This is a genomic window from Cupriavidus sp. 96C5-1, assembly GCF_057798855.1.
Genome location: NZ_JBYOJU010000009.1, coordinates 115,044 through 170,309, shown reverse-complemented (window position 1 = coordinate 170,309; position 55,266 = coordinate 115,044). Strand labels below are relative to the sequence as shown.

The following is a 55,266-nucleotide window of genomic DNA, read 5'->3' as shown; positions in this document are numbered from 1 at the left end:
GCCGTGCTGCCGCATTTCCTGGCGCGCGACGATCCCGCGCTGTTCGCCATGGGGGAAGCGGATGCCGCCCTGCAACGCGGCATCTGGCTGGCGGTGCACCCCGACGTGCGGCGCTCGCCGCGCGTGCGCGCCGTAGCCGACGCGTTGGCCATGGCGGTGCGGGAGGCCGCCGGCAGCCTGCTCTGAGCGCGTCCCCGGCCGATCGGCAAAATCACCGGTGTGCCTGGATGTGAACTAACCTGAAGATGCCGGACGCCGGCAAATTAAGGAATCGCTTACCATTGTGCCTTCCAGCCCACCTCCCCCTCCCCGGGCGAAGGTGGCTTCCGCCGATTCTTCATCGCTTCAGACGCATCATGCAAGCCAACGCTGCAACAACTCAACTTCCGGATATCTCCCAAGCCAAGCGACGAAAGGCAATCCTGGCGGCCACCATCGGCAACGGCCTCGAATGGTTCGACTTCACCGTCTACAGCTTCTTCGCCCTGATCATCGCCAAGCTGTTCTTCCCCACCGGCAATGACCTGACCTCCTTCCTGCTGACCGTCGCCACCTTCGGCGTAGGCTTCTTCATGCGTCCGGTCGGCGCCATCGTGCTTGGCGTCTATGCCGACCGCGTCGGCCGCAAGGCAGCGCTGACCCTGACCATCCTGATGATGGCGCTCGGCACCGCCATCATCGGCCTGGCGCCCACCTATTCGTCGATCGGCCTGTGGGCGCCCGCGCTGATCGTGCTGGCCCGCCTGATCCAGGGCTTTTCGGCCGGCGGCGAGGTTGGCGGCGCCACCGCCTTCCTGATCGAGAACGCGCCCGACAGCGAGCGCGGCGTCTACGCGAGCTGGCAGCAGGCCAGCCAGGGCATTTCCTTCATGCTGGGCGCCGGCATGGGCGCCCTGGTGATCAACGGGCTGGAACCGGCCCAGGTCGACGCCTGGGGCTGGCGCATCCCCTTCCTGTTCGGCCTGCTGATCGGTCCGGTCGGCATGTATATCCGCTCGCACCTGGAAGAGCCGCCCGCCTTCGAGGCGCTGCGTGCCGAACGCAAGGCCAGCAAGGTCAAGTTCTCGCCGCTGGCGCAGGTGCTGCGCGATCATCCGCGCGAAGTGCTGGCCGGGCTGGGCGTAACCATCCTGTGGACGGTCTGCACCTACGTGCTGGTGTTCTACATGCCGTCCTATGCCAAGCAGCAGCTCGGCCTGCCGCTGGGCGCCACCTTCCAGTCGACCGCCCTGTGCGGCGCCATCATCCTGGTGCTGTGCCCGCTGATGGGCATGCTGTCGGACCGCGTCGGCCGCAAGCGCATGCTCGGCACCGTGGCGCTGATCATCGGCGTGCTGGCGTACCCGCTGTTCCACTGGCTCAATGTGTCGCCCACCACCCAGACCCTGCTGATGGTGCAGGTGGTCCTCGGCATCCTGCTGGCGGCCTTCACCGGCCCGGCACCGGCGGTGCTGGCCGAGCAGTTTCCCACCGAGGTGCGCTCCACCGGCCTCTCACTGGCCTACAATTTTGCCGTCACCATCTTCGGCGGCTTCGCCCCGCTGATCGTGACCTGGCTGATCCAGTCGACCGGCAGCAAGCTGGCGCCGGCCTACTACGTGATCGCCGCCGCCGTGGTGAGCTTTATCGCCCTGCTGTTCATGCACGACCGTACCGGCAAGCCTTTGCAGTAATCCGCCCCTGCCGGCAGGGATGGCAAGATGAAAATAGGCCAACCGTGCGGTTGGCCTATTTTCATTGCGCTGGTCCGCGCCCCGGCGGGTCAGGGGGCGGGTCGCGCGCCGGCGGCGGCGCGCCGGCCATGCGCAGCAAGCGCCAGGCCATCAGGCCCAGCACGCCCACCGCCAGCAGCAAGGCGCCCCACAACACCAGGCGCCGCGTGCGCTGGGTATCCGCGGGCACCGCCAGCGCCTGTGGCGACGCCGTCATGCCCGCGATGCGCGCATTGCCGATCGCCGGCGCCGCGCCTGCCAGCAGTTCGGCACGGGCGACCGGGCCAGGCTCCTGAGCCTGCGGCTCGGGCTCGCCCACCGCCAGCGAGAACGGCGCCGCGCCGCGCGCAACGAAGGTCACCACTGCGGGACGCCAGCCGAGCGCCAGCGTCGGCATGCCGGCGCCGAGCCCGCCGGCGCGCGCGTCCAGGCTCAGCCGCCACAGCCGGTCGGTGTTGCGCCCGATCGCCAGCGGCGCGCTTTCCTGCTCGGTCCCTTCCGCCCCGGCCAGACGGTAGAGCCGCCCGCTGCTGACCACGCGCCAGGCCGATTTGTCATCGGGGCGCGACCACAGCGTGGCCTGCACCACCGTATTGGTCTGCGGCAGGCGAATGCGCAGGCGCTCGGCCGGAAAGCGGCCGCCACTGTCGAACAGATAGTCGCCCCCGGCCTGCGCCTGCGTGGCCACGATGCCGTCGCGCCATTGCAGCGCCAGCGGCGGCGGCATGCCCGCGGCCACGGTTTCCACCTGCACGGTTGCCGGCGCCGGCGGCGTGCCCTGCCACTGCAGCCGCAGGTAATGCGCGCGCAAACGCGCCAGTGCGATGCGGTCCTGGCTGAGCTGGGTGCCCTCGCGGCTCAGCCGCAGCAATTGCGCGCTGCCCGCGTCCTGCCAGTGCTGCAGGTCATCGCTGCTGGCCACGTCCACCCTGCCCTGGTAATCGCCCGCAGGCAGCCCGATCACCACGGCGCTGGCAGCGTCGCGCAACTGGCTCAGGTCGAGCAGCCATGCTCCGGCGCTGCGCGCCGCCTGCACGCCGCTGGCGGCCCGCAGCGCGCCGTCAGCACCGATCACCACCCCCACGGGCGCGCCCTGGCCCTGCGCTTGCGCGGCAGGCAGGGCGAACCATGGCACCTCCCGCAGCGTGCGGACCTCGGCGGGCGGCTCGGGCGGCAACGCCAGCGCATACGGCAGCAATTCGCCGGCGCCATTGCGCACGCGCAGGTCGCCGAGGTCGCCGCGCCGGCTATGGGCGTACACATCGGAGTTCAGCGTCACGGCGTAGTACGCCGCGTCACCTTCGGCCGCCAACGGGAAACGTTCGGCCCGCGCCGGGGCGAACAGCAGCAGCAGCGATGCCGCCGCCAGCAGCACCCGGGCACGCCGCGCAACGGTCGTTGCGCCGCAGGCGGATATCGCCTTGCTCACGTTGCCTCCTTCGCCTTCGGCGGCAATGGCGAGAAATAACCGATCAGCAACAGCAGCACCCCTACGCCGATAAACGAGATGATGCGCTCGATCCCCTTGAGGAAGGACAAATCGAACAAGAACAGCTTGACCACGGTGACGCCGAGCAGCGCGCCACCGATAAACCACAGCGCTCGCGTACCGCGCCGCGTGGCCACCACCATGGCGATCAGCGCCAGCACGGTCCAGAACACGGACAGCGACGCCTGTACCAGCGTGGAGCTGCCGAGAGCCTCCAGCGTGTAAGGCACGCCGCTCCAGTGATGGAGCGTGCGCAGCAGCATCGCATTGAGCCACAGGAAGACGGTGGCGGCGGCAATCCCCTTCAAGCCGTCGGCATAGGGCTCGACGGGTACGCCGATGCTCCGGGCGCGCACCAGCCAGAGCGCCGCCACGCCGTAGACCAGCACCTGCACCAGGTCCAGCGGGTTGAGCAGCGGCAGCCAGCCCAGGATGGCGCCGGCCTGCGTGAGATTGGCGTACAGCGTCCACAGCCACATCAGCACCACCAGCGGCGCCGAGGCGACGGCGAACAGTCGCAGCAGGCTGTCGCGGCGCGACCATAGCAGACCGGCCAGTGCAAAGCCGCCCCAGCCTGCCAGGAAGACCAGTTGCAGGTTGACCGAGCGCAGCACGTCGATCACGTCATAGCCGATACCGAAGCGATGATGCAGGGTACGCAGCAACACGGCGTTGAACCACAGGAACACCGTGGCCAGCGCGGCATACTCCAGCACCCGCGGGCGCGGTGCCAGGCCCTGTGCCGCAAGCCGCCGCTGCCACAGCGCCACGGCCAGCATGGCCAGCAATTGGGCGACATCGAGCGGGTTGAGCAACGGCAGGTAGAACAGCGGCGCGGCGTCGCCGTCGCTAGCCACGCTGGCGATGCTCCACAGCCACAGCAGCGCCGCCAGCGGCAGCGCGCCCCACAGCAGGTAGGCCCGCGCGAAGCGCGCCACCGGCCAGGGCAGGCGCCAGCCCCAGGCCGAGAGCAGTGCCAGCAGGGCGCCGTAGCCATAGGCCCAGGCGCTCCAGCTCCACGCGCCTTCCGGCACATAGGCGCGCAGCCTCCAGTAAGCCTCGGTGGAAAGCAGCACGCACAGCGTCCAGAACAGCAGGGTATGCATCGGCGCCAGCAGGCTCTCGCGCTCGCCGCCCTGCTGCCGCCACAGCAGCAGCCAGGCCGCGCCGAATACTGCCAGCCAGGCCGGCGCGCCGGCGCCAAGCAAGGGCGACGCCGACCAGATCGCGCAACTGAATACGGCCAGGCCAGCCAGCAAGGGCGCCATGGCCAGCGCCGGCACGCCGGCCAGCGGCCACGCCAGCACGCGCCGCGCCAGGTGCGCCAGCCAGGCGCTCAGCACCACGAACAGCGCCAGCGTTTCAAGCATCGCCCGCGGCTGCCAGTCCAGCACATCGGCCCAGTGATGGATCTCGGCCACGCCGCCGCCCAGCCACCACAGCAAGCCCCACGCCGCGGCCGCGAGGCCCAGCGGCACCGAAGGCGCGAACCAGGCGCGCGCCTCGGGCCGTCCGTGCAGGCGCCAGCCGCTGAACACGCCCGACACCGCCAGCAGCAGCGTGCCCACATAGCGGCTGTTCAGCACCGGCCACGCCAGCCGGGTGGCATCGAACAGGCTGCCCGCGGCGAACGCGGCGCCGGCCGCCAGCTGCAGCAGCAAGCCGGAAGCCAGCGCCAGGCGGCGCCGCTGGCGCACGCCCACCCACACCACCGCGGCCCCCTCGAGCGCCCACACGGCGCTGGTGGCGCGTCCGTCGAAGGCCAGCGGCACGGCCAGCGTGGCGAAGATGACGCCGAGCGCCAGCATGGCCTCGAACAGCATGCCCAAGCGGTCGCGGCGCGCCGACAGCCATGCCGCCAGGCCAAGATAGAAGGCCGCGAGCGCCACCGCGCTCCACGCCATGGCAAACGGGATATGGCGCACCAGCGCGGCTTGCAGGCCCATCGCCAGCAATGGCGTGCCGAACACCAGCGTGCCGTCTACGTAATCCTTCAGGCTGACCTGCCGGCGCAGCGCGTAGAGCAGCGCGATGCCCGTGTACATCAGCAGGAACAGGATCAGGAAAGGCTCGGTGGTAGCCAGCAGCTCCGGCCGGTAATTGAGCGCGCCCCACGCCGTGCCGATGCCGAAGGTAAACGCGAAGCCGAGCAGGTTGAGCTGGCGCCAGGCCTTGAACCAGGCGATGGCGAAGATACCGGCGTTGAGCAGCGCGTAATAGCTGAACAGCATCACATGGCTGCCGCCGCCGGTGGAAATCAGCACCGGGGCGAGAAAGCCGCCAGCGCTCCCGGTGAAGGCCAGCACCGCCGCGTTCTGCAGCACCGCAAGCCCGCCCGCGAGCGCGCAGATCGCCACCAGCAGCGGGAAAGCGGCGGCGGCCGGGAGCAGGCCGTAAAGCTTGGTGGCGGCGAACACGGTGAGATACAGCACCCCCACCCCGCCCCCCTGCAGCACCAGCGCGTAGCCGGCGCGCCGCTCGCGCAGCCGCCACCCGACCAGCAGCAATGCCACCGCGCCCGCGGCCACCCCGGCCAGCCGGAACTCGACCGGCAGCATGGAATTGTCGGCGGCGTACTTGAGCAGGAACGCCACGCCGAAAAAGAGGATCAGGATGCCGGCCCGGACCACGCTGTTGCCGCCCAGCAGCCAGTCGCGCGCGGCGGACACCGCGCGTTGGATGAAGTCGGGCTCCGTTGGCAGGAGCGGGGACGAGAGCGGAGGCTGCTCGCGCGGCGCGGATTGCTGCGCGGCGGCCGGCACCACAACCGCTACGGGCACCGGGACCGGCACGGTAAGGGATGGCGCCCGGACTTCGGCCGCCGTGGCGGATTCCGGCTCGGGGATCGACACCAGGGCCGGCGCTGGCACCGGGGTGGCTATCGCATCCGGCGAGACTTCCGGGAATCCTTCCGCTGGCGCGGCCGGTACCGCGGCCCCGCCGCGCACGTACGCCAGTTCGCGCTTCAATGTGGCCAGTTCCTGCTCGAGACGCGCCACGCGGGCCTCGAGCGGCAACGCCGGCGGCGGGTCCGCCGCCTCGCCATCGAAGCGGGGCCGCACCGGCCTGTCGCTGACCATCCAGCCAAAGCCGAATCCCAGTACGGCACCGGTAAGGGCGCCGCCAAAGCCTGCCGCCACTGCGCCTAGCAGCAGGCCGATCACCGCGAATATCCAGCGCATCAGATGAGATTTCGCCAAAGAGGGTTGGGTAGGCGGTGACCCGTGGCGCGTATTGTATTGATGGCCACGAAAATCCGCCCGCGGGATGCTCGCCCAGTGTAGCGCGAGGTCGATTTTTTCAGGCGATGCGGGCCGGCCGGGCGGTCACTCCTCGTTGCCATCGCTATGGATGTTGATCACGTGCCGGGCCTCGAACCAGAGCGGCATGCCGGGCGCCATTTCCTCCGTGCAATAGGGCTGGTTGTCGAGTTCGCCGCTGTAGAGATCGCCCTCGCGCCCGGTGACGGCGACCCACATGCGTTCCACGTGCTGCTCTTCGCGATCCTGCTCGTCGGTGGTGACGATGCGGAAGATCAGCTTCACCAGCTGGCCCGCCTGCAGCGCCTGCCGGGCTTCGAGCGGCGGCACCCAGAACGTCTCCGGGTGCGCCTCGCCGATCGCCTCGCCGTCATCGAGCTGCCAGCCGTCTTCTTCGATGGTCGCCAGTCGTTGGTCCATGTCAATCCTTGCAAATTCGTTCTTCACGGCCCGCATCGTAGCAAATGCACCAGGCGGTCGCGCACACGCGACATGCCGCGCGCGCCGCTTTAAGATGGCAGTTCGAAGGAGAACTCAGAAATGGCAGCAGACAAAAAAGCGGCACAGGCGGCACGCCAGCGTTGTGGCTGGTGCGGCACGCTGGAAGACTATTGCCACTACCACGATCACGAATGGGGCTTCCCCGTCGACGACGACCGGCGGCTGTTCGAGAAGCTATGCCTCGAAGGTTTCCAGGCCGGCCTGAGCTGGCTCACGATCTTGCGCAAGCGGGAGGCTTTCCGGCGCGCCTTCGCCAACTTCGAGATCGACAAGGTGGCCCGCTTCGGCGAGCGCGATATCCAGCGCCTGCTCGGCGACGCCGGCATCGTGCGGCACCGGGGCAAGATCGAGGCCGCCATCAACAATGCGCAGCGCGCCCGCGAACTGCTCGAGACCGAACCGTCGCTGGCCGCCTACTTCTGGCGCTTCGAGCCCGATCCCGCCAGCCGGCCCCGGCTGCTGACGCCGGAAGTCCTGCGCACCATGGCCATCTCGCCCGAATCCACCGCGCTGTCCAAGGACCTGAAGAAACGGGGCTGGCGCTTTGTCGGCCCCACCACGATGTACGCCCTGATGCAGGCCATGGGCCTGGTCAACGATCATCAGGAAGGCTGCACGACCCGCGAGGAAGCCCTGCGGGCCCGCAGGGCATTCAAGGTGCCGCATTGAGATGACGTATACCGGCGGCGGAAGCATTGCCGCGGTATACGCGCAGGCAACGGCCAAGCCCGCCGAGGGCGGCAGCGTATACGCGAGCCGCCGACGCCATGGTGCACGGTATACGCCACCGCGAACCGAAAAGGCCGCTGCGTGTATACGTCCCGCAATGGTTTCCTTATGTCTTTCTGTATTGTTTACGTATACAAATATAGTAGTAGTAGGTAAACGCGGGCCAATTTCGTGGATAAGTCGTTTTTTTCCTTTCCGCTCAAGGGCTTGCGAACAAGATAAGCCCTGGGGATTGCCCTGGGGTCATGGGATATCCTGGGCGGGTATACGCGACGCGCCAAAACGGCCGTGGACTTGTACGTATACGCCCCACACCTGGCCCCCAGCCGAGGCACAGCTTTCCTGCCTGCTTATCCCCAGGGTTTTGCACAGCCAGTTATCCACAGCGTGAGGTGCTGCTCGCCGCCCGGCGGCGGTTAACCTGCCTGTTGGATTTCCCTTGCGGGAGCGGCCCTCCCATCCCGTGGCTACCCGGCTTCAATCTCTCCGAAACGCCCGTCGCTGGTCTTGCAGTCCTCGCGATCACGGAGGACGCTGGCCGACTGACTGAAATGCGCGCCTTGCCGAGGCGCGCAACAGTGCGGGCAGGCCATGCCGGCCACGCGCCCTTTCCATCCGCACGCTCCCGTTTCATCCCCGTGACAAGGGACCGGCCTCGTGGATTAATCCTGCTCCCACTTTTGGCCGGCGGCCCTAGTGCTTCTGGCGACTGTCGCCCTCGTGCATATTCGCCAAATAATGCTCGCACAAAGATGAAAACGCAGCAGTGATACACGGCATGGAAGGAATGCGGAACAAGCGTGGAGCATGCAGCCGGAGGGGCCTGTCGGCCCTGGCGGCAACTGCGGAGTAGAACCAATAAGTATTTGGAGATCCGGCCCGCCGCGATACAAGGCACTGCGCGGCGCGGCGGAATTGGGCGGGAAGAACAGGACATGCATGGCCGGCGACGATCCGGTGCGGTCTTGATATCTGGTCGATTTCAGCAAGGTCATATTCAGGCAGGCCGGTTTGCCTCGTTGCGTAGCGACGTAGCCATCCGGCCTGCCCTTTGGTGGTCGCTTCCCTGGATTCATGGCATTGGTGCCGGCAAGGATATGCCGCCTGCCAAGGGAGACGCTCTGTTTGCAGCAGCGCAACGGGGGAAACAAAACGTGAAGGCATCCCAGCAGAGCCGGAAGCGATTGCGGACCACGCTCAAGGCCACAGCCCTGCTGCTGGCGTTGTTCGCCCGCGAGCATTGCGCCGCCGAGACGGCAGCACAGGCTGCACCGCGTGCGCAGCCAGCCGCCCGCATGGCACAGCCTGCACCGGCTAGCGGCAGGGAGCAGCTCCGGGAGCGCATCTTCGCCCTGGCCGAAGCGGGCTCGCCGAAGCTGGCGCTGGAACAGGCGGCCACGCATCCGGACGTATTCGCGCCCCGCGACCTGCTGCTGCTGGAGCACCTCGTCGTTGCCCAGCAGATCCGCTGGGCTCGGCAGCAAGCCAGCGCGTCCAATGATCCGGATCGCCTGGTTCCCGCCGACGGCGCCCTCGCCGCGGCCGATGCGCTGCTGGCCAGGATTCCCGCCGGCGACGAATACGACGGGGTCAGGCGCGCAGCCCAGGCCGACCGGCTGACCGCGCTGTCCGTGCGCGGCCGCATGAAGGAAGCCACCGCGCTGTACGAGCAGCTCTCGCTGGCGCCGGAGCCACTGCCGGCCGCGGCCTATGTCGCCGCTGGCGATGCCTACGCCTATCTTGAAAAGCCCGATCTCGCCGAACACGCCTACAAACAAGGCTTGCAGAGCGTGGTCGAGCCGCTGAAGCAAACCACCGAGCCCTATGCGCTATCGCTGCCGGCGGTGCAGGAAAGCCTGTTCTTCGCCTACCTGGACCAGGGGCACTACGAAGAGGCGCGCGAACTGGTCGCGACGATGGCGCGCAACACGCCGTCGCATACCGATCTGTCCGAAGACGCCGACAAGATCAATCCGGAGTACGGGCGCGTCAAGAAACTGCAGGCGCAATACCTGCTCTATACCAATCACGTGCAGGAGGGCCTGGAAGCACTGGATGCGCTGCGCAAGGATGCCCCCTTCGATCCCTCCTTCCTGACCGCGCGCGCCGACGGCTCGCTGGTGCTGGAGCGCCCCTACGCCTCGCAGAGCATCTACCGGCAAGCGCAGGCCGATCACCCCGGCGACATCGAAAGCCTGGTGGGGATCGGCAAGAGCACCCTGCAGTTGTATCAGTACGACCAGGCCAAGGCGGTTGCCGCGGCCTTCGACGGCAACTTCCCCGACAACAACAGCGTCATGAATTTCCAGCGCGACTACCACGTCTACGAGCGTCCGCAGCTGATCATCGACGCCATCGGCGAACGTGGCAACGCCGTGCTGGCAGACCAGGCCTGGGGCGTCGACACGCGCCTCTACTCGTCGCCGCTGGCCGAGTACTGGCGCGTCTTCGCGCACCAGTACTCGGGGCGCGCCGACACCGCCGACGGCCAGAGCGTGAGCCGCGTGCGCAACGGCATCGGCGGCGACTACCGGCGCGACGGCTGGGAAGCCTCCGCCGAAGTGCACCAGTCCGCGGGCGGCAACGGCAAGACCGGCGGCACCGGCACGCTTGCCTTCCGGCCCAACGATCACTGGCGTTTCGGCGCCAGTGCCGACTCCGACGACAACGCACTGCCGTGGAAGGCCTACCAGGTTGGCGTCACCGGCCGCACCGCCCGCGCCAGCGCGCGCTATTCGCAGGACGATGCCCGCTACTTCAACGTGATGTATGGCGTATCGCGCTACAGCGACACCAACCTGCATCAGGAATGGGAGGGCACCTGGTACCAGCGGCTGATGAACCAGCCGCGCCACCAGGTCTCGATCTGGCTCGATGTGGGCTCCACCAGCAACAACCTGAACAACACTGCCTACTTCAACCCAAGGCGCGACTACACCGCGCAACTGCGCACCATGTACCAGTGGACGCCATGGCGCTACGCCGAAAAGTCATTCAGCCAGCGCGTGTACGCCACGGTGGGCGGATACAAGGAGGACGGCTTTGGCGACAGCATGCTGTGGGAAGTTCGCCTGGAGCAGTACTGGCAGTTCGGCCGCAAGGCCTCGCTGACCTACGGCGTCGGCGTCGGCAGCAAGCGCTACGACGCCACCCGCGAAACGTCGAAGCTGATCTACGTCAACCTCAACATTCCCCTATAGGCCATCATGAGCAAGCTGAATCGCCGAACATTCATCGGACTCGCCGGCGCTTTGTCGGTGTCCCATAGCGTTCATGCAGGCTACGTCCTGTCCTTGCTGCCGCCGCGGGATCGCGACGACGGACTGACCTTCCGCGTGCTGGCGTTCCACGATATCCGCGACGACCTGCGCGCGGATGTGGGAACCGTGGGAGATACCTGCGCGATCAGCACCGCCACCCTGAACAATATCTTCGCCTGGCTCACGGGCAACGACTTCCATCCGGTCAGCATCGACCAGATCGTCGCCGCGCGCAACGGCGGCCCGCTCCTGCCGCCGCGCGCCGTGCTGCTGAGCTTCGACGATGCCTACAAGAGCCAGTACATCAAGGCCTTTCCGCTGCTGCGGCAGTACAACTATCCCGCCGTGATCGCGGTGGTGTCGCGCTGGACCAATACACCGCAGGACGAGCCGGTCCGTATCAGCCATAGGTCGGTGATGGCGCCGGGCTACTTCATGAGCTGGGACAACCTGCGCGAGATGGCAGCGTCCGGTCTGGTGGAAATCGCTTCGCACACGCACGATATGCACCACGGCGCGGTAGCCAATCCCCAGCGCAATGAGTTGCCGGCAGCCAGCACGCACCTGTACTTTGCCGACCTGAAGCGCTATGAAACCGACCAGGAGTACGAAACCCGGGTCGGAGGCGACCTGAAGCAGTGCTCCGACCTCATCGAGGCCAACACCGGCGTCCGGGTGCGCTCGATGGTCTGGCCCTACGGCATGTATAACGCGGCGCTGATCGGCGTCTCGCACAAGCTCGGCATGCGCGTCCACTTCACCCTGGACGACGGCCCCAACACGCCCGATGTGCCGTTGACCAAGATCAGGCGCCTGCTGGTCTCCTATGACTGGGATGCCGGCGTCATGATGGGCCAGTTCCGCCAGCAATCGGCTTATCGCGGGGATAACCAGCCGGTCGAACGGGTCGTCAATGTCTCGCTCGACGATGTGTACGATCCCAATCCCGATCGCCAGGAGGCCCGGCTGTCCCGGCTGCTCGACCGGATCAAGGATCTCGAACCGAAATCGGTCTACCTGCAAGCCTATTACGACCCCGACGGCAGCGGCACCGCCCAGGCGCTTTATTTCCCGAACCGCCACCTGCCGGTGCGCTCCGACCTGTTCTCGCGCGCGGCATGGCAACTGATCACCCGCGCCGGAGTCCAGGTCTATGCGGCGCTGCCCGTGCTTGCCTACCGGCTTCCCGCAAGCCATCCGGCGTCGGACCGGCGGGTCGCGATGGTGGCGGGCGCGCCCGCGACCCCCTTCGATCCGCGCCAGCGGCAACGGCTCAGCCCCTTCGACCCGCTCGCCCGCAGCGTGATCCGCGATATCTACTACGACCTGGGCAGGTACACCAGCCTGAACGGCATCGTGTTTGGCGAGGACGCGAGCCTGAGCGATGTCGAGGATGCCAGCGACGCGGCGCTGGCCGCCTATGCCGACTGGGGGCTGCCGCGCGAGCTGGCGACGATTCGCGCCAACCCGGACCTGCTGCAGCGATGGTCGGACGCCAAGCTCCGGCACCTGATCGACTTCACGCGGCAGCTGGCGGAAGTGGTCAAGGACTACCAGGGCGGCGGCAATGTGCTGACCGTGCGCAGCCTGGCTGCGAACGCGGTGCTGCGTCCCGATGCGGGCATGCGCCTGGCCCAGGACATCGACGCGTTCGCGGCGCACTACGACTTCGTCAACCTGATGGCCTACGCCGATGCCGGAGGCGCGCCGCCTTCGGCGGCCTGGCTCGAGGGCCTGGTGCGCGCGGTGGCCGGGCATCAGGGCGCGCTGCCGAAGACCGTCTTCGCACTGCAGACGCTCGACGCCCGCACCCAGGCGCCGATCGCCACCGCCGCGTTGCGCGAGCAGATGCAGCGCCTGCGCGCGGCTGGCGCGAAACACCTCGGCTACTGCCCGGACCAGTTCATGGTGAACCAGCCGGACCTGGCGGTGCTGCGGGATGTCATGTCCATGCAGAACCTGGTGCGGCCTTTCAGCCGAAGGAAGGTCTAAGCCTGGGTTCAGGCCCATGTCCAGAGCCAGCAAAAGAGATAGGCGGGAAAAATCATGAAGAGCACGGCAAGCCTGATTTCGAATTTCGTCTTTTACTATCCGCTGTTCATGTCGTACCTGTGGATGACCGGTGGCCTGCTCCACTACTTCCTGATCGAGCGGAAAGAACGCAAGAAGACGCGGGCCGACGCGCTGCTCGATTGCCCGAAGGTCTCGGTGATCGTGCCCTGCTTCAACGAGGAAGACAACGTGCGCGAGGTGATCGCGAGCCTGGCCGAACTGCGCTATCCGAACTACAACATCATCGCCGTCAACGACGGCAGCCGCGATGCCACCGGGGAGATCCTCAACGAGCTGATCGACCAATACCCCCAACTGCTGGTGATCCACCAGAGCAATAACGAAGGCAAGGCCATCGGCCTGACCACCGCGGCCATGCTGACCGATGCCGAGTACCTGCTGTGCATCGACGGCGACTCGCTGCTCGACCGCGAGGTGATCGGCTGGATGCTGCGCCACTTCCTGCGCGACCCGGGGGTGGGCGCGGTTACCGGCAACCCGCGCATCCGCACCCGGACCTCGCTGCTGGGCCGCATGCAGGTTGGCGAGTTCTCGTCCATCGTGGGCCTGATCAAGCGGACCCAGGAAATCTACGGCCGCCTGCTCACGGTGTCCGGCGTGATCTGCATGTTCCGCAAGAGCGCGCTGCGCGGCGTGGGCTACTGGAGCCCCGACATGCTGACCGAGGATATCGATATCAGCTGGAAGCTGCAGGTCAATGGCTGGCGGCTGCATTTCGAGCCGCGCGCGCTCAGCTGGATCCTGATGCCGGAAACGCTCAAGGGCCTGTTCAGGCAGCGCCTGCGCTGGGCGCGGGGCGGCATCCAGGTATTGCAGAAATACGCGGTGCCCATCGTCGCCAGGCACGAACCGATGATGTGGCCGATCTTCCTCGAGTATTCGATCAGCGTGATCTGGGCCTACTGCATGCTGTTCACCCTGGTCATGACGGCGGCGACGGCGCTGTTCGACCTGCCCGAGGCCTGGCGCTTCGCCAGCCTGCCGCGAGGAGCGGGTGTCATTCTCTTTCTGACCTGCTGCGCGCAGATCCTGGTCGGCTGCCTTATCGATCGCCGCTACGACACCAGGCTGCTGCGCTACGCCATGGACACGATCTGGTACCCGGTCGCGTTCTGGACCATCAGCATGGTCGCCTCGGTGATCGCCCTGCCCAGCGTGCTGCTGCACCAGCGCCGCACGCGTGCAAGATGGATCAGCCCCGACCGCGGCATCCGCGAGGACGCGACCGCGTCAACGCCGCCAAGGTCGCCTGCGCCTGCATCGCCCCATGCCGGGCAGTTTGAAGAGCATTCTGGAGGAGGAGTGAGACATGAAAGAGCCCATCATTGACGCATCCAACGCCACCCTGCAGCAGTATCTGCAGCACCATGCGCGCGGCAAGGCGATTCGACGATATCTCTGGTATCGGCTGGCGCGGCCCCTGCTGCTGGCAGGCATCTGGGTGGCCGCCGCGTACTACATCCACTGGTGCGTGGCGTCTGCGGGAAGCACCGAGCTCTCGCTCCGGGAGGTCATTCCCGATGCCCTGGCCGTCCTCGGCATTGGCCTGACGCTAACGCTGTGGGCTCTGGCGCGCCGCATAGGGACCAGCGTGTCCCAAGCGAGGCAGCCAGCCCGGGCTGCGCCGGCCTCGACGCTCGACCTGGCCAAGGATGTGGTGCTCTCGGTGGGCACGGGCCGTCGCCTGATGGCGTATCACGACGACGACGGCCTGGTTTCGCACGTCGCGCTACTACAGCAAGAGCTGGCCTGACCGGCACCGGCGCCCCGGTCCCTCGGGCACCGATGTGGACAAGCCGCGCCATCCTGCCTGCTCGGTCACGGTGGAGGAGTAGCTATGCGCCCCCTCGCCATCCTGCGTGGCGTTGCCGTGATGCTTGCCGGCGCGTTGCTGTGCGCGCCGGCGGGCGCGCGCAACCACAGCCGCGCCGACGCCCGGACGCCCGCCAAGGTCCGCTCCGATGTCGACCCGCGCGCCTATATGCATGGCATCGGTGCGGCGGCCGGCCCCGGCGCGACCACCTACGTCTTCTTCAGCAGCGCCGGCCTGCCGCCGCGCGGTCCGGATCGCAACCGCAACTGGACGCACGACATCTACGTCGCCGAATGGAAAGCGGCCCAGCCCAATCTGGGCAAGCCCCGGCTGCTGGTCGCGGAGAAGGAAGCCCAGGAGCCGGTGTCGGTAGCGCAGAATGACGCCGGCCGCATCATGCTGACCTTCGAGGATGGCTGGAATACCGCCAACAATGTCAGCCAGCGCTACGGCGTGTACGACACGGCGTTGCGGCCGCGGCAGGCCAATCCGGTCGATGTCTGGTCCGGCGGGCACTCCGGCCACGTCGCGCCGGTAGGGAATAGCTTCGTGGTGTTCTACTCGGACGACTGGGTCGACGGCGGCGGCGTGGACAACCTGGGCACCGGCAACGGCGTCTACCTCAAGACCTATGACGGCAACGGCCAACTGCGGCGCAGCACCGATGTGGCGCGCGACAAGCGCGAGTGGTGGCCGTTGATCGCCGGGGCGAAGGAGGTTGCCTTGCTGGCCTGGCAGGAATTCATTCCCGGCGAGACGCACGCCAGGCTGAAGACGGCAGTCTACCGGCCTGCCGATGGTGCACTGACCGGCATGCAGGTGCTGAACCAGAGCCTGAAGTACTACACCTACAGCGTGGCCTATGTCCCGGCCCTGGACCGCTTCCTGGTGGTCGGCACCACCGATGCGGGCAAGGGTTTCGCGTATCTGCTGGATACGGCCGGCAAGGTGGGCGCCTCGCTGGCCTGCATGCCGGCCAGCGTGCGCGAGGCCGGCATCACGGTGGTCGGCAACATGGCGTTCACCCCCGCCCAGGACGGCCGCCTGCTGCATCTGACGCTGTCCGCCGATGCCATCGCATTGCGCGGCAGCCAGCCGTCGCCGGTCCCCTGGACCATCCAGGGCAACCTCGGCCTGGTGCGCTCGCCAACGGTACTGCACTGGGTGTCGTTGACGCCGACGGGCCTGCGGGAGGGGGACTTCGATCTCGGCAAGGCTGCGCCGCCTTCGGCTGCCGATCTGTGCCGGTAGGGGGCATGCGCGCGGTACCTTAAGCCCGTCGCCGCTCGGAGTTTGCCAGTGTCCTGCCGCGACCGGTTGACGGGTGGTGGCCACAGGGTACGTCGGAAAATCCTGGATTTGGTTTCACCCCCCTAGCCGGGGGATCGGCTGAATAATCGTTCCCGCGTAGTAGAAAAGATCGCCTCGATTCCTGATAGTTAGGGCTGATATAAGAACGGCGAATTTGCAATGAGGCATGCACTGGCATAGTCTCCACATCGTAGCAAGAAAATCCACGCTCCAGACGCCCAAGAATACCGCGCGCTTTACATTACAAGCCGTTGCACGGGAGAAGGATATCTTTACGTTCTGGAAATTCGATTTTTCGATTGCCCGCCAGGAAAGAATGTGGCCGGATTTTATTTTGGCGAAGCGGCTCTATTTTGCCGGAATTAATGGTAGTTACATTTAATTAATTTAACCGAAAATTTATCTTGAAGTTTGCCGGGGTTGCCGAAAACCGGAAAAAGAGTAGGCGCGCAATAGAGGGGAAAATCATGGCAGAGGCCAATGCACCAGCCAAAGGCAAGCAAGCTTCAGATGCATCCCAGCACCTTACCATCAACGTGATGACGACGATGAACGTCGATGCCATCATTGCTGCCTATGGCAGTCTGAGTACGGACCCGACAAAACCCACGGCAATAGGGCATGCGAACATCTACATGGTTTCCGACGACCCCCGCGGCTGGACCACCGGGAATGATCCCGGCAACATAACCCTGAATGCCCACGTTAACGATACCCTGTCATTTTACTGCAACAGTACCTCCGGCAATTCGGATAGCGCGGCTTTTATCTACAGCCTGTCGGGAGGGGGTTCCGTTCTCAATAATCCGATTGTCAACGTCATCACGCTTCAAGGCGCCGCGCAACCGACGTCACCTAACGGCTATCCTTTCAAATTTGTTCCAGAGAGCTTTTCCAGGTGTGACACCCTGGTAGCCAGCAAGGGCACGGCACAGAATTTCTGGGCTTCTGCCGCACTATTTACCGTGGATGACGATAACGAAAATCAGGTATTGGCTGGATACGTTACCTGGGATCCGACCGTGGTTGTTGCTTAATAATCTGACGGATTTTTCAAAGGGTGATGGAGGGGACTGGCGATAGCATCTATTTGCCAGTCCCATCAAACCGCTCCAGGCTGGCGCTCCTGATCGCCATTGGCGTGAGGATGGCAACGAGGGGAATTTCGCGGCAGCGGCGAAAAACACCGGACCGCCGATGCGGCACAGATTGCCCAGTCTGCGCAGATCGCCGATCCGCCGCCTTCGGCCGGTCGGCACTATGTCGAGTTTCGCAACCGAGGCCGCCAACGCCACGCTCCCGGCTTGCTGCGCGTGCTAACGAACGGTCATGGGCGTGGTCTCTCCGGAACTGCGCCGACACTGGCCGTCCGGGCAGAAAAAAACCCAACCGGGCATGGTTGGGTTTCCGAAACATGGTGGACCGAAGGAGGATCGAACTCCCGACCTCTGCATTGCGAACGCAGCGCTCTCCCAGCTGAGCTATCGGCCCGTGACGAATGATTGTAGCGCAGTTTTTGCGGCGCCATCAATCACGTCGCGATGCCTGCGTTGCCATCCATGCCACGCACCTTCGGCAGGTTCAGCGGCCTGGCGGTGACTTCGCCGGAGGCGCGCAGCCACTGGGCCATCAGGTCCCAGACCGGCGGGCTGCCGCTATGCCGGGCTTCCTCCGCCACGGGTGCCCAGCCGGCCACCTTGTAACTCTTGCCGGCGTCGATGGGCCGGCCCTTGAGGCGCATGTCGGTGATGCGCCGCCCCATGCCGGCGGTGGGGTCGATGGTGTATTGCAAGCCGCCCACACGCACCATGTCACCACCTTGCTGGTAGTAGGGATCGGGGTTGAACAGGTTGTCCGCCACGTCTTCCAGTATCGTCTTGATGGTCTCGCCGGTCATGGCGGTGACGGTGGTGTGGGGGTACGTGATGGCGGTCTGGTCCATCAGGTGTTCCATGGTGATGGCCTGTCCGGGCAGCAGCGTGGTGCCCCAGCGGAAGCCGGGCGAGAAGGCGATCTCGGCGCCCTGCACGTCCATCAGCCCGTCCAGGATCAACTGGTCGAAGGTGCCGTTGAAATTGCCGCGGCGGTACAGCAGGCCGCGGTTGCGCGCGAGCACTTCGCCCAGTTGTTTTTCGTACGGCGCGCGCACCCTGGCGATCAGCGCGTCCATGGCCGGATCGGCGGCGAGGTAGTTGGCGAAGACCGGCAGCAGGCGGTAGCGGAAGTCGCGGATCCTGCCGTCTTTGACATCGAAGTCCAGCACGCCGAGGAACTTGCCGTTGGAGCCGGCATTGGTCACCAGCGTGGTGCCGCCGGCGTTGGCCACCGCCACGGGGGCGGGCATGCCGTCGTGGGTGTGGCCGCCGAGGATGGCATCGAGCCCGCGCACGCGCGAGGCCAGCTTCAGGTCCACGTCCATGCCGTTGTGCGACAGCAGCACGACCACCTGCGCCCCTTTGCCGCGGGCCTGGTCGATGACCAGTTGCAGGTTTTCCTCCTGGATGCCGAAGGTCCAGTCGGGCGTGAAGTAGCGCGGGTTGGCGATCGGCGTGTAGGGAAAGGCCTGGCCGATGATGGCCACCGGCACGCCGTTCATCTCGCGGATCACGTAGGGCTCGAAGACCGGATCGCCGAAGTCGCTGGTCTTGATGTTCTGGGCGAGGAAGGCCACCTTGCCCTTGAAGTCGCGCTCAACGATCTCGGTGACGCGTTCGGCGCCGAGGGTCATCTCCCAGTGCGGCGTCATCACGTCCACGCCGAGCGCGAGTGCCGCGTCGACCATATCCTGCCCGCGCGTCCACAGCGCCGTGGCCGAGCCCTGCCAGGTGTCGCCGCCGTCGAGCAGCAGCGCGCCGGGGCGGCCCGCCTTGATCTGCCTGACCAGCGTGGCGAGATGGGAGAAGCCGCCGACCTTGCCGTAGCGGCGCGCGGCTTCGGTGAAGTCGAGATAGGTGAAGGCATGTGCCTGCGCGCTGCCGGGGGCGATGCCATAGTGGCGCAAGAATGCCTGCCCGACCAGGTGGGGCGGCTTGCCGGCGTAGCCGCCCACGCCGAGATTGACATTGGGCTCGCGGAAGTACAGCGGGCGCAGTTGCGCGTGGCAGTCAGTGAAATGCAGCAGGTGCACATTGCCGAAGCGCGGTACGTCATAGAGCTTGCCGGCCGCCTGCGCGGCTTGTGCATCGGTGGCGGGAAAGGTCATGCCGCCGGCGCCGGCAACGGCCAGCACCTGCAGGAACTCGCGTCGGTTCATCGTCTCTTCCTGTGGATATCATGCGCCGGTGCCGCTTGCCCGCGACCCGGCGTCTCTTGGCCAGCGTCTCTTGGCCGGATACGGCTACTTCGGCGCCGGCCCGGCGTACTTCGCCAGTGCCGCGACTTCTTCTTCCAGCATCTCGCCGACTTCCTTCTGCACGACCTTGCCGTTGGCGTCGATCACGTACAGCTCGGGCAACCCTTTGCGCTTGCCGAGCACGGCGCGCAGCGCGGGCGTGTCCATGGCGGCGGGGAAGGTGTAGCCGCGTTTCGCCATGTAGGCGGCGGCGTCCTTCGGGTCGCGGTCGATGCTGACGGCCAGCACTTGCAGTCCGCCGCGCGCGCCGCCAGTGCTGTCATAGAGTTTCTGCAGCCGCGGGTTCTGCAGCGCGCAGAAGGGACACCACGAGGCCCAGACCTCCACCACCAGCGGCTTGCCGGCCCACTGTGCCGGCGTCGCGGTGCTGCCATCCAGCAGCCGCACCGGCGGCAGGCGCACGGTGTCGCCGACCTCCAGCGCCGCGGCGGCGCCGCTCCAGGCCAGCGCCGCAAGCAGCAGCGCGCGCGCCAGATTCCGCTCGAGGAGGCACGCCATGCCACCGGGCATCATCGCCGTTCCCTACTGGTTGACCGGCGAGGCCGGGTCGAGCAGCAGCGCCATGACGTCGCGGATCTGCTGCTCGGTGAGGATGCCCTTGTGCCCGAAGCGCGGCATATTGGAGCAGGCGGCATAGGCGCTGGAGTCCCAGATCTTGCCCCAGGTGTACTTGAGCACCGCTTCCGAATTGCCGCGCAGCTTGCCGTACTGGTAGAGCGAGGGACCGATATTTCCGAAGGAAATCTCGGCCTTGGTCATCTGGTGGCAGGCGTAGCAGTTGGCGCCGTTGGTGCCGCCGACGGGGTCGGAGAACTGCATGCCGCGGCCGTTCTGCGCAGTCTTCTCGCCCTCCTTCCAGTCGCCCAGCCATTGCTGGCCGGCCGGGTATTTCACCTGCCTCAGTTCGGCGGCCTCTATCTTCTTCGCCACCGCCGCCGGCACCTTGGAACGGTCCGGGTAGTCGCTGCAGGCCTTCTGCATGGCGTCGCGATCGAGCACGCCTTCCACCGTGGCGGGACCCTTGGAGGTGAAGGAGCTTTCGATCAGCTGCTTCATGTCGGCATCGCTGACGGCCGCAACCCTGGCTGGCTTCGCGGCCGCGGCCGGCCTGGCGTTGTCTTGTGCGTGGGCGGTGCCGGCCACGCCGGCCAGCACGGCGAAGGTGGCGGCGGCGAGCGTGCCTTGTGCGTATCTGTGCGCTTGTATCATTTTTGCTCTCCCTTGGCTTCAGCGCTTCATGGCCGGACCATCGTAGGTGCCGCCGTTGGCGTTCCTGGCCAGGAACAGGCTCAGCGCGGTGATCACGTCGGATCCGTAGGCGGGCTCGGGAAAGCGCTGCTGGCGCAGGCAATCGTAGAGGCGGTGCTGCATCGAGCGTACCTCCCCCTGCGAGACGCGATAGGCCGGCCACGTGGTGTACGCGGCCTGCGCGCCCTGCGGGGTCAGCAGGTTGGGCAGCTCCTGCAGGCGGATGCGCTGGCCGTCCACGGCGTGGCAGGTGGCGCAGGCGAAGTCGTAGGCGCCGCCGCGGTAGAAGAACATCTTCTGGCCCAGGGCGTAGACGCGCTTTTCTTCGGGGTGGTTCAGCGCCACGTTCATCTTCACACCGCGCGACTCGCCGGCCAGGAAGGCCACCAGGCGTTCGATATCCGATGGCTTGCCGGTGGAGGCGAAGGGGTGCTTCAGCGCCTCTTCCTGCGTCAGCCCCTGCAGCGTCACGCGGCAGTAGGCCAGGCGCTGCTCCAGGTCCATCACGCGCGCGGTGTCCTTGAAGAAGCGCGGCAGCTCGGCGTAGGCGCCCTTGGTGACGCCCGGGCCCTTGCCCAGGTCGCACTGCTCGAGTGAAGCGTTCTTCGGGCCGGCGGGCTTCTTCCAGAGTTCCTCGCCGGCGGCTTCCCACAGCTCGGCGGGATTGCCTTCGGCCAGCATCTGCCGGTACTTGGCGATCTCCTCGGCGGTGCTGCCCTGGGCATGCGCCGCCGCGGCGGCAAGCGCCAGGGTACCGGCCACGGCCAGCGCGGCGCCGGTGCAACGGCGTCTGGTTGTTTTCATGGGGCTTCTCCTCGGGGCTTCGGTGGCCTGCCGCCAGGTGGCGCCAGGCCGGCCGGGCCGGTCTTCTTGCTGGTCCTGCCGTTGCACTGCGCCCCGCATGCGGTGGCGCGCTCGCTGCTTCGCTGCTTCAGTGGCGACTCATGCGCCGGCCACGGCTCAGGGCTTGATCTCAGGGCTTGATATAGGCGTAGCCTTCATCGAACTGCAGGCGGGCCACCTCGACCACGCCGGCTGGCACCACCTTGGCCTCCATCAGCAGGCTGGACTCGGGGATCTTGCGCGCCGTCAGCGTATTGCGGCAAGCACGGAACTCCACCCCGGCGCTGCCGAGCGCTGCGACGGCGGCTTCGAAGGTGTTGCCGCGCGCGTCGCGCGCGCCTTCCACCAGGAAGTCCACGCCGTAGCCGAACGCCACCACCACGATCTTGGTATCCGGTGCGCCGTTGAGGTGGTTGCGCAGGTTCGCCATCGCGCGCACCGCCTGGTCCGTGCCTTCCGACAACTGGTAGACCACCTTGACGCGTCCGCCCTTGCCGGCCGCCGCGGGTGCCGCCTGCGCCGCAGCCTTGGCCGACAGGCCGATCGCCGCCAGGGCTGCCGTTGCTCGAATAAATGCTCGCCGCATGATTCCTATCCTTCCGGTCGCCCCCCGCGCGCAACATGCGCCGGCCCGGGCCCGACATTCGACCTGAACCATAGCAGAGGATGCCGCCGGCCGCTCGGCCGGGCCGGCATGCCCGGCGCGCTCAGGAAATGGTGGCTTCGTCGGTGCGTTTGTCGCCGCGGTTGTCGACCCAGGTCACGGTGACCTTGTCGCCCTTGGCGCCGCCCTTGAACTTGAAGTTCAGGAAGGGATCCTTGGATACGGCCGGGCCGAACTGGGCATGGAATACGTCCTTGCCCTTGCATTGCGCGGTCACGGTCTGGATATGCCAGGCCGGGATGATCTTGCCGGCGGCATCCTTGCGCTGGCCGGTTTCCATGTCGTGCTTCATCAGGATCTTGACGTCGACCACGCCGCCGTTCTCGGCGGCACGTACGCGCATCGGGTCTGCCATGTTCTTTCCTCTTTGGGGTAATGGTGCGGGGGGATGGAAATCAATCCTGGTGGATAAGCGCGGGCCGGGGCATCAGCCGCCGCAGCCGCCCAGCGTCACCTTGATTTCCTTGGACGCCACATACCATTTGCCGCCGGCCTTGACGGCGGCGTGCACCATCGAGGTCTGGCCCATCTTCACACGCGTGGAGACGAAGGGCTCGGTGCCGGCCGGGATGGCGAAATCCGCTGCCAGCGTATTGGGATTCTTTTCCACCAGGATGGCGATCTGCTCGGTGCCGGGGATATTGCTGGTCACCGCGAGCGGCACCACGGCGCCGTTCTCGGCGATGTCGGGGGCGGTAAAGACAATGGCGGTGCTCTTCTCGGTACCGCTGCCGCCGAGCGCCTTGATGACGTCGGCCACGCTCTTGCCGTCGAAGGCGGTCTTGTTCCACTCGGCGGCCTGCGCCTCGCCGATCAGGCCGGTGGCGGCCATCAGTGCGAGCACGGAGGTGATGCGCAGCACGTCACGTCGTTTTGATGAATGCATGGTTTCCTTTCTCCTGCGTTTTCCGTTCCGGCCTGGTTCGTTGGCCTGCCGTGCCCCGGGGGAGGCACGGCGGCGGGCGGTGCTTGGCCGCCCCTGTTTTCCCGAAGCCGTAACCGGTCCGGGCAGGGCTTGCCCTGGCTGCGGCTTACTTGGCCGGGGCGCCTGCCAGCACCCACTCCACGACCGTCTTCAGGTCGGCATCGCTCAACCCTGCGTTGGCCGGCATCGGGATCGGGCCCCATACGCCCGAACCGCCGCCCTTGACCTTCTTGGTCAGGGTTGCCAGGGCGTTCTTGTCGCCCTTGTACTTCGCCGCGACGTCCTTGTAGGCCGGGCCGACCAGCTTCTTGTCGACCTGATGGCAGCCCATGCAGGCGTTCTTGTTGGCGATTTCCTGGGCCTTGGCGGCATCGACCGCAGCGTTGGCCGAGGCGGCGCAAGCCAGCATCAGCGTTGCGATGACAAACTGCTTCATGGATATTGCTCCGAACTTTGAAGAGCCGTGGGGACGGCGATAGGCCGCACGCTGCCAGCCGTGCCGGATGGCTCGCCGGCGCGGCGGCGCGCTGGCCGCGCCACGGGGCATGGCGGCGGCCAGTCCGCTATTTTGCCTCAAGAATCCACCCCACCACGGTGCGCAGGTCGGAATCGGGAATCTGCCCTTGCGGCGGCATCGGGATGCTGCCCCAGGCGCCCTGCCCGCCCGCCCTGATCTTGCGGGCCAGCGCGTCGTGCGCCTCCTGGCCCCGGTATTTGCGCGCGATGTCGGCAAAGCTGGGCCCCACCCGCTTGCTGTCCGCCGCGTGGCAGGCCGTGCACTGGTACTGGCCAGCCAGCTTCGCCCCCGCCGCTTCGGCCGGGCCGGCGGCCGCGGGCGCGCTGGCTGTGCCGCCGGTTGCCACGCCCCGCGTGGGCCCGAAGGTGCGCTGCTGCGCTGCCAGGTCGCCGTGGGCGTCGCGGGCATAGGCCGGCATGGCCGACACCACCTTCACCGTGGCGGCACAATCCTTCATGCAGGCTGCGTTGCGCGTATCCGGCTGGCCGCGCCCCGGCCACAGGCCGTGTTCCAGGGTCATGCCATTGCGGTTGGGCATCTTCTGTTGCACCGCGGCAATATTGTCGTCCGACAAGGTGAAGTCCGCCGGCACGATATCGCCCAGGTTGAGCAGGTAGGCCGTGACCGCATAGACCTCGCCGGGCGACAGGCTGCGCGGCGCGCTCCACGGCATCGCGCGATGGATGTAGTCCCACAGCGTGCTGACGGTGCTGACCTTCATCAGCGTGGTGCGGTACGGCTGGTTGCCGGTCAGCGAGGCCACCCGTCCGCGTTTGATGTCCTCGGCGGTGGTGCCGCCGACGATGGGCGAGAACACCTCGTTGGATTCGCCGAAGTCGCCGTGGCAGGAGGCGCATTTGGCATCCCAGACGGCCTGCCCCTGCGACACCGTGCCGCTGCCCTTGGGCAAGCCCTGGAAATCCGGCCGTACGTCGATATCCCAGGCACGGACCTCGGCCGGGGTGGCTGTGCGGCCCAGCGCGGCGCGCGCGGTTTCGGCCGGCGAAGCGGCACTGGCCTGCGCGGCCAGCAGCGCCATGCCGGCAGCCATTAGCCCTGCGCGCGCGCCCTCAATCCACGTGGACATTGGAGACCTCGCCGCTGTCGGATACCTGCCAGCTCTGGATGGCATTGTTGTGGTAGATCGAACGCGAGCCGCGCACCGCGCGCAATTGCGCCAGCCGAGGCTGCACATAGCCGGTCTCGTCGATGGCGCGGCTTTGCAGGATCGCGGGGGCGCCGTCCCAGACCCAGTCCAGGTTGAAACGTGTCAGGCATTTGGAGAGCACCGGCGTCTCCAGCCGCGCGCTGCGCCAGTTGCGCCCGCCGTCGACGGACACATCGACCCGCTTGACCCGCCCGCGCCCGGACCAGGCCAGCCCGCTGACGTTGTAGAAACCGCGCCCCACCATCTGCTGCCCGCCCGAGGGCGTGGTGATGACCGACTTGCATTCCTGGATCGAGGTGTACTGGCGCAGCATGCCGTCGGGCATCATGTCGACGTAGTGCACGGTCTCGTCCTTGGTATTCCACGGCTGGTCGCCCAGCTCCAGCCGGCGCAGCCACTTGACCCACGACACGCCCTGCACGCCAGGCACCACCAGCCGCAGCGGATAGCCGTTCTCGGGACGCAGCATCTCGCCGTTCATGCCCCAGGCGACGATGATCTCGTCGGCCAGCGCCATCGGGATGGTGCGTGTCATGCCCGAACCGTCGCCGCCTTCGGCGAGCAGATAGCGCCCGCGCCGGAAGTCCGCGCCGGCGTCGTCGAGCAGGACCTTGAGCGGCACGCCGGTGAACTCGCAGCACGACAACATGCCGTGCGTGTATTGCACGGTGGGCACCGCCACGTTGCCCCACTCCATGCCGGTGTTGGCGCCGCATTCGATGAAGTGCATGCGCGATACCGCCGGCAGCCGCATCAGGTCGTCCATGGTGTAGACGCGCGGCGCCTTCACCATGCCATTGATCATCAGGCGGTGGCGGGCCGGATCGATATCCTGCCAGCCCTGGTGGTGGCGCTCGAAATGCAGTCCGTTGGGCGTGATGATGCCGAAGAAACCCTGCAGCGGCGCGAAGGCCACGGAGGCGGCGGACACCCGCGTCAGCCCCGGCGACTCGCGGCGCACAAGGTTCTTCTCGTAAGCGGAAGGCTGGCCGTAGGGATGCGCGGCAACCGGCTGGCCAAGCGTGGTGGCCCAGGGTTGCGGCTTGAGGATGGCTTCGTCGCCGTCGCCTGCGGGTGCGGTATCCGCGCCGCGCGCCCTGCCCACAGCGCCGGCGGCAAGCGCGGTCGCGGCGCCCAGGAAGCTCTGGCGCAGGAAAGCACGGCGCGGGCTGTCCGGCGCGCCCAGGCCGTGCTGCGCGATGTCCCGCTGCAGCGATGCGCTGACGAAATGCTCCGGCGCACGCACGATGCGCCCAGGGCGGCTCTGGTCCGGCACTGCGGTCTCCTCCGGCTCGCTCGTCCGGCAGCAAGTGCCGTCGGCCAGCCTGTTGTCGGCCGGCGTCCGCGCATGCGGACCGCCGCCGTAAAACCTGCGTGCGAGCGTGGAGCCGGTGCCGCCGTCCGCCTTGCCTTAGCGGCCTTGGCGGGCGCGGCGGCGCGGCGCGGGGGCTGGCTGCGGCATGAAGCGGTCGACCATGCCCACGGGCAAGGCGCTCTCCTCCAGCCGGCTGGCCACCTGCACGCAGACCGTGCGGCACAGCTCCACCACGCTCTCGTCCTCGATCGCGTAGAAGACCAGGTTGGCTTCCTTGCGGCGTGACAGCACGCCTGCGCGGTACATCGCCGTGAGATGCCTGGAGACATTGGTCTGCGACGATCCCACCGTCTCCACCACGGTGCCCACCGGTTTTTCGCCATCGCACAGCGCGTGCAGGATCTTCAGCCTGGTGGGCTCCGCCAGCAGGCTGAAATACCCCGACACCTTCTCGAACACGCGATCCATCTCGTCCATGCCGTTCAATATATTCGTATATGCGTAATTGCGCATATAGTGTTTACCCCTTTGTGCGGCGCAGCCGAACTGGTGCCGGCCTGCTATCGCGGGAGCCTATGCAAGGCGCATCCACATTGCGCGCCTTGCACGTCACCGCGCGGTGTTGCGATATGCCTTCAGCCCAGCATATCGCTCCAGATCGCATCCGCCCACGCCTGTGCATAAGTGGCTTCCAGCGCGTTCGGTGCCGCTGACAGTCCTCCTGCGCCGGCCACCGTGACCATGGTCTGTTGCGCGGCATCGTAGCGATGCACGCTGGCGACGTGGATCGCTTCGCGCCCCGAAGTAAAGCTGTAGCAGGTGTTGTTGTACAGCGGCTCGGGGTTCGGCGCCTGCCCGGCCAGCAACGACACGATGGCGGCTGCGGCCACCTTGCCGTGCTGGTTGGCCATATGGCCGGACTTGGGCATCAGCGGGGCGATCTGGATGGCGTCGCCGAGCACGTGGATATCCGGCGCGGCCTTCGACTCGAAGGTGAGGAAGTCGACTTCGCACCAGCGGCCATTGGCGGTGGCCAGCCCGCTTGCCACCGCAATGGCGCCGGCGCGCTGCGGCGGCAGCACGTTGAGCACGTCGGCGCGCTCGTCGTCCTGTACCTCGAACTTGAGCGTGCGCGTGGCGGGGTCCACGTCGACGGTGTTGTATTGCGGCCGGTACTCGATCATGCCCTGGTAGCGTGTGGCCCAGACCTGCTTGAACAGCGCGCCTTTGGAGGTGACGTCGGGATTGGCGTCGAGGATCAGCACCTTGCTGCGGGGCTTGGCTTGCTTGAAATAGTCCGCGACCAGGCAGGCGCGCTCATAGGGGCCGGGCGGGCAGCGATACGGGGCAAGCGGAATGGTGATGGCAAAGGTGCCGCCGTCCGGCATGGCCTCGAGCTGCCGGCGCAGGCCCACGGTCTGCGGGCCTGCCTTCCAGGCATGGAGGATCTGCTCTGCGCCGGGCCGGGCGAGCCCGGGGATCTCGCCCGAGAGCACGTCCACCCCGGGAGACAGCACCAGCCTGTCGTAGGGCAGCGCGCCGCCGCCGCCGAGGCGCACCACGCGCCGCACCGGGTCGATCGCGGTGACGCGGTCGCGCACCACGCTGACGCCGTGGCGCGCTGCCAGCATCTCGTAGGACAGGGTAATGTCGCCGATGGTCTTGCCGCCGGCCAGGACCAGGTTGGAAAGCGGGCAGGAGACAAAGCTGGCGCAGGGCTCCACCAGCGTGACCTCGATGCCCTGTCCGCTCCATTCGCGCAGGTAGCGCGCGGCGGTGGCGCCGCCATAGCCGCCGCCTACCACCACCACCTTTGCCCCGCGGGTGGCGCCGATCGCATTCGCGCCGAGCGTGCCGAACAGGGCCGTGCCGGCCAGCGCGCCGAGAAATTCGCGTCTTTGCATGGGAAGTCTCTCCTTGGCGGGTGGCCAGGTCAGCGGACGGTGGCGAACCAGCCCGCGATGGCCTCGATCTGCCGGTCGCTATAGCCCCTGGCGATCTGCTGCATCACGGTGGCCTCGCGCCTGCCCTGCTTGAATTCCTGCATTTGCCGGATCAGGTCGGTGCTGGCTCGCCCGGCCAGGGCCGGCACCACGCTCCCCTTGGGAGCGCGGCCGGCAGGGCCGTGACAGCCGAAGCAGGCGGCGGCCCAGTTGCGCGCCTGGAGCACGGTGGTGTCGGGCGCTTGCGCGCGTACGCCGCAGGGCAAGGCCAGCAGCGCGAGGGCCGCCAATGCGGCCAGCGTGGGGATCGGGTTCATGGCGTTCGCTCCAGGGTGCCGCCGGGGATGCCAGTACCAGCCCGGGCGGCGTTGCTGCGCAGCAACCGCGCAGGCCCGCGCCGGATGCACCGCGAAGGCGTGCCAACCCTAACACATCGGCGCAGGCGGATGTGATGCAAAATCCTCAGATCGAACTGCGCTGACTGCAGCGCCTGACGGGCTGCGAGGGATGAAAAACGGTGGGAAACAAGTGGAAACAAGGCAGGAACCTGGCACCAAGGCAGCTTGCATCGGGCTGCTCAGGGGCCGGCACGGCGAGGCCGGCCGCTGCAACGGGTACGCCTTGCCGTCCTGCGCCGGCGTGCCGGCCGGCAAGCGCGGGGCTCGGCTCCGCGCCCGCGGTTCAGGGCAGGTTGCGGCCCGGCGGCAGTGCCACGGGCGATGCCACCGGCGACGTCACCGGGCTGGTGGTGGCGCCGGGTGCGGCGTCCGGGGCGGCCGGTGCCTGCTGCACCGGCGCGGGCGTGCCGGACGCGCTGTCGGTCGCCGTCGTGGTCCGCCCGGTAGCGCCGGCATCGAGCCTGGCGCGCTCGGTTTCGCTCACATAGTCGAACGCCTTGACCACCTTGGCGACGCCGCTGGCATTGCGCGCGACATCGGTGGCGCGGTCGCCCTCGGCCGGGGTAACCACGCCCAGCAGGTAGACCACGCCCTTCTCGGTGGTGACCTTGATTGAGTTCGAAGGCACGCCTTCGGCGGTGACCAGCATCGTCTTGACCTTGCTGGTGATGAAGGCATCCTCGCTGCGGGTGGCGAACGAGGGCGAGGACAGGATCTCCAGTTCGTCGATGACCTCGCGGGCATTGGGCAGGCCGCGCACGTACTGGTCGATCTGCTGCTTGATGGCGTTGTCCTTGGCCTCGCCGGTCAGCAGTACCTTGCGGTTGAAGACCGTCACGCTCACGCGGGCCTGGTCGTTGTAGCGCGAGTTGATGGTGCTTTCGGCCTCGAGCTGCAGGCCGCGGTCGATGGTCTGGGTGGCGGTGGGCCGGCGGTCGGTGGCCACGGTCACGCCGCTGGCCATGCCGGCGGCGATCACCGGGAAGCAGCCGGCGAGCTGTGTGGCTACCACCGTCAGCGCTGCCACCGTGGTAGCGGTACGTGCCAGGCGGGCCAGGCGCCCGGCCGGCCGGGCGGCGCGGGATTCACGCAGGTTGGGCAGAGTCGTCATGTGGTCCTTGCTGTAGCGGTGAGACGAAAATGGAAACGGGGTGGCGGGAGGCGGCGGCACCGCGCGGCACTGCTGGGGCGGGCTCAGCCCTCGCCCAGCAGCGCCTCGTCGATGCCGTCGCACAGGCAATGCAGGGTCAGCAGGTGCACCTCCTGGATGCGCGCGGTGCGCTCGCTCGGCACGCACAGGCTGACGTCGAACTCGTCGAGCAGGCGGGCCAGCTCGCCGCCGCCCTTGCCGGTCAGCGCCACCACGCTCATGTCGCGCTGTTTGGCGGCCATCACCGCGGCGATCACGTTGGCGGAGTTGCCGGAGGTGGAGATGGCGAGCAGCACGTCGCCGGGCTGGCCGAGGGCTTCCACCTGCTTGGAGAACACCACGCTGAAATCGTAGTCGTTGCCGATGGCCGTGAGGATCGAACTGTCGGTGGTCAGCGCAATGGCCGCCAGGCCAGGGCGCTCGCGCTCGAAGCGGCCGATCAGTTCGGCCGCGAAGCGCTGGGCATCGGAGGCCGAGCCGCCGTTGCCGCACACGAGGATCTTGTTGCCGCTGGTGAGCGCGCCCACCATGCGCTCGATCGCCGCAGCGATATGGGGCGCCATCACCGGCGCGGCCTGGCGCTTGGTCTCGGCACTGTCAAGGAAGTGTTGCTGGATGCTATCGATATGCATGGCTCGATTGGCCTTCTTGTTGTCCAAACGCGGCGCGTGCCGCAAGATACTGCGCATTATGACGCAGGCGCCGGGGCTGCCTTGCTCTTCTCCGCATGGCCTTGCCGCGACATTGCCACGCGCTTTTCATGGCCCGGCGCCGGCGTCGAAGGCATCGCGAATCCACTCGAGCCGGCCCGGCTCCAGCGCCACCACATCCAGCCGGCAGCGCGGCTCGCCGCCCGGCCCCGCCTGCACTGCCAGGTAGTGCTGCGCCGCCAGCAGGATGCGCCGCTGCTTGGCCGGCGTGACACTGGCCGCGGCACCGCCAAAGGCACGGCTGGCGCGCTGCCGCACCTCCACAAAGACCAGGGTGCCGTCGGCCGCGCGCATGATCAGGTCGATCTCGCCGCCTTTGCAGCGATAATTGCGGACCACCAGCGCCAGGCCCTGCCCCTCCAGGTAGGCCAGCGCGCGCGCCTCGGCGCGGGCTCCCCGCGCCTGCGCGGGCGACATCGTGGATTTGAATGATGGATTCAACGGAAGTTCTCAAGCATGACTGACTGGATCTCCCTGGCAGCCGGCCAGTCCTACCCGCCCGGTACCCTGTATGTGGTGGCAACCCCGATCGGCAACGTGGCCGATCTTTCGCTGCGCGCCTTGCATGTGCTCGGCCTGGCCGATGCGGTCGCCTGCGAGGACACCCGCAACACCGGCCAGCTGCTCGCGCGCGTGGGCCTGCATCGCCCGCTGCTGGCCGTGCACGAGCACAACGAGCGTGAAGCGGCGGTGCGCATCAACGAACGGCTGGCCGCGGGCGAGCGTATCGCCTATGTGTCCGATGCCGGCACGCCTGGCATCTCCGATCCCGGTGCGCGGCTGGTGGAAGCGGCGCGCGCCGCGGGCCACGCGGTGGTGCCGCTGCCCGGCCCGAGCGCCGCGGTGGCCGCCTTGTCGGTCGCGGGCGAGATGCTGGACAGCGGTGGCGGGCGTTTCACCTTCGCCGGCTTCCTGCCGCCCAAGGCACGCGCCCGCGCCGAAGCCATCGCCGCGCTGGCCACGCTGGACCATGCCTGGGTGGTCTACGAGGCGCCGCACCGCATCGCCGATACGCTGGCGGCGCTGGCCGCCGCGCTGCCACCTGGCCGGCGGCTGCTGATCGGGCGCGAACTCACCAAGCTGTTCGAGCAGACGCCGGTGCTGGCCGTCGGCGAAGCGCCGGCCTGGCTGGCCGCCGATCCTTCCCGCGCCAAGGGCGAATTCGTGCTGGTGGTGGAAGGCGCGCCGGCCGCGGCGCAGGATGCCGGCCAGCCCGATGCCCGCGCCCAGCAGGTGCTGGCGCTGCTGCTGGCCGAGCTGCCGGCCAAGCGGGCTGCCAAGCTGGCTTCCGCCATTACCGGCGCCCCGACCGACGCCCTCTACAAGCTGGCGCTGGCACAGCGCGCCGGGGACGGGGCCGGCGACCAGGCCGGGGAGGAATAAGCGGCGCCGCGCCATGGGGAAGGCGCCGGCGACCGGGCCAGCGTCCAGGCAGGCCGGTAAGCTGGCGAGGACATGAGCCCGGCATGCCTGCACGGCCCGCGCCCGGCTCAGCGGCTCTTGCGCCTGGGCGCCGATTTGCGCGTCTTGCGGGCCTGGCTGCGCCGGGCCGGCTTGGAGGTGTTCTCGGCCAGATCCGTTGCGGTCAGGGCATCGTCGCCGCCGTCCCCGGCATCGTCCCCGCCCGGGGACATCTGCGGATTCAGCGCGGCAACCTCGGAGCGCGACAGGCGGCGGATCTCCACCTGGGTCGAGCCGCGCTCGCTAAAGCCGAGCTGCCGGGCGGCACCATATGAAACATCGAGTACGCGGTTGCTGTGATAGGGCCCGCGGTCGTTGATGCGTACCACCGCCACCTTGTCGTTGCGCAGATTGCGCACCAGCACCCAGCTATCGAGCGGCAGCGAGGGATGCGCCGCGGTCATCGCGCGCATGTCGAAGCGCTCGCCGTTGGCGGTCCTGCGGCCATGGAAGCCCTTGCCATACCAGGAGGCGACGCCGCGCTGCTCGAAGGAGCCCAGGTCGGGGCGCAGGCCCTCGAGCGAGCCCTGGCTGGTGGCGCCTTCGCCCAGCGAATCGTTGCCCCAGCGGAACAGGCCCCAGCCATTGCCGCCATCCTTCTGGGCTTGTTCCGGCGCATCGCGCCTGGTTTCGCCGTCCTTGCCGTGGCCCTTCTCGCCCTTGGCCACGCTGGCGGGCTTGGGCTGCCTGGCCCGCGCCGCAGGCGTGGCTGCGGTGGGCACGCCCTCCTGTGATTCGCCGCCCGGGGGGATTGCGCAGGCGGCCAGGGCCAGCGCGCACGTGGCGTGCACGCACAGGCGCAGGATCCGCCCGGGGCGGGGAAAGTGGGGGGGTAACCTAGACATCGCGCGAGTCTAGCATCAGGTAGTTGGAGCTATGGCCTTGATTTTGTTACGAATTGTCTGTAACAAGCCGCAAAAGGCGTACCCGAATCGGCGGCGGCGGGGCGCGGAGCCAGTCCTGGCAAGGCTTTGACGGTGTGATGCCGGGCATGCCTGCAGCTTTGCGGAGGCACGTTGGTGCGGCGCGCCCCGCCATGCCCGACGCTACAATGCCAGCACTGTTCCGGATGTCTCATCGCGTTACGGCGTGTGCCTTCGCTCTTGTCTGTGCTTATTCAGGCACCCGGCTTCTTCGTCCCTCTTCGTCCCTCTCTTTGGCCCTCAACGCTCCATGCAAGTCCTCCTGATTCCCGTGACGCCCTTCCAGCAGAACTGCGCGCTGCTGATCGACGAGACCACCGGCCGCGCCGCGGTAACCGATCCCGGTGGGGACCTCGACCGCATCCACGCCGCGGTCAAGGAGCACGGCGTGACCCTGGAAAAGATCCTGCTTACGCACGGGCATGTGGATCATTGCGCCGGGGCGGCGTCGCTGGCGCGTGAACTTGGCATCCCGATCGAGGGGCCGCACCAGGACGAACGCTTCTGGATCGAGCAGTTGCCGGAGCAGACGCGCCGCTTTGGCTTTGGCCATGCCGAGATATTCGAGCCGCAGCGCTGGCTGGACACGGGCGACACCGTGCAGTTCGGCAGCGAAACGCTGGAGGTCTACCACTGCCCTGGCCATACGCCGGGCCACGTGGTGTTTTTCTCGCGCGCCCACCGCTTCGCCATCGTGGGCGATGTGCTGTTCGCCGGCTCGATCGGCCGGACCGATTTCCCGCGCGGCAACCACGCTGACCTGATCCGCTCGATCCGCACCCATTTGTGGCCGCTGGGCGAAGACGTCACCTTCGTCCCTGGCCATGGCCCGGTCTCGACCTTCGGCGAGGAGCGCAAGCACAACCCGTACGTGGCGGACCACCTGGTCGACGCAGGCTGAATCCCGCCCTCCTCCTATTGGAAGAACAAGACACGCCATGGCCAAACGACAGGCTCCCGACACCCGTCCCGAGATCTATGTCAGCACCGATGTGGAAGCCGACGGCCCGATCCCCGGGCCGCATTCCATGCTGTCGTTCGCGTCCGCCGCCATGTTGGCGGACAAGACCGTGGTGAGCACGTTCTCGGCCAACCTGGAAACGCTGCCGGGCGCGGCGGGGCATCCGGCGCAGATGCAGTGGTGGCAAACCCAGCCGCAAGCCTGGACGGCCTGCCGCCAAAACCTGGAGCCGCCGGCGCAGGCCATGGTGCGCTATGTGGACTGGGTGGAAAGCCTGCCCGGCAAACCGGTCTTCGTGGCCTTCCCGGCGGGCTTCGATTTCACCTGGATGTTCTGGTACATGATGCGCTTTGCCGGCCGCTCGCCGTTTGGCTGGGCCGCGCTCGACATCAAAACGCTCGGTTTCGCCCTGACCGGGCTGCCGTACCGCAAGACCGTCAAACCCGCGCTGCCGGCCGCGTGGAAGGATCCGCTGCCGCACACCCATGTGGCGCTGGACGATGCGCTGGAACAGGGCGCGCTGTTCTGCAATATGCTCGCCGAGCTGCGCGCGCGGGAAGCCTCGCTGGCCGCCGCGCAAGCCGCCGCCGAAAGCGACGGCTCGCATCCGGCAGGCGGAAGCTGAGCCGGCCTGGCGGGATTCGCCGCCCTGCCCGCTTGCGTCGGGCTCGCATCCTGCGCCGCGCCGGCTATAGTTAAAGCGTATATGGCGACGTACCAACCCGAGATGCGGGCTGCCGCGCTGCCATGCCATATACGGCCTCGCGTGCCCGGCTGGCGCGTGCCACGCCCAGGAGGTGTCGACCATGCGTTTCCATCCCGACCTGCACCTCAAGCAAATCGCCGGCCGCCTGCACTGGCCGCATGTAGCGCATTCGCGGCGCGAGCCCTCGCACCCGCACTCCCTGCAGGAAGACGCCGAGGTCGCCAAGGCCACGGTGTATGTCAGCGTGGTGACGCTGGTGGTCTTGCTGGTGATCCTGGCGGCCATCGCTTTCGGTCAGGAGGCCATGCACTGGCTGGGTGTTCCTTAGACGATCCGCCTGAAGCAATTCAGTCTGTCTGACCGGGCCGGCCCCTACCTTGCGTAGGGGCCGGTTTTATCTGGGGCCGCCGGTTTCCATGAAGCAGTGCCAGGGCTGCGGCTCAGGCCAGCAACGGTGCCACGTTCTCGGGCGGCCGGCCGATGGCGGCGCGGCGATCGCGTACCACCACCGGGCGCTGCAGCAGGATGGGATGGTCGGCCACCGCGCCCAGGACCTCGGCATCGGTCAGGCCCGGGTCGGCCAGCCCCAACTCCTTGTAGGGCGCCTCGTTGTCGCGCACCATCTCGCGCACGGGCACGCCCAGCATGGTGTGCAGCCGCTTGAGCGTGGCCAGCGTAGGCGGTGTCTTCAGGTATTCCACGATCTCGAGCGGCTCGCCCAGCCGGGCGGCGGCGGCCTCGACCAGCGCCAGGGTTTCGCGCGACTTCGAGCAGCGGGGGTTGTGATAGATGGTGATCATGGCGGTACTCCTTGTTCTGTAGCGCTGTAACCATGCAGCGAGCGGCCCGGGCCTGCGCCGGCGTGGCGATGGCCCGCCGGTCAGATCCCGCCCCAGGTTCAAATCCGCACTATACAAGCCGCCGTGCCAGCCTGGCAGGGGTGGCGCGCGGCTTCACGCGGCCGGCGCCAGCCGCAGCAAGGCGGCCACGGTGGCGCGCAGGCCGGCGCGCAGCGGCTTGTCGTGGCGCAGCACCAGCGCCAGCGTGCGCGCCAGCGGCGGGGCCAGCGGACGTACCGCGAGGCGCGCCCGCTGGGGGGGCGGCAATGCGCCGGGCGGCAGCGCCATGCCGGGCAGCACCGAGTATCCCAGGCCGGCGCCGACCAGTTCCTTGATCGCCTCGACGCTGTCGAGCTCCATCACCGGGCGCGCGCTGACGCCGGCGCGCAGGAACCATTCGTCCACCAGCCGGCGCGTATTGCCGCCCGGCGAGAACAGCACCAGCGGCCGGCCGGCCAGATCGGCGGGCGACACGATGGCCGGCAGCGGATCGTCGTCATCGGGAGGCCCGATGGCGACGAAGGGGTCGTCCAGCACGGGCGTGATGTCGAACATCCGGCCGCTGGCCGGCAGCGTGACGAAGGCCAGATCCAGCGCATTGTCTTCCACTGCCTTGAGCGCGTCGCCGGTGTTTTCCGTGCTGACCACGATCTCCAGCGCCGGCATGGCGCGGCGCAGGTCGCGCAATACCGCCGGCAGCAGGTAGATACAGGCGGTGGCGCCGGTGCCCAGCCGGACCCGCCCCACCACCCCGCCGGCATGGCGCGCCATGCTGTCGTCGGCCGCGGCCAGCGCTCCGGCCACGCCGCGCGCGTGGGCCAGCAGGTCGTCGCCGGCAGCGGTGGGGAGCACATGCCGCCCCACCCGCTCCAGCAGGCGCAGCCCGTAGCGCTGCTCAAGCTGGCGCACCTGCAGGCTGACCGCTGGTTGGCTCAGGCCGAGCCGTTCGGCCGCCGCGGAGAAGCTGCCCAGCTCGCAGACCAGGGCAAAGGCCTGCAGGAAATCCGGATTCAGGTTGCGCATGGCAAAGAATTTCTTATGCTTTGCATAAGTCAGCGAAGCTTCCTTTATAGCATCGAGGCGGGGTAAGGTTGTGGCATCGGCCCCGCGCTCTTGACGGGGAAATCCGCCGCAGGCCCGCTTTGCCATTGTTCTGCCCCCGCTTGCCTTGATCCGTTCCACCTGCCCTCGACCGCCCGCCGCGCCAGCACCATGAAAGCCTCTCTCGCCACGCTCTCCGCCGCCTCCGCCACACCGCTGGCCGTGGCCACTGCCACCGCCGCGGTGCAAGCCTGCGCCAGCCCGTCGATCCGCGATGCCGTCGCCACGGACATGCCCGCCATCCAGGCCATCTATGCGCACCATGTGCGCCATGGCCGCGCGTCGTTCGAGGAAGTCGAGCCGGGCGTGGACGATATGCGCCTGCGCCATGCCGAGGTGAAGCGGCAGGGCCTGCCTTACCTGGTGGCCGCGCGCGGTGACCAGGTGCTCGGCTATGCCTATGCCTCTGCGTACCGGACGCGCAGCGCCTACCGCTTCGCCATCGAGGATTCGGTCTATATCGATGACCGCTACCGCGGCCAGGGGCTGGGGCTGGCCTTGCTGGCAGCGCTGGTGTCGCGCTGTGAGAGCGGCCCGTGGCGGCAGATGGTGGCGGTGGTGGCCTGCACCGCCAGCGGCGAAGGCGCGGGCTCGCTGGCGCTGCATGAGCGGGTGGGTTTCCGCACCATCGGCCGGCTGCAGTCCGTGGGCTTCAAGCACGGGCAGTGGATCGATACGGTGCTGATGCAGCGTGCGCTGGGGGACGGCGACGAGACGCTGCCTGCGGAGCGTGCGGCCAGGCCGTAGGCTCCGGATGCCGGCACGCCGGATCCCGCGTGCCTATTGCCGATGCAGCACCTGCACCAGGCTCTCTTTGCCAGGAAACCAGTGTTCGAGTGCAAAACCCAGCCCGACCGCCAGCGCGCCGACGATCAGCGCGGGCAGGATCGAGCGGCGCCAGGCCGCCAGCAGCCAGCTGGCCTGGTCGGCGCGCCGCGCCACTTTCACCATGCCCCCGGCCAGCAACGCCTCGAAGGCGACCTCGGCCAGTAGCAGCGGCCCCTGGGAGACCAGGTAGAAGGCGCCGAGCACTGCCGCCGCGAGCAGCCCCAGCACCAGCAGGATCAGACCCAGTGCGTCGCCGGCATCGCCGGCTGCCTCAAGCGCTTCTCCGGCGCTCCCGCCGGCATCGGACAGGGGCGCCGCATCGTCGAGCGTGAAGTTGCCGGACGCGCCGCCGCCGTCGAAGGTGCCGCCCCGGCCGGAGGCCGGCAGCGGGCCGGCGCGTCCTCCCGCGCTGCCGGAGCCGCCAAAGCCGGGCATGGAAATATCGGGCAGTTCCACGTTGCTCGTGTTCTTGTTGCCCGCCTCGTTGCGGCGCGGCTGTGCCAGGCAGGACGACAGGCCCACATAGATCAGCCAGCAGCGCACGCCGAGCAGGAAGCCGAGATAGGCCGCCACCGTGGCGAGGCCGTAGCGCAGCGGCAGGGTATCGATGCCGGCCATCCACAGCAGCTTGCTGGCCAGCATGCCGATGGCCAGCCCCCAGAGCGCGATCAGCGCGACATGGCAACGGATAAAGAAGCGGTCGGCAAGGGTTGCCAGCACGCGCCGCCTGGCAAGCGGCTCGGGGGTCGGCAGGGGGGAGCGGGGCTTGGCGCGGCGGGACGCGTGTGACGGCATGAGCGGCGGCATTCATCAGCAATGTGCCGCATCATACCCGTCGCTGCGCTGCCAGCGCTCATGCGCTTATACGCCACGCCCGCGGTCAGCCCCGGCGCCATGCAACTGCCGCGCGAGGTGCCCGGCCCAGGCGTCGACCCGAGCCATGCCCTGCGCCACATGCTCGCTGCCCCGCCGCAACTGGTCCAGCCGCAGCGCCTCGAAACGCGCCAGGCCGATACCGGTGCAGGCCAGCACGTATCGCAGGTATGGCGTGAGGAAGTCGCGCTGGGCCGCGGGCCCGTCGCCGAGCGGGCCGCCGCAGGCAAGCAGCAGCCAGACCGGCCGGTCCGCCAGCAGGCCGATCTTGCCGCCGGGCGTGCCGCGAAAGGTACGGTCGATGCGCACCACGTGATCGATCCACGCCTTGAGCGCGGACGGCACGGTGAAGTTGTGCATGGGCGTGGAGATCAGCACGACGTCGGCTGCCTCCAGTTCGGCGATCCAGGCCTCCGATTGCGCCAGCGCGGCGGTCTCGGCGGCGCCGCGCTGCACCGCCGGCATCAGGCTGGCCTCGACCAGCGCCGCCGGCGGATGCGGCGGCGGCGCAAGGCCGAGATCGCGCTCGCTTACCGCCAGCGCCGGATGCTGCCGCGCGACCTGCGCCAGCAGCCGCTGCGCGGCCTGGCGGCTGAAGGAGGATTCGCCGCGCGCACTGGCGCTGATATGCAGGAGCCTGGTCATGGTTCTTGGGTTGCCGGGGGGGCGCATTGGCGTCAGGCCAGCGGGATATTGAACCGTAGCGCAGAGGCCAGCAGGCCGTTGCGGTAGTAGAAGCGGTGGCCCAGCACATTGGTCAGCGGCGTATCCAGCACCAGCTTGGCGCAGCCCAGCGCGCGTGCCTCGTCCTTGAGCCGGTCCATCAGCAGATGGCCGTACCCGCCGCTGCGCGCCGCTTCGTCCGTCACCAGGTCGTCCACATAGAAATGCACGCCGTGCACCAGGTTGTCCTGCAGGCGGAAGCCCGCCAGCGCCACCGGCCGCCCGCCCTGCCACAGTGCCAGCAAGCGATAGCCGGCCGCGACCTGGCGGCGCCAACGTGCCACGAATTCCTCGGGCGATGCAAGCTGCGGGCGCAACTGGTGCATCAGCGGGAAACAGGCCAGCACCCCGGCCTCATCGTCCACGTAGGCGATCGGCTCCGCCGTGGCGGGTTGCGTGCGGGTACTCACGCGCTGCTCCTGGGCTGGGCCGGTGCCGGCGGCGAGAAGCGCAAGCCCACCGCGATCCGGTTCCAGGCGTTGATGTTGGCGATGGCGGCGCTCAGATGCGCGGTTTCCGCGTCGGAAAACTGCTCGCTTACCTGTGCGTAGGCGGCGTCGGTACCTTCCGTGCCCAGTCCGGTCAGCGCCTCGGTCCAGGCCAGCGCGGCCAGTTCCCGCGTGCTGAAGATGCCCGCGTCGCGCCACGCCGCCACCAGGTCGAGCTTGCGCTGGTCCAGCCCCAGGCCGCGCGCCACATTCAGATGGAACTGCACGCAAAAGGCGCAACCGTTGATCTGCGAGGCGCGCACCTTGATCAGCTCGGTCAGGGCCTTGTCCAGGCCGGAGTCGTCCACCGCCTTGGAGAGCGAGCGCAAGGCGGCGGCTACGGCCGGCGCGGTCTGGTTGAAGTCGGCGTACTCCATGCGGGCGTGGGTCTGCATATGTGTTTCTCCTTGCGTCACGGGCGGATTCGTCCATTTGTTATCAGTGCACGAACATAATATAAGAGCACTGATATTGTGAGCAAGGGTTTACGGTGAGGCAGACGCAAGGGACGCTGGGCCGTGGCGGGCGAAAGGTATGCGGAGGGAGGCGGCCCTCAAAACTGCGGCCTCAGGAATTCACAATAAGAATTGTGTTGATCGATTCATTCAAGAGTAAATTTGTTTCGAGAATGATTCTGGTAATTCAGGTGCAAGGATGCGCACAAAATTCCCAATATGAATGATCATGTCAATTTATTGCAAGACACTATCCTTGCGGAAAATATAGTTCCCGCTTGGTTGCGGGTCCACAAAAAGAAAATTCATGGAAAGAATTCATCTGCAAACTTTATGCAGAAAAGAATCGATTCCATGAATTTTACGGGCGGATCAGCGGAAGCCGCGCACCCGCTTGCGGCAAAACCGCCGGGATCGAGGCCCCGGCGGCATGCAAGGCCTTAAGCCATCAGATCCGACAGCGCCAGCGCCACCACCTTGGTGGCACGGTTCAGGTCATTCAGGCGCAGGTTTTCGTCCGAGTTATGGCCGCGCGCCTCCATCAGCGTGCGCGGGCCGGCGCCGTACAGCACGGTGGGGATGCCGTACTTGGTGTAGTGGCGGGCGTCGGTGTAGAGCGGCACGCCTTGCACCGGGATGTCGACGCCGAACACTTCCTCGGCGCGGCCCTTGAGGGCGCCGATCAGCTTTTCCACGCCGGGCAGTTCCGACAGCGGTTCGGCCAGGATGATGCGCTCGACCTTGACCTCGATGCCCGGACGGTCCCTGGCGGCCTTCTCGACCACGGCGCGGAGCTCGCCTTCGGCGTCGAAGCCGATTTCCTCGGGGATCATGCGGCGGTCGACGCGGAAGGTCACCAGGTCCGGCACCACGTTGGTGTTGATGCCGCCCTTGATCAGGCCGACATTCAGCGTGGCGGTATCGATGCCCGGCGTCTTCGACTTGCGCGTGGCCAGTTCCGCGCGCAGGCCGTAGATGGCCTGCAGGATGTGGGTGGCGGCTTCGATCGCGTCCACGCCGGTATGCGGCATGGCGGCGTGGCCCTGCTTGCCCTTGACCGTCACTTCCACGTGCAGGCAGCCGTTGTGGGCCGAGGTGATGCCATAGGAGAAGCCCGCCGAGATGGCGTAGTCGGGCTTGCTCAGGCCCTGGTCGAGCAGGAACTTGGGACCGATGTCGCCGCCGGTTTCCTCGTCATACGTGAACTGCAGTTCCAGCGTGCCGTTGAGCCTGGCGCCTTGCTTCTCGGCTTCCATCAGGGCCAGCACGGCATAGGTGTAGGTGGCGAAGTCCGACTTCGATACGGCCACGCCGCGGCCGTACATGACGGGGCCGTGCTCGCTGTCGGCGATCTCGCCGCCGTACGGGTCCTTGGTCCAGCCCAGGCCGGGGGGCACCACGTCGCCGTGCGCATTCATGGCGATGGTGGGGCCGCCCGTGCCGAAGGTCTTGCGCACCAGCAGGTTGGTGGCGCTGATCATGCCGGCCGCCTTGACCAGTTCGTCGGGCACCTTGTGCGCTTCGACCTGGAAGCCCAGGCCTTCCAGCAGCGCCTTGGCACGCGTGCCGTGGGCGTTGCAATCGCCGGGAGGATTGTCCGACGGCACCTTGACCAGTTCGGCCAGGAAGGATTCCTGCGCGGGGCGCTGCGCGTCGATGTAGTTGGTCAGCGTGGTCTGCAGCGGGTTCACATTGTCTCGTGCGGTCATGTCTGTTCTCGAATGGTGTCTTCAGTATCGGGAGTGGAGGCGCGGGCGCCGGGTCGTGGCGCTTATTGCTGCCGCGCGGAATGCGGGTCGAAGTGTTCGACGAAATCGCTGAACACGGCTGCCGCGCTGGCAGCGTCTTCCGTGGTCATGGTCTCGGTGGGGTGATGGCTGATGCCGCCGTTGCCGCAGCGCACAAACAGCATGGCCACGTCGGCGATGGCGGCGATGGCCATGGCGTCATGGCCGGCGCCGGACGGCAGGTGCCGCACCGCCAGGCCCTGGCGGGCGATGGCATCCGCCCATTGCTGCTGCAGCCAGGGCGCGCACGGCACGCTGACGGCTTCGTGGGTCTTGCGCACGTTCGCGCGGACATTGCGGCGGGCGCACACGCGCTCGATCTCCGCCAGCACGTCGTTTACGGCGGCTTGGCGCACTGCGTCGTCGCCGGCGCGCATGTCGATGGAGAAGACCGCCCGGCCGGGCACCACATTGGCGGCGCCGTTGGGCACATTGAACTGGCCCACCGTGCCGACCAGGCCGGGCAGGCCGCCGCAACGGCGTTCGATGAACAGGCCGATCTCGGCGCCGGCCATGGCCGCATCGCGGCGCAGGTCCATTGGCACCGTGCCGGCGTGGCCGGCCAGCCCTTCGAGCTCGACGATAAAGCGGGTGGCGCCGGAGATCGCGGTGACCACGCCCAGCGGCAGGCCGTCATTGAGCAGCACCGGGCCTTGCTCGATATGGACTTCCACGAAGGCCAGCACCTGCTCGCGCGCATGCGCGGCGGCGGGCAGGCCGGCGGGATCGAAGCCGGCCGCGCGCATCACTTCGCGCATGGTCTTGCCGGATTCGTCCACGTTGTCCAGCACATTGGCGTCGAAGGTGCCGGCGATGGCGCGGCTGCCCAGCAGTGTGGCCTTGAAGCGCACGCCCTCCTCCTCGGCGAAGCCCACCACCTCGATGGCGAACGGGAAACGCTTGCCCCGGCGGTTCCATTCCGCCACGCAGGCGACCGGCAGGATCACGCCCAGGTTGCCGTCGTAGCGGCCGCCGTCGCGCACGGTGTCGAAGTGCGAACCGGTCAGCAGCGCGGGCGCGTTGGGCGTATCGGCCTCGTAGCGGCCGATCACGTTGCCGGCGGCGTCGCGGCGCACCGTCATGCCGGCAGCCTGCATCCACTCGGTCAGCTGCGCGGCGGCGCCGTGATGGGCCTGGGTGAGATAGGTGCGGGTGAGCATGCCGGGCTGCTCGGTGTGGACGGCCAGGGCGTCGGCCCAGGCCATGACGCGCGCGCCGGCCTCGGCGGCGGGCGAAGGCGCCGCGGCCTCGGCGACGGAAGAAGAGGGTGAAGCTGCCATGCGTGTCTCCTGCTGATGTGCGCGGATGCGAAGGCGCCGGATCATGCAAGCACCGCGCCAGCGCTGCCATGGGCAGGCCGGAGGGTGCCGCCGGGACGGTCCCGGGGCGCCGTGACTCTCGTCCGAGAGCGCTATTCTGTGCGATTCATGGTAGCACAGTGAATTCAAAAATTGCATACAAAAATGATATGCACTATATTGGCTTCCACGTTCCGACAATGCGCTGCGGACAATCCGATCCGGACAGCGAATTGCGTGGATTCCGCTCCAACAGAAGGGCCAATCCACGAAGCGCCGTTGCCCTTACCCGGCACGGTGCTCGGTAAATCAGGCCGGCTGCTCCGTCACGAGGGCAACCGGCATTCCTGCAGCGATGACAGGACGCGCCAGCCGCCGGCTTGGACGCGCCCGCATGGAGACAACGATGCACCCAGCAGTTCAGCAAGGGCCCGCTTCCGGCCGCCCGAAATCCGCCTTCACCCGCTTCACGCGTTCCTTGTTCGGCCAGGTACTGATCGCCTTGGTGCTGGGTACCGCACTCGGCCTGCTGTTCCCCGAGTTCGCCGCCAAGCTCAAGCCGCTCGGCGACGCCTTTATCAAGCTGATCAAGATGCTGATCGGCCCGATCGTGTTCTGCGTGGTGGTGGCCGGCATCTGCGGCGCCGGCGAGTTGAAAAAGGTGGGCCGGGTCGGCATCAAGGCGGTCTTCTACTTCGAGGTGGTTACCACCATCGCGCTGGCGCTGGGCATTGCGCTGGCCTATATCTTCCACCCTGGCTCCGGCATGAACGTGAACCCGGCCTCGCTCGACGCCTCGGCGATGGCGGCCTACGTGGACACCGCCGCCAAGGTCAAGAGCGAAGGCATGGCGGACTTCCTGCTCAAGCTGGTTCCCAACACGGTGATGGGCGCTTTCGCCAGCGGCGACGTGCTGCAGGTGCTGCTGGTGTCGATCCTGTTCGGCTGCGCGCTGTCCCTGGTGGGCGAGCGCGGACGGCCGCTGGTGTCGATCATCGATACCTTCTCGCACACGCTGTTCAAGATGATGGGTTTCATCATCAAGCTGGCGCCGCTGGGCGTGCTGGGCGCGGTGGCCTTCACCGTGGGCAAGTACGGCATCGGCTCGCTCAAGCAGCTGGGCTACCTGGTGATCGTGTTCTACGGCGCGGTGGTCTTGTTCGTGCTGGTGGTGCTGGGCACGGTGATGCGCCTGTGCGGCTTCTCGGTGATCAAGCTGATCCGCTACCTGCGCGCCGAGCTGCTGGTGGTGCTGGGCACCGCCTCGTCGGACAGCGTGCTGCCGCAGATCATGAAGAAGCTCGAGTTCATGGGCATCAAGAAATCGGTGGTGGGCCTGGTGATTCCCACCGGCTACTCGTTCAACCTCGATGCCTTCTCGATCTACCTGACGCTGGCCGCGGTGTTCATCGCCCAGGCCACCAACACCCCGCTGGCGCTGGGCGACCTGCTCGGCATCCTGGCGGTGGCGCTGGTGACCTCCAAGGGGGCGCACGGCATTCCCGGCTCGGCCATCGTGATCCTGGCGGCCACGCTGTCGGCGCACCCCGCCATTCCCGCCATCGGCCTGGTGCTGGTGCTGTCGGTGGACTGGTTCATCGGCATCGCCCGCGCGGTCGGCAACCTGATCGGCAACTGCGTGGCAACGGTGGTGGTGGCCGCCTGGGAGAAGGACATCGACCGTGCCCGCGCGCACGATGTGCTCGACGGCAGGATCGATGCCAGCGACCTCGACGCAGGCCTGGCGCCGGCCTCCCACGAAGCCGCGCCGGCCAGCTCCGGGGCATCCCCGCTGCCCGGCGCGGTCGCGGGGCGCTAGAATCTCGGCATTCCTCATAAAGAGACCCGCGCAAGCGCGCAACCATGCCTGAGCATATCGACCCTGACATGACCGCCGAAGCGATCGCCGAAGACATCGTCGCGGCCATCGTTTCGCACCGCCTGCCGCCCGGCACCAAGCTGCGCGAGGAAGCACTGGCCAGCGTCTACCGCGTCAGCCGCACCAAGGTGCGGGCCGCGTTGCTGATGCTGTCCAAGGACAAGGTCATCCAGATCGTGCCGGACAAGGGCGCCTTCGTGGCCAAGCCCAGCGCCGAGGAAGCGCGCGAGGTGTTCGCGGTGCGCCGCATCCTGGAAGCCGCGCTGGCGCGCGAATTCGTGGCCCGCGCCAGCGCCGCCGACTACAAGCGCATCGACCGGCACCTGGCCGCCGAGAAAAAAGCGCTGGCCGGCACCGATGCGCAGGTGCGTACCCGCCTGCTGGGCGATTTCCACATCATCCTGGCCGAGGTGGTCGGCAATGGCGTGCTGACCGGGATGCTGCAGGAGCTGTCGATGCGCAGCGCGGTGATCACCATGCTCTACCAGTCGCGGCGCGATGCGGCCTGTTCGTCCGACGAGCATCGCGAGTTCATCGAAGCGGCCCGCGCCGGCGATACCGAGCGTGCCGTGACGCTGATGGTGGAACACCTGAACCACGTCGAGGCGGCGCTGCATTTCGAACAGGTGCCGGCGGCGCGCGGCAAGGACCTGGTGACGGCGCTGCTGGCCTGAGCTTGCCGCATCGCGCTTGACCTGGGTCAAGGCGCGCGGCGCGCCTTTGCCTCATCATGGACCCGTCATGAAGCTGCGGGGGCGCGCTTCATGGCACACTGGCCCGTCCTCCCCGGACGGCAGCCCGCACGCCGGCTTGGGTGCGGGCTTTTTCTATTGCGCCGCACCATGTTTGCGCGCTGCTTCCCCTCCTTTCCTGTTCCGCGCCCCCTCCGGCTTATTGCACGCCCTGGCCGCCATCATTGCCGGATCCGTACGTGATCGAATCGCGGCATCGGAGTAGGATGTCGGAGGCCCGGATCACGGGGCCGCATAAAAAAATAGCAGAAGACAGGAGACAGACATGACCCGTTCCAGCCGGCCGGTGGCAACGTTCGCGGCATCGCCAGAGCCTGCCCGCGCCATGCCGTTGCCCGCCTTGCCGCCCCTGGCAGCGCCGCCATCCGTGCGCCAGCGCTGCCACGACTGATCTTCCCGCCCGACTCCGGTGCCGGGCCAGCCGAATCCATCATCCAACCCATCCCAGGGAGGGAAACCCATGTCCAACGCATTCAAAGACAACGTACTGGCCGGCAAGGTCGTGTTTATCGCCGGCGCCTCGTCCGGCATCAACCTGGGCATCGCCCGGCACTTCGCCAAGGCCGGCGCCAGGCTGGCGCTGGTCAGCCGCGACCCCGAGCGCATCGCGGCCGCCGCTGCCACCATCAACGATGCCGGCGGCAGCGCGCTGGGCATGGCCGCCGATGTGCGCGACTACGCCGCGGTGGAGGCGGCGCTGGCGCGCACGCGCGCTGAACTCGGCCCGATCGATATCGTGATCTCGGGCGCCGCCGGCAACTTCGTCGCGCCGGCGCTGGGCATGTCCGCCAACGGCTTCAAGACCGTGGTGGATATCGACCTGATTGGTACCTTCAATGTCTTCCGCGCCTGCTTTGCCTTTCTCAACGCGCCCGGCGCCTCGCTGATCGCCATCACCGCGCCGCAGGCGGTCAATGCGATGATGTTCCAGGCCCACGTATGCGCGGCCAAGGCCGGCATCAATATGCTGGTGAAGTGCCTGGCGATGGAGTGGGGCCCGGCCGGCGTGCGTGTGAACGGCATCTCGCCCGGCCCCATCGCCGGCACCGAAGGCATGGCGCGACTCGCGCCCACGCCGGAGATGGAGGCGCGCTTCAAGGCGCGCCTGGCGCTGCGCGACTACGGCGACAAGGACGACATCGCCAACACCGCGCTGTTCCTGTCCACCGACAACGCCCGCTATATCACCGGCACCATCGTCGACTGCGACGGCGGCAGCAAGCTGGGCGACGCCTCGGCCGATGCGCTGCATCCGCCCGAGGCGCCGGGCAAGGCGGCCTGAGCGTCGGGCGCCCCTGGGCATTCCTGCGTTCCCGTATTCCCGTATTCCCGCATCAGAACACCTACGACAAGGAGACATCAATGACGTCACCCGTGCTCTATCACGCCGCCGAAGGCGTGGCCACCATCACGCTGAACCGCCCCGACGTGCTCAATGCGCTGAATGCCGAATTGATGGTTGAATTGCGCGCCGCGGTCGAGCGCGCCGCGCAGGATGAAGCGGTGCGCGCGGTGGTGCTCGCCGCCAACGGCCGCGGCTTTTGCGCCGGCGCCGACCTGGCCGGGCGCCAGTCCGAGATACAGGACTCGGGCACCCTGCTGCGCGAGCGCTATCACCCGATCATCCTGGCGCTGCGCGATATGCCCAAGCCTGTCATCAGCTCGGTCAATGGCGTGGCAGCCGGCGCCGGCATGAGCCTGGCGCTGGCCGCAGACGTGGTGCTGGCCGGACGCTCGGCGTCCTTCCTGCAGGCATTCTCCAAGATCGGCCTGGTGCCGGACGCCGGCAGCACCTACTTCCTGCCACGCTACGCGGGCGAGATGCGGGCCCGCGCGCTGGCTATCCTGGCCGAGAAAATCGACGCGCAAGAAGCGCAGCGCATCGGCCTGGTGTGGAAGGTGCATGAGGACGACGCCCTGGCCGCCGAGACCGCCAAGCTGGCCGCCCATCTGGCGCAGATGCCCACCTTCGCCTATGGCCTGATCAAGGAAGCGCTCAACGCCAGCCTGGAGAGCGACCTGCCGGCGCAGCTCGAGCGCGAGGCCACGCTGCAGTCGCGCGCGTCGCGCAGCGAGGATTTCAAGGAAGGCGTGGCGGCGTTCCTGGAAAAGCGCAAGCCGGCATTCAAGGGCCGCTGAGGATACTCGCACTCCGAGCCCGTCCGTTTGCTCCCCTGCACCACCTGTGGGAGAGCAAGCCGGGGGAATCCGCCTCCAGCCACCGCCAACCACGCATCGCACCACCATTTCGAAACCAGGAGACGCGCATCATGCTAGGCCTCATGCAGGACCGTCCGTTGCTGATTTCCTCACTGATCGAGTACGCCGCGCAATACCATCCGCAGCAGGAGATCGTGTCGCGCACGATCGATGGCGGCACGGTGCGCACCAACTACGCGCAGGTGCATCGCCGCGCCAGGCGGCTGGCCAGCGCGCTCGCCGGGCTGGGCGTGGCGCAAGGCGAGCGCGTCGGCACGCTGGCGTGGAACACGCATCGCCACCTGGAACTGTACTTTGGCGTGTCGGGCGCGGGCGTGGTGCTGCACACCGTCAATCCGCGCCTGTTCCCCGAGCAGATCGACTACATCATCAATCACGCTGAGGACCGCGTGCTGTTTTTCGATCCCTGCTTCGCGCCGCTGGTGGCGCAGCTCGCGCCGCGCCTGTCCACCGTCACGCACTACGTGGCGATGACCGATCGCGCCGGCACCGATGCGCTCGGCCTTGCCGGTCAGCTGCCCAGCCTGCTGTGCTACGAAGACCTGGTCGAGGCCGGCAGCGAGGACTATGCGTGGCCGCAATTCGACGAGCGCACCGCATCGTCGCTGTGCTACACATCGGGCACCACCGGCAACCCCAAGGGCGTGCTGTATTCGCATCGCTCCACCGTGCTGCACAGCCTCAAGGCCTGCGCCTTCGACACCTTCGGCGTGAGCGCGGACAGCGCCATCCTGCTGGTCGTGCCGCTGTTCCATGCCAACGCCTGGGGCATGCCCTACGCCTGCGCCATGACCGGCGCCAAGATGGTGCTGCCGGCCCAGCACCTGGATGGCGAAAACGTCTACCGCATGCTGCGCGACGAGCGCGTGACCTTTTCCACCGCGGTGCCCACGGTGTGGCTGATGCTGTTCCAGTACCTCGATGCGCATCCCGAGCTCGATCCGCGCTCGCTCGGGCTGAAGCTGGCCGGCGTGGGCGGCTCCGCCGCGCCGGCGGCGATGATCCAGCGCTTCGAGCAGCAGTTCGGCGCGCGTTTCGTCCAGGGCTGGGGCATGACGGAGACCAGCCCGATCGGCGTGATCAGCACCTTGTTGCCCAAGCACCAGGCGCTCGGCACGCAGGAGCAGCTGAAGATCAAGCTCAAGCAAGGCCGCGCGCTGTGGGGCGTGGACCTGCGCATCGAGGACGACCAGGGCAACGCGCTGCCGCACGACGGCCAGGCCTTCGGCCGGCTCAAGGTGCGCGGGCCATGGATCGCCTCCGCGTACTTCAAGGCCGAGCATGGCGCGCTCGACGCCGACGGCTGGTTCGATACGGGCGACGTTGCCAATATCGACGCCGACGGCTATGTGCAACTGGTCGACCGTGCCAAGGACGTGATCAAGTCCGGCGGCGAATGGATCTCCTCCATCGACCTGGAGAACGCCACCATGGGCCATCCGGCCGTGGCGGAGGCGGCCGTCGTGGGCGTGCCGCATCCCAAGTGGCAGGAGCGCCCGCTGCTGGTGGTGGTGCGCCGTCCCGGCCAGGACGTGAGCGCCGCCGAGCTGCTCGACTTTCTCGCGGCGCGTGTCGCCAGATGGTGGGTGCCCGACGACGTCGCCTTTGTCGACTCGCTGCCCCACACGGCCACCGGCAAGCTGCTCAAGGTGAAGTTGCGCGAACAATTCAAGGACTATGTCCTGCCCACCGCGCAGGACCCGATTCAAGCAAGGAGCAATGCAACATGAGTATCAGCAGCGAACGCATCGTCCTGACCCTCGAAGATGGCGTGGCCGAGGTCAGGCTCAACCGCCCCGACAAGATGAACGCGCTCGACCCGGCCATGTTCGACGCGCTGATCGACGCCGGCCAGCAGCTTGCGCGCGCGCCCGACCTGCGCGCGGTGGTGCTGTCGGGCGAAGGCCGCGCGTTTTGCGCCGGGCTCGACATGCAGAGCATGGCCGGGCTGGGCGGCGGCCAGGGCGACGCCATCGCCGCCGGCCGCCTCGCGGCGCGCACCCATGGCATCTCCAACCGCCCGCAGTTCGCCTGCATGGTGTGGCGTGAGCTACCGGTGCCGGTGATTGCCGCGGTGCACGGCGTGGCGTTCGGCGGCGGCCTGCAGGTCGCGCTCGGCGCGGACCTGCGCTACGTCACCGCGGACACGCGCATGTCGGTGATGGAAATCAAGTGGGGGCTGGTGCCGGACATGGCCGGCATGCTGCTGATGCGCGGCCTGGTGCGTCCCGACCGCCTGCGCGAACTGATCTACAGCGGCCGCATCGTCACCGGCGAAGAAGCCTGCGCGCTGGGCCTGGCCAGCGCCGTGGTGGAAGACCCGCGCGCCGCCGCGCTGGCCTTCGCGCGCGACATCGCCAGCCGCAGCCCGGACGCGATCCGCGCCGCCAAGCGCCTGATGCAGGTGAGCGAGGACGGCGACGGCGCCGCCCTCCTGCTGGCCGAATCGGTGGAGCAGGACCGCCTGATCGGCGGCGCCAACCAGCGCGAAGCCGTGCTCGCCAACATGGAAAAGCGGGCACCCGCGTTCAAGCCGGCGTCGTAGCGTGCGCGGCGCCGGCTTGTGCGCTCATGCGCGCCGGCGCCGCATGCGCCGGTAAAGCGTGGCGTAGACCGCGAGGTTCAGCGCCAGCACCACCGCGCCCAGCACCACCTGGATCTCGCGCGTGAGGCCCTCGGGATAGATCACGGGCAGCACGTAGCGCTGCACGAAGTCCCCGCCGTAGGCCTGCTGCCCCGCGCGCAGGCGCAGCGCGTTTTCCAGCGGGGTGAGCGGGCAGATCCACCCGCTCCACTCCACCAACACGCCCCAGGCCACGGCCGGCAGATGCAGCCACGCCAAGCGCGGCCAGCGCAGCACCAGCAGGCCGCCCAGCATCACGAAGACGATGAAGGCGAGGTGGAGCAGGACGATCGCGTCCGCCAGCCACGCTGCCATCATCGGCCTTGCCTGCCGGTCCAGTAGCCCGGCACCGCGAACGCCGCCTTCAGGTGCTCGATGAAGAAGCGGATCTTGGCCGGCACCGGACGCTGCTGCGGGTACACGGCCAGGATGTCGTAGTCCGGCAGCGCGTACTCGTCCAGCACCGTGATCAGTTCGCCGCTCTCCAGCTGCGGCAGGATCTCCCAGGTGGAGCGCCAGCCCAGCCCCAGGCTTTCGCCGGTCCAGCGATGCAGCAGCTCGCCGTCGTTGCAATCCAGGTTGCCGCTGACGCGCACCGTCACCGTCTTCCCGTCCTGCTGGAAATACCAGCCGCGCTGCTGGCCGCCCTGCAGGTTGAACGCCAGGCAGTTGTGCTGCGCCAGGTCGTCCAGCGTCTGGGGCACCCCATTGCGCGCAAAGTAGGCCGGCGTGCCGCACACCACGCGTTTGTTGGTCGCCAGCTTGATGGCAACGAAGTTCGGATCGATGGCGCCGCCGATGCGGATGCCCACGTCATAGCCTTCGCGCACCAGGTCCACCACGCGGTCGGTCAGGTTGAAGGAGATCTGCACCTCGGGGTTCGCCGCCAGGAATGCCGGCGCATGCGGCGCCACATGCTTGCGCCCGAACGCTGCCGGCGCCGACACGATCAGGTGGCCGGTTGCCTTGTGCTTGCCCTCGGCGATCAGCATCTCGGCGCGGTCCAGGTCCGCCAGCGCCTTCTTGCACTGCTCCATGAATGCCGCGCCCTGCTCCGTCACCACGATGCGCCGCGTGGAGCGATGCAGCAGCTTCACGCCGATGCGCGCCTCCAGTGCATTGATGCGGCGCCCGATCATCACCGGCGTCACGCCCTGCGTCAGCGCGGCCGCGGCCATGCTGCCATGTTCCACCACGGCGATGAAGGCTTCGATCTGTTTGAGTTTGTCCATACTGTGTGTCTCCTGGCCGTCATTGTGCGGCATCGAAGGCCCGCCTGCATGCATGCCAGGCTATGGCCGCGATCCGGCGCGGCGCATGCATGCACCGCGAGCGCGACAATCAGGCGCGCCGCGATGGCACGGGCCGGCCGCGCGGCATGCCCTGGGCGCGATGCCGAACCTCCTTGCTGAACTCGGCGCAGGCATGCGTCATCAGGTCTTCCGAGCGGTAGACCAGGAACACGCGGAACTCCGGCAGCTCGTCGCTGATCGGCAGGCGCACCAGCGATGCGGGATCCAGCCGTAATGGCCCGGTGCCGTCGAACACGAAATCCGACCACATGCTGATCAGGTCGGTGCGCGTGGCGAGCTGCAGCCCGAGCAGGTTGGAGGCGCTCTGCACCACGCGCTTGGGCATGTCGAGCCGGTGCAGGCGCATCAGGCTGGCCAGCGGACTGCCGGGATCATCGAGCGGATCGAGCACGAGCCAGTCGGCATCGAGCAGGGGCCGCAGCCGCCGTACCCGCCGCAGCGGATGGCCGCCGCGCACCGCCAGCGACATGCCGGTCGAGAACAGCGGCTCCCACTGGAAGGTGCCGGTGCCGGGGCCGCTGTTGGTCGAGATCAGGCCGAGATCGAGCCGGCCTTCGCGCAGGCCTTCGAGGATCTGCTGCGGGCGCAGCTCGAAGCCGCGCAGCGCCACATTGGGAAAGCGCATGCGAAAGGCTGCCATGGCATCGGGCAGCGGCCCGCTCGAGGCCACCGCGGTGAAGCCGATGTTGAGCTGCGCGTCGGCATGGCCGCGGATCGCTTCGATGTCTTCGAGCGCGTGACGCAGCTCCTGTTCGACCAGGCTGGCGCGCTTGACCAGCGCCACGCCATAGGCGGTCAGGCTGACGCCGCGCACCGAGCGCGACATCAGCGTGACGCCGAGTTCGCGCTCCAGTTCGGCGATCGCCTTGGACAGCGCCGGCTGCGACACATGGAGGCTGCGCGAGGCTTCGTGGATGCTGCCGTGCTGGGCCACCGCCAGCAGGATGCGCAGTTGCTGCAGTTTCATCGTCTCCGTTCCCTCCGTTTCGTGCTTCCAGCGGCGCCCCGCTCCGGTGCGCCCTGCCCCGGAGCCGGGCGTGCGAGGCGTTCCAGGCACTCCTGCGCGTACCCGGCGCTGCGCTGCCATGCCGCCTGCCACAAGGCTTCTCCGTACTTGTACCGATGGCGGCACGGTCGTGGTTATGACGGCGATTCTATTTGGTTATCAGGATGAAAATATATGATTTTTGGCTTGCCGTGTTTGCCTGAATACTTCATCGCCAGGGATTCCCACATTCCTTACGCTGGACGCAGGCAGCCGCCGGCCTCCACGGCCCCCCAACCCCCAAACCAGTTCGTGGAGATCCGACATGAACGATGCCACCCTGCCTGGCGCGCCTTCGCTGGCGCCCGCCCAGGCAAGCTCCGCCAGCCCCGCACGCCAGAGCCAGTTCCGCCTGATCGCAGCCTGCTCGATCGGCAATGCGCTCGAAATGTACGACTTCACCGTCTACAGCTTTTTTGCCCTGCTGATCGGCAAGCTGTTCTTTCCGTCCCATAGCGCGTACGGCTCGCTGCTGCTGACGGTGGCCACCTTCGGCATCGGCTTCGTGATGCGGCCGCTGGGCGGTTTCGTGATCGGCAACTACGCCGACCGCCACGGGCGCAAGGCGGCCATGACGCTGACCATCGGCCTGATGGTGGCCGGCACGCTCTGTCTCGCCTTTGCGCCGACCTACGCCGCCGCAGGGCTGTTCGGCCCGCTGATGATCGTGGCCGGGCGCCTGCTGCAGGGCTTCTCGCTGGGCGGCGAGATCGGCGCCTCCACCGCCATGCTGATGGAGGCCGGCGGCATCAAGGGCCGCGGCTTTCGCGTCAGCTGGCAACTCGGCAGCCAGGGCATCGCGGCGACGCTGGGCGCGCTGACGGCCGCCATTCTCTACGGCGTGCTGCCGCAGGCCGCGCTGGAGAGCTGGGGCTGGCGCGTGCCCTTCATGCTGGGCCTGCTGATCGCGCCGGTGGGGCTGTATATCCGCGCGCACCTGGACGAGACCCACACGGCCGAGGCGCACGCACCGAGCCCGCTCGGCACGCTGTTCCGCGAGCATGGCGACATCGTCGTCAAGGGCATCCTGACCATCATCGGCGGCACCACCGCCACCTACCTGGTGGTGTATTTCATGCCCACCTACATGATCCGCGAACTGCATCTGCCGCCGTCGCTGTCGTTGCTGTCGGGCTGCGTGACGGGCGTGGTGTGCCTGGTGATGTCGCTGGCGGCGGGCACGCTGGCCGACCGCCTGCCGCGCCGCAAGCCGCTGGTGCTGGGCTCGATGGCCTTCACGCTGGTGTGCCTCTATCCGGCGTTCTGGCTGATGACGCATTACCCGAGCGTGCCGCTGGTGCTGTCGCTGTCGGCGCTGCTGACCGCGAGCGTCTACCTGGGCTCCACCCCGATGCTGCTGATGATGATGGAACTCCTGCCGGCCAATGTGCGTGCCAGCGGCCTGTCGGTGATCTACGCGGTGGGCGTGACGGTGTTCGGCGGCTCCTGCCAGTTCATCGTGACCTGGATGCTGGCCAAGACCGGCAACCCGATGGCGCCCGCTTTCTACATGATGGCCTGCGGCGCAGTGACCATCCTGGCGGTGCTGACGATCCGCGAAAACGCCCAAGCGCATTGAGCGCCCCCTCCCCCAATACCTGGCCCACGCTGGCCACCCTGCAGCAAAGGATAAAGACATGACCCGCGAACCTACCCTGACGCCCTTCCAGTTGCTGCCGCACCTGCTGCCGGCGATCCAGATCGATGCCGAGACCTTTATCGGCATCCGCCGCCAGATCCACGCCCAGCCCGAGCTCGGCTTCGAGGTTGGCGCCACCAGCAAGCTGGTGGCCACCCTGCTGGAGAGCTGGGGCTTCGAGGTGCACACCGGCATCGGCAAGAGCGGCGTGGTGGGGCAGTTGAAGCTGGGCAACGGCAGGCGCCGCCTGGGCATCCGCGCCGACATGGATGCGTTGCCCGTGGTCGAGGCAACGGGCCTGCCCTATGCCAGCAGGATCCCGGGCAAGATGCACGCGTGCGGCCACGACGGCCACACCGCCATCCTGCTGGCCGCCGCCAAGGCGCTGGCGGATAGCCGCGACTTCGACGGCACCCTCAACCTGATCTTCCAGCCCGACGAGGAAAACCTCTGCGGCGCGCGCGCGATGATCGAGGACGGCCTGTTCGAGCGCTTCCCTTGCGATGCCGTGTTCGCCCTGCACAACATGCCGGGCGTGCCGGCGGGCACCTTCCGCGTGCTGCCCGGCCCGGTGAGCCTGTCGTCCGACGTGGCCGACGTGACCATCAAGGGCGTGGGCGGGCACGGCGCCATGCCGCACCGCGCGCGCGATCCGATCGCGGCGTCGGCGGCCATCGTGACGGCGCTGCAGACGGTGGTGGCACGCAATGTGGCGCCGGACGATACCGCGGTGCTGTCGGTGGGCTTTATCCGCGGCGGCGCCACCCATAACGTGATTCCGGAGTCGGTCACGCTGGGCCTGAACGTGCGCGCGGCGCGCCCGGAGACGCGGGCACTGGTGGAGCAGCGCATCCGCGAGATCGTCAGCCTGACCGCCCAGGCGCACGGCGTGGAGGCGCACATCGACTATCGCCAGCTGACCCCGCCGATGGTCAACACGCAAGCCGAGACCACGCTGGCGCAACAGGTCT

General features: G+C 67.7%; 55 protein-coding genes and 1 tRNA gene (2 of these 56 running past the window's edge). 24 read left to right on the top strand and 32 right to left on the bottom strand.

Annotated elements, in window-relative coordinates; translation table 11 throughout:
- Positions 1-186 carry the end of a LysR family transcriptional regulator gene (locus tag AC3FOF_RS13505; protein WP_276268910.1) on the top strand. 672 nt of this gene lie to the left of the window's left edge, so the window shows 186 of its 858 coding nt (coding positions 673-858); the start codon falls outside the window, past its left edge; it ends in the stop codon at positions 184-186.
- A gap of 170 nt (positions 187-356) precedes the next feature.
- Entirely contained in the window at positions 357-1,673 is a 1,317-nt protein-coding gene (locus AC3FOF_RS13500; protein WP_017225072.1) for an MFS transporter, read from the top strand.
- Between the two features lie 61 nt (positions 1,674-1,734).
- Here the strand turns inward: AC3FOF_RS13500 and AC3FOF_RS13495 are convergent, their stop codons facing one another.
- The 3 genes from AC3FOF_RS13495 to AC3FOF_RS13485 all read right to left on the bottom strand — a co-directional run bounded on the left by AC3FOF_RS13495 (position 1,735) and on the right by AC3FOF_RS13485 (position 6,881).
- Entirely contained in the window at positions 1,735-3,141 is a 1,407-nt protein-coding gene (locus AC3FOF_RS13495) for a DUF3999 domain-containing protein (protein ID WP_488726875.1), read from the bottom strand.
- Positions 3,138-6,383 (bottom strand): DUF2339 domain-containing protein, encoded by a 3,246-nt coding sequence (locus tag AC3FOF_RS13490; RefSeq protein ID WP_488726874.1) that lies wholly within the window; start codon positions 6,381-6,383, stop codon positions 3,138-3,140. The genes AC3FOF_RS13495 and AC3FOF_RS13490 overlap by 4 nt, the downstream gene beginning before the upstream one ends.
- Before the next feature lie 144 nt (positions 6,384-6,527).
- The gene (locus tag AC3FOF_RS13485) at positions 6,528-6,881 is read right to left on the bottom strand and encodes a DUF2314 domain-containing protein (RefSeq protein WP_488726873.1); all 354 of its coding nucleotides are present in this window, start codon (positions 6,879-6,881) and stop codon (positions 6,528-6,530) included.
- A gap of 120 nt (positions 6,882-7,001) precedes the next feature.
- Here AC3FOF_RS13485 and AC3FOF_RS13480 point away from each other — a divergent pair, with 120 nt between their 5' ends.
- From AC3FOF_RS13480 to AC3FOF_RS13445, 8 genes are all read left to right on the top strand, one after another.
- Positions 7,002-7,631, top strand: coding sequence for a DNA-3-methyladenine glycosylase I (locus AC3FOF_RS13480; RefSeq protein WP_488726872.1), 630 nt, complete (start codon positions 7,002-7,004; stop codon positions 7,629-7,631).
- A 1,214-nt stretch (positions 7,632-8,845) separates the two neighbouring features.
- Entirely contained in the window at positions 8,846-10,891 is a 2,046-nt protein-coding gene (gene pgaA, locus AC3FOF_RS13475; RefSeq protein WP_488726871.1) for a poly-beta-1,6 N-acetyl-D-glucosamine export porin PgaA, read from the top strand.
- Positions 10,892-10,897: 6 nt separating this feature from the next.
- Positions 10,898-12,943 carry a poly-beta-1,6-N-acetyl-D-glucosamine N-deacetylase PgaB gene (gene pgaB, locus AC3FOF_RS13470; RefSeq protein WP_488726870.1) on the top strand — a complete coding sequence of 682 codons (2,046 nt, stop codon included), beginning with the start codon at positions 10,898-10,900 and terminating at the stop codon, positions 12,941-12,943.
- A 54-nt stretch (positions 12,944-12,997) separates the two neighbouring features.
- Positions 12,998-14,353, top strand: coding sequence for a poly-beta-1,6-N-acetyl-D-glucosamine synthase (pgaC, locus tag AC3FOF_RS13465; protein ID WP_488726869.1), 1,356 nt, complete (start codon positions 12,998-13,000; stop codon positions 14,351-14,353).
- The gene (locus AC3FOF_RS13460; RefSeq protein WP_488726868.1) at positions 14,334-14,777 is read left to right on the top strand and encodes a hypothetical protein; all 444 of its coding nucleotides are present in this window, start codon (positions 14,334-14,336) and stop codon (positions 14,775-14,777) included. Before pgaC ends, AC3FOF_RS13460 begins: the two co-directional genes overlap by 20 nt.
- 84 nt (positions 14,778-14,861) lie before the next feature.
- The gene (locus AC3FOF_RS13455) at positions 14,862-16,088 is read left to right on the top strand and encodes a hypothetical protein (protein WP_488726867.1); all 1,227 of its coding nucleotides are present in this window, start codon (positions 14,862-14,864) and stop codon (positions 16,086-16,088) included.
- A 226-nt stretch (positions 16,089-16,314) separates the two neighbouring features.
- A complete protein-coding gene (locus AC3FOF_RS13450) occupies positions 16,315-16,530 on the top strand; it encodes a hypothetical protein (RefSeq protein WP_488726866.1) in 216 nt (71 codons plus the stop codon).
- A gap of 85 nt (positions 16,531-16,615) precedes the next feature.
- Positions 16,616-17,185, top strand: a complete 570-nt coding sequence (locus AC3FOF_RS13445) for an inclusion body family protein (protein WP_017228877.1) — start codon at positions 16,616-16,618, stop codon at positions 17,183-17,185.
- Between the two features lie 378 nt (positions 17,186-17,563).
- On the opposite strand, the gene AC3FOF_RS13440 is transcribed toward AC3FOF_RS13445, so the two are convergent.
- The 17 genes from AC3FOF_RS13440 to AC3FOF_RS13360 form a co-directional block, all read right to left on the bottom strand.
- Positions 17,564-17,639, bottom strand: a tRNA-Ala gene (locus AC3FOF_RS13440).
- A gap of 40 nt (positions 17,640-17,679) precedes the next feature.
- Positions 17,680-19,401, bottom strand: a complete 1,722-nt coding sequence (soxB, locus tag AC3FOF_RS13435) for a thiosulfohydrolase SoxB (RefSeq protein ID WP_488726865.1) — start codon at positions 19,399-19,401, stop codon at positions 17,680-17,682.
- Positions 19,402-19,485: 84 nt separating this feature from the next.
- The gene (locus tag AC3FOF_RS13430) at positions 19,486-19,998 is read right to left on the bottom strand and encodes a TlpA family protein disulfide reductase (protein ID WP_488726864.1); all 513 of its coding nucleotides are present in this window, start codon (positions 19,996-19,998) and stop codon (positions 19,486-19,488) included.
- Between the two features lie 24 nt (positions 19,999-20,022).
- Positions 20,023-20,709, bottom strand: coding sequence for a sulfur oxidation c-type cytochrome SoxX (soxX, locus tag AC3FOF_RS13425; protein ID WP_017228874.1), 687 nt, complete (start codon positions 20,707-20,709; stop codon positions 20,023-20,025).
- Positions 20,710-20,727: 18 nt separating this feature from the next.
- Positions 20,728-21,552: a sulfur oxidation c-type cytochrome SoxA gene (gene soxA, locus AC3FOF_RS13420; RefSeq protein WP_017228873.1), complete on the bottom strand. Its 825-nt coding sequence runs from the start codon at positions 21,550-21,552 to the stop codon at positions 20,728-20,730.
- A gap of 169 nt (positions 21,553-21,721) precedes the next feature.
- Positions 21,722-22,177, bottom strand: a complete 456-nt coding sequence (locus AC3FOF_RS13415) for a DsrE family protein (protein ID WP_017228872.1) — start codon at positions 22,175-22,177, stop codon at positions 21,722-21,724.
- A gap of 121 nt (positions 22,178-22,298) precedes the next feature.
- A complete protein-coding gene (gene soxZ, locus AC3FOF_RS13410; protein WP_017228871.1) occupies positions 22,299-22,610 on the bottom strand; it encodes a thiosulfate oxidation carrier complex protein SoxZ in 312 nt (103 codons plus the stop codon).
- A 72-nt stretch (positions 22,611-22,682) separates the two neighbouring features.
- Positions 22,683-23,141 carry a thiosulfate oxidation carrier protein SoxY gene (soxY, locus tag AC3FOF_RS13405; protein ID WP_035814431.1) on the bottom strand — a complete coding sequence of 153 codons (459 nt, stop codon included), beginning with the start codon at positions 23,139-23,141 and terminating at the stop codon, positions 22,683-22,685.
- A gap of 145 nt (positions 23,142-23,286) precedes the next feature.
- Positions 23,287-23,616, bottom strand: a complete 330-nt coding sequence (locus AC3FOF_RS13400; RefSeq protein ID WP_017228869.1) for a c-type cytochrome — start codon at positions 23,614-23,616, stop codon at positions 23,287-23,289.
- A 127-nt stretch (positions 23,617-23,743) separates the two neighbouring features.
- On the bottom strand, positions 23,744-24,784 hold the full coding sequence (locus AC3FOF_RS13395) for a c-type cytochrome (protein WP_488726863.1): 1,041 nt from the start codon (positions 24,782-24,784) through the stop codon (positions 23,744-23,746).
- Positions 24,768-26,141: a sulfite dehydrogenase gene (gene soxC / locus AC3FOF_RS13390; RefSeq protein ID WP_488726862.1), complete on the bottom strand. Its 1,374-nt coding sequence runs from the start codon at positions 26,139-26,141 to the stop codon at positions 24,768-24,770. Before soxC ends, AC3FOF_RS13395 begins: the two co-directional genes overlap by 17 nt.
- A 135-nt stretch (positions 26,142-26,276) precedes the next feature.
- Positions 26,277-26,693, bottom strand: a complete 417-nt coding sequence (locus tag AC3FOF_RS13385; protein WP_035817385.1) for an ArsR/SmtB family transcription factor — start codon at positions 26,691-26,693, stop codon at positions 26,277-26,279.
- Positions 26,694-26,815: 122 nt separating this feature from the next.
- On the bottom strand, positions 26,816-28,084 hold the full coding sequence (locus AC3FOF_RS13380) for an FCSD flavin-binding domain-containing protein (protein WP_488726861.1): 1,269 nt from the start codon (positions 28,082-28,084) through the stop codon (positions 26,816-26,818).
- A 29-nt stretch (positions 28,085-28,113) separates the two neighbouring features.
- Complete coding sequence (locus AC3FOF_RS13375) at positions 28,114-28,440, bottom strand: c-type cytochrome (protein WP_276268180.1); 327 nt, start codon at positions 28,438-28,440, stop codon at positions 28,114-28,116.
- Positions 28,441-28,804: 364 nt separating this feature from the next.
- Entirely contained in the window at positions 28,805-29,632 is an 828-nt protein-coding gene (locus AC3FOF_RS13370; protein ID WP_488726860.1) for a BON domain-containing protein, read from the bottom strand.
- Between the two features lie 83 nt (positions 29,633-29,715).
- Complete coding sequence (locus AC3FOF_RS13365) at positions 29,716-30,303, bottom strand: phosphoheptose isomerase (protein ID WP_035813315.1); 588 nt, start codon at positions 30,301-30,303, stop codon at positions 29,716-29,718.
- Positions 30,304-30,429: 126 nt separating this feature from the next.
- The gene (locus AC3FOF_RS13360; protein ID WP_276266913.1) at positions 30,430-30,798 is read right to left on the bottom strand and encodes a YraN family protein; all 369 of its coding nucleotides are present in this window, start codon (positions 30,796-30,798) and stop codon (positions 30,430-30,432) included.
- A 39-nt stretch (positions 30,799-30,837) separates the two neighbouring features.
- Here AC3FOF_RS13360 and rsmI point away from each other — a divergent pair, with 39 nt between their 5' ends.
- Entirely contained in the window at positions 30,838-31,764 is a 927-nt protein-coding gene (rsmI, locus tag AC3FOF_RS13355; protein ID WP_488726859.1) for a 16S rRNA (cytidine(1402)-2'-O)-methyltransferase, read from the top strand.
- A gap of 107 nt (positions 31,765-31,871) precedes the next feature.
- On the opposite strand, the gene AC3FOF_RS13350 is transcribed toward rsmI, so the two are convergent.
- Positions 31,872-32,687 carry a septal ring lytic transglycosylase RlpA family protein gene (locus AC3FOF_RS13350; protein WP_488726858.1) on the bottom strand — a complete coding sequence of 272 codons (816 nt, stop codon included), beginning with the start codon at positions 32,685-32,687 and terminating at the stop codon, positions 31,872-31,874.
- Between the two features lie 328 nt (positions 32,688-33,015).
- Here AC3FOF_RS13350 and AC3FOF_RS13345 point away from each other — a divergent pair, with 328 nt between their 5' ends.
- The 3 genes from AC3FOF_RS13345 to AC3FOF_RS13335 all read left to right on the top strand — a co-directional run bounded on the left by AC3FOF_RS13345 (position 33,016) and on the right by AC3FOF_RS13335 (position 34,760).
- Positions 33,016-33,666, top strand: coding sequence for an MBL fold metallo-hydrolase (locus tag AC3FOF_RS13345; protein WP_017226367.1), 651 nt, complete (start codon positions 33,016-33,018; stop codon positions 33,664-33,666).
- A gap of 37 nt (positions 33,667-33,703) precedes the next feature.
- Positions 33,704-34,351 carry an exonuclease gene (locus AC3FOF_RS13340; RefSeq protein ID WP_488726857.1) on the top strand — a complete coding sequence of 216 codons (648 nt, stop codon included), beginning with the start codon at positions 33,704-33,706 and terminating at the stop codon, positions 34,349-34,351.
- A 181-nt stretch (positions 34,352-34,532) separates the two neighbouring features.
- On the top strand, positions 34,533-34,760 hold the full coding sequence (locus tag AC3FOF_RS13335) for a hypothetical protein (protein WP_017226369.1): 228 nt from the start codon (positions 34,533-34,535) through the stop codon (positions 34,758-34,760).
- Between the two features lie 112 nt (positions 34,761-34,872).
- Here AC3FOF_RS13335 and arsC read toward each other — a convergent pair whose 3' ends face one another.
- Both arsC and AC3FOF_RS13325 read right to left on the bottom strand, forming a co-directional pair.
- Entirely contained in the window at positions 34,873-35,232 is a 360-nt protein-coding gene (gene arsC, locus AC3FOF_RS13330; protein WP_017226370.1) for an arsenate reductase (glutaredoxin), read from the bottom strand.
- Between the two features lie 153 nt (positions 35,233-35,385).
- On the bottom strand, positions 35,386-36,294 hold the full coding sequence (locus AC3FOF_RS13325) for a LysR family transcriptional regulator (RefSeq protein ID WP_488726856.1): 909 nt from the start codon (positions 36,292-36,294) through the stop codon (positions 35,386-35,388).
- A 189-nt stretch (positions 36,295-36,483) separates the two neighbouring features.
- Here AC3FOF_RS13325 and AC3FOF_RS13320 point away from each other — a divergent pair, with 189 nt between their 5' ends.
- Positions 36,484-37,119: a GNAT family N-acetyltransferase gene (locus AC3FOF_RS13320; RefSeq protein WP_276266893.1), complete on the top strand. Its 636-nt coding sequence runs from the start codon at positions 36,484-36,486 to the stop codon at positions 37,117-37,119.
- 33 nt (positions 37,120-37,152) lie between these two features.
- Here the strand turns inward: AC3FOF_RS13320 and AC3FOF_RS13315 are convergent, their stop codons facing one another.
- The 6 genes from AC3FOF_RS13315 to AC3FOF_RS13290 all read right to left on the bottom strand — a co-directional run bounded on the left by AC3FOF_RS13315 (position 37,153) and on the right by AC3FOF_RS13290 (position 42,806).
- Positions 37,153-37,995, bottom strand: coding sequence for a hypothetical protein (locus AC3FOF_RS13315; RefSeq protein WP_488726855.1), 843 nt, complete (start codon positions 37,993-37,995; stop codon positions 37,153-37,155).
- Positions 37,996-38,061: 66 nt separating this feature from the next.
- Positions 38,062-38,718: an FMN-dependent NADH-azoreductase gene (locus tag AC3FOF_RS13310; protein WP_488726854.1), complete on the bottom strand. Its 657-nt coding sequence runs from the start codon at positions 38,716-38,718 to the stop codon at positions 38,062-38,064.
- Positions 38,719-38,750: 32 nt separating this feature from the next.
- Positions 38,751-39,206, bottom strand: coding sequence for a GNAT family N-acetyltransferase (locus AC3FOF_RS13305; protein WP_017228079.1), 456 nt, complete (start codon positions 39,204-39,206; stop codon positions 38,751-38,753).
- The gene (locus AC3FOF_RS13300; protein WP_488726853.1) at positions 39,203-39,679 is read right to left on the bottom strand and encodes a carboxymuconolactone decarboxylase family protein; all 477 of its coding nucleotides are present in this window, start codon (positions 39,677-39,679) and stop codon (positions 39,203-39,205) included. The genes AC3FOF_RS13305 and AC3FOF_RS13300 overlap by 4 nt, the downstream gene beginning before the upstream one ends.
- Positions 39,680-40,179: 500 nt before the next feature.
- A complete protein-coding gene (locus AC3FOF_RS13295; protein ID WP_276266896.1) occupies positions 40,180-41,448 on the bottom strand; it encodes a M20/M25/M40 family metallo-hydrolase in 1,269 nt (422 codons plus the stop codon).
- 62 nt (positions 41,449-41,510) lie between these two features.
- Positions 41,511-42,806: an allantoate amidohydrolase gene (locus AC3FOF_RS13290; RefSeq protein ID WP_276266897.1), complete on the bottom strand. Its 1,296-nt coding sequence runs from the start codon at positions 42,804-42,806 to the stop codon at positions 41,511-41,513.
- A 424-nt stretch (positions 42,807-43,230) separates the two neighbouring features.
- On the opposite strand from AC3FOF_RS13290, the gene AC3FOF_RS13285 reads away from it, so the two are divergent.
- From AC3FOF_RS13285 to AC3FOF_RS13255, 7 genes are all read left to right on the top strand, one after another.
- Positions 43,231-44,643, top strand: a complete 1,413-nt coding sequence (locus AC3FOF_RS13285) for a C4-dicarboxylate transporter DctA (protein WP_276266898.1) — start codon at positions 43,231-43,233, stop codon at positions 44,641-44,643.
- Between the two features lie 44 nt (positions 44,644-44,687).
- On the top strand, positions 44,688-45,377 hold the full coding sequence (locus AC3FOF_RS13280; protein ID WP_035813265.1) for a GntR family transcriptional regulator: 690 nt from the start codon (positions 44,688-44,690) through the stop codon (positions 45,375-45,377).
- 343 nt (positions 45,378-45,720) lie between these two features.
- A complete protein-coding gene (locus AC3FOF_RS13275; RefSeq protein ID WP_276266899.1) occupies positions 45,721-45,846 on the top strand; it encodes a hypothetical protein in 126 nt (41 codons plus the stop codon).
- A 69-nt stretch (positions 45,847-45,915) separates the two neighbouring features.
- On the top strand, positions 45,916-46,737 hold the full coding sequence (locus AC3FOF_RS13270; RefSeq protein ID WP_276266900.1) for an SDR family oxidoreductase: 822 nt from the start codon (positions 45,916-45,918) through the stop codon (positions 46,735-46,737).
- Between the two features lie 80 nt (positions 46,738-46,817).
- The gene (locus tag AC3FOF_RS13265; protein WP_488726852.1) at positions 46,818-47,594 is read left to right on the top strand and encodes an enoyl-CoA hydratase-related protein; all 777 of its coding nucleotides are present in this window, start codon (positions 46,818-46,820) and stop codon (positions 47,592-47,594) included.
- 131 nt (positions 47,595-47,725) lie between these two features.
- Positions 47,726-49,405: a long-chain-fatty-acid--CoA ligase gene (locus AC3FOF_RS13260; protein ID WP_488726851.1), complete on the top strand. Its 1,680-nt coding sequence runs from the start codon at positions 47,726-47,728 to the stop codon at positions 49,403-49,405.
- On the top strand, positions 49,402-50,220 hold the full coding sequence (locus AC3FOF_RS13255) for a crotonase/enoyl-CoA hydratase family protein (RefSeq protein WP_488726850.1): 819 nt from the start codon (positions 49,402-49,404) through the stop codon (positions 50,218-50,220). Before AC3FOF_RS13260 ends, AC3FOF_RS13255 begins: the two co-directional genes overlap by 4 nt.
- 24 nt (positions 50,221-50,244) lie before the next feature.
- On the opposite strand, the gene AC3FOF_RS13250 is transcribed toward AC3FOF_RS13255, so the two are convergent.
- From AC3FOF_RS13250 to AC3FOF_RS13240, 3 genes are all read right to left on the bottom strand, one after another.
- Positions 50,245-50,616 carry a DUF2784 domain-containing protein gene (locus AC3FOF_RS13250; RefSeq protein WP_276266904.1) on the bottom strand — a complete coding sequence of 124 codons (372 nt, stop codon included), beginning with the start codon at positions 50,614-50,616 and terminating at the stop codon, positions 50,245-50,247.
- Positions 50,613-51,530: a LysR family transcriptional regulator gene (locus AC3FOF_RS13245; RefSeq protein WP_017230589.1), complete on the bottom strand. Its 918-nt coding sequence runs from the start codon at positions 51,528-51,530 to the stop codon at positions 50,613-50,615. Before AC3FOF_RS13245 ends, AC3FOF_RS13250 begins: the two co-directional genes overlap by 4 nt.
- Before the next feature lie 109 nt (positions 51,531-51,639).
- Positions 51,640-52,578: a LysR family transcriptional regulator gene (locus tag AC3FOF_RS13240; protein ID WP_017230590.1), complete on the bottom strand. Its 939-nt coding sequence runs from the start codon at positions 52,576-52,578 to the stop codon at positions 51,640-51,642.
- A 343-nt stretch (positions 52,579-52,921) separates the two neighbouring features.
- Between AC3FOF_RS13240 and AC3FOF_RS13235 the strand changes: the two genes are divergently transcribed.
- A complete protein-coding gene (locus tag AC3FOF_RS13235; RefSeq protein ID WP_488726849.1) occupies positions 52,922-54,235 on the top strand; it encodes an MFS transporter in 1,314 nt (437 codons plus the stop codon).
- A gap of 58 nt (positions 54,236-54,293) precedes the next feature.
- Positions 54,294-55,266: the 5' portion of a M20 aminoacylase family protein gene (locus tag AC3FOF_RS13230; RefSeq protein WP_488726848.1), read on the top strand. 239 nt of this gene lie beyond the right edge of the window; the window shows 973 of its 1,212 coding nt (coding positions 1-973); the start codon lies at positions 54,294-54,296; its stop codon lies beyond the right edge, outside the window.

Coding starts and splice junctions, on each gene's coding strand:
- AC3FOF_RS13500 (WP_017225072.1), top strand. CDS start 357: ATGCAAGCCAACGCTGCAACAACTCAACTTCCGGATATCTCCCAAGCC.
- AC3FOF_RS13490 (WP_488726874.1), bottom strand. CDS start 6,383: ATGCGCTGGATATTCGCGGTGATCGGCCTGCTGCTAGGCGCAGTGGCG.
- AC3FOF_RS13485 (WP_488726873.1), bottom strand. CDS start 6,881: ATGGACCAACGACTGGCGACCATCGAAGAAGACGGCTGGCAGCTCGAT.
- AC3FOF_RS13480 (WP_488726872.1), top strand. CDS start 7,002: ATGGCAGCAGACAAAAAAGCGGCACAGGCGGCACGCCAGCGTTGTGGC.
- pgaB (WP_488726870.1), top strand. CDS start 10,898: ATGAGCAAGCTGAATCGCCGAACATTCATCGGACTCGCCGGCGCTTTG.
- pgaC (WP_488726869.1), top strand. CDS start 12,998: ATGAAGAGCACGGCAAGCCTGATTTCGAATTTCGTCTTTTACTATCCG.
- AC3FOF_RS13460 (WP_488726868.1), top strand. CDS start 14,334: ATGAAAGAGCCCATCATTGACGCATCCAACGCCACCCTGCAGCAGTAT.
- AC3FOF_RS13455 (WP_488726867.1), top strand. CDS start 14,862: ATGCGCCCCCTCGCCATCCTGCGTGGCGTTGCCGTGATGCTTGCCGGC.
- AC3FOF_RS13450 (WP_488726866.1), top strand. CDS start 16,315: ATGCACTGGCATAGTCTCCACATCGTAGCAAGAAAATCCACGCTCCAG.
- AC3FOF_RS13445 (WP_017228877.1), top strand. CDS start 16,616: ATGGCAGAGGCCAATGCACCAGCCAAAGGCAAGCAAGCTTCAGATGCA.
- soxB (WP_488726865.1), bottom strand. CDS start 19,401: ATGAACCGACGCGAGTTCCTGCAGGTGCTGGCCGTTGCCGGCGCCGGC.
- AC3FOF_RS13430 (WP_488726864.1), bottom strand. CDS start 19,998: ATGGCGTGCCTCCTCGAGCGGAATCTGGCGCGCGCGCTGCTGCTTGCG.
- soxX (WP_017228874.1), bottom strand. CDS start 20,709: ATGATACAAGCGCACAGATACGCACAAGGCACGCTCGCCGCCGCCACC.
- soxA (WP_017228873.1), bottom strand. CDS start 21,552: ATGAAAACAACCAGACGCCGTTGCACCGGCGCCGCGCTGGCCGTGGCC.
- AC3FOF_RS13415 (WP_017228872.1), bottom strand. CDS start 22,177: ATGCGGCGAGCATTTATTCGAGCAACGGCAGCCCTGGCGGCGATCGGC.
- soxZ (WP_017228871.1), bottom strand. CDS start 22,610: ATGGCAGACCCGATGCGCGTACGTGCCGCCGAGAACGGCGGCGTGGTC.
- soxY (WP_035814431.1), bottom strand. CDS start 23,141: ATGCATTCATCAAAACGACGTGACGTGCTGCGCATCACCTCCGTGCTC.
- AC3FOF_RS13400 (WP_017228869.1), bottom strand. CDS start 23,616: ATGAAGCAGTTTGTCATCGCAACGCTGATGCTGGCTTGCGCCGCCTCG.
- AC3FOF_RS13395 (WP_488726863.1), bottom strand. CDS start 24,784: ATGTCCACGTGGATTGAGGGCGCGCGCGCAGGGCTAATGGCTGCCGGC.
- AC3FOF_RS13385 (WP_035817385.1), bottom strand. CDS start 26,693: ATGCGCAATTACGCATATACGAATATATTGAACGGCATGGACGAGATG.
- AC3FOF_RS13380 (WP_488726861.1), bottom strand. CDS start 28,084: ATGCAAAGACGCGAATTTCTCGGCGCGCTGGCCGGCACGGCCCTGTTC.
- AC3FOF_RS13375 (WP_276268180.1), bottom strand. CDS start 28,440: ATGAACCCGATCCCCACGCTGGCCGCATTGGCGGCCCTCGCGCTGCTG.
- AC3FOF_RS13370 (WP_488726860.1), bottom strand. CDS start 29,632: ATGACGACTCTGCCCAACCTGCGTGAATCCCGCGCCGCCCGGCCGGCC.
- AC3FOF_RS13365 (WP_035813315.1), bottom strand. CDS start 30,303: ATGCATATCGATAGCATCCAGCAACACTTCCTTGACAGTGCCGAGACC.
- AC3FOF_RS13360 (WP_276266913.1), bottom strand. CDS start 30,798: ATGTCGCCCGCGCAGGCGCGGGGAGCCCGCGCCGAGGCGCGCGCGCTG.
- rsmI (WP_488726859.1), top strand. CDS start 30,838: ATGACTGACTGGATCTCCCTGGCAGCCGGCCAGTCCTACCCGCCCGGT.
- AC3FOF_RS13350 (WP_488726858.1), bottom strand. CDS start 32,687: ATGTCTAGGTTACCCCCCCACTTTCCCCGCCCCGGGCGGATCCTGCGC.
- AC3FOF_RS13345 (WP_017226367.1), top strand. CDS start 33,016: ATGCAAGTCCTCCTGATTCCCGTGACGCCCTTCCAGCAGAACTGCGCG.
- AC3FOF_RS13340 (WP_488726857.1), top strand. CDS start 33,704: ATGGCCAAACGACAGGCTCCCGACACCCGTCCCGAGATCTATGTCAGC.
- AC3FOF_RS13335 (WP_017226369.1), top strand. CDS start 34,533: ATGCGTTTCCATCCCGACCTGCACCTCAAGCAAATCGCCGGCCGCCTG.
- arsC (WP_017226370.1), bottom strand. CDS start 35,232: ATGATCACCATCTATCACAACCCCCGCTGCTCGAAGTCGCGCGAAACC.
- AC3FOF_RS13325 (WP_488726856.1), bottom strand. CDS start 36,294: ATGCGCAACCTGAATCCGGATTTCCTGCAGGCCTTTGCCCTGGTCTGC.
- AC3FOF_RS13320 (WP_276266893.1), top strand. CDS start 36,484: ATGAAAGCCTCTCTCGCCACGCTCTCCGCCGCCTCCGCCACACCGCTG.
- AC3FOF_RS13315 (WP_488726855.1), bottom strand. CDS start 37,995: ATGCCGTCACACGCGTCCCGCCGCGCCAAGCCCCGCTCCCCCCTGCCG.
- AC3FOF_RS13310 (WP_488726854.1), bottom strand. CDS start 38,718: ATGACCAGGCTCCTGCATATCAGCGCCAGTGCGCGCGGCGAATCCTCC.
- AC3FOF_RS13300 (WP_488726853.1), bottom strand. CDS start 39,679: ATGCAGACCCACGCCCGCATGGAGTACGCCGACTTCAACCAGACCGCG.
- AC3FOF_RS13295 (WP_276266896.1), bottom strand. CDS start 41,448: ATGACCGCACGAGACAATGTGAACCCGCTGCAGACCACGCTGACCAAC.
- AC3FOF_RS13290 (WP_276266897.1), bottom strand. CDS start 42,806: ATGGCAGCTTCACCCTCTTCTTCCGTCGCCGAGGCCGCGGCGCCTTCG.
- AC3FOF_RS13285 (WP_276266898.1), top strand. CDS start 43,231: ATGCACCCAGCAGTTCAGCAAGGGCCCGCTTCCGGCCGCCCGAAATCC.
- AC3FOF_RS13280 (WP_035813265.1), top strand. CDS start 44,688: ATGCCTGAGCATATCGACCCTGACATGACCGCCGAAGCGATCGCCGAA.
- AC3FOF_RS13275 (WP_276266899.1), top strand. CDS start 45,721: ATGACCCGTTCCAGCCGGCCGGTGGCAACGTTCGCGGCATCGCCAGAG.
- AC3FOF_RS13270 (WP_276266900.1), top strand. CDS start 45,916: ATGTCCAACGCATTCAAAGACAACGTACTGGCCGGCAAGGTCGTGTTT.
- AC3FOF_RS13265 (WP_488726852.1), top strand. CDS start 46,818: ATGACGTCACCCGTGCTCTATCACGCCGCCGAAGGCGTGGCCACCATC.
- AC3FOF_RS13260 (WP_488726851.1), top strand. CDS start 47,726: ATGCTAGGCCTCATGCAGGACCGTCCGTTGCTGATTTCCTCACTGATC.
- AC3FOF_RS13255 (WP_488726850.1), top strand. CDS start 49,402: ATGAGTATCAGCAGCGAACGCATCGTCCTGACCCTCGAAGATGGCGTG.
- AC3FOF_RS13250 (WP_276266904.1), bottom strand. CDS start 50,616: ATGATGGCAGCGTGGCTGGCGGACGCGATCGTCCTGCTCCACCTCGCC.
- AC3FOF_RS13245 (WP_017230589.1), bottom strand. CDS start 51,530: ATGGACAAACTCAAACAGATCGAAGCCTTCATCGCCGTGGTGGAACAT.
- AC3FOF_RS13240 (WP_017230590.1), bottom strand. CDS start 52,578: ATGAAACTGCAGCAACTGCGCATCCTGCTGGCGGTGGCCCAGCACGGC.
- AC3FOF_RS13235 (WP_488726849.1), top strand. CDS start 52,922: ATGAACGATGCCACCCTGCCTGGCGCGCCTTCGCTGGCGCCCGCCCAG.